The sequence below is a fragment of the Diplocloster agilis genome (assembly GCF_019042275.1).
GTDB lineage: Bacteria > Bacillota > Clostridia > Lachnospirales > Lachnospiraceae > Diplocloster > Diplocloster agilis.
Window position 1 is genome coordinate 1 of the sequence record NZ_JAHQCW010000002.1, and the last position, 57,671, is coordinate 57,671.

A 57,671-nucleotide genomic window follows, 5' to 3' on the forward strand; every position below is an offset into this window, starting at 1 on the left:
CGGCCTTTCACGGGAGCCTGGCCGATGCGGTTAGGCTCCCGTGAAAGGCCGGCCCTCCCCCGGAACCGCTCCCTGCGACTGTCCGCTCCGGCCCCAAGTAAAAAAGAGCCCCCCAACTGATCCAAAGGCGGAAAATGCTCCTGAAAAGGATTGAGATTGGCTGCGGATTCGACTATAATGAGAGTGTCAGTAATTTTTGATGTCATGGTCAGAAACAGTCGGGGTCGGGGGTGTCTGGTTTTTGGGCGCGGTACTGAGAACGGCTGTTGCTTCACAAAAGGTGTGGCAGATTCAAACAACAAACGAAAAGGAGTTGGGTAATCATGAACAAAGATTTACTAGCAGTGGCAGGCGGACGGAAACCGGCGGATCTTGTGGTGCAAAACGGCAAGATCGTGAATGTCTATTCCGGTGAGATTTATGACGGCGGTGTGGCGGTTTCCGGCGGACAGATCGCGGCGGTGGGGGACGTGGCGTATACGGTTGGCCCGGATACCCGTATCATTGATGCAGGCGGGAACTATATTACGCCCGGATTTATTGACGGGCATATCCATCCGGAGAGCTCAAGCCTTTCGATCCGCCCGTACGCGGAGATTATGTTAAAACACGGGACTACCGTGATCATGACCGACCTGCATGAAGTAGGCGTGGTCGGCGGACTGGAAGCCATTGAGGCGGTTTTGGATGAGGCGGCGGTGACCGATCTTAAGTTATATTTTGTGGTGCCATCCCATGTGCCGTTTTCTCCGTTTTTGGAGACCAGCGGCGGTAAATTTAATACCGAAATTATAGAAAAGGCTTTGAAACGGCCGGACGCGGTGGGACTCTCTGAGATCGTCGGTCCCTATGTGCTGGCAGGTTTCCCGGATTTATTGCAGTCTATGGATGTGGCGGTATCGATGCCCGGCAAAACGCTGCAGGGCCATCTTCCCGATATGAGCGGTCCTGCCATGAATGAATGCCTGGCGGCCGGTGTCAGTACGGATCACGAGTCCTTATCCGCAAAGGATGCTCTGGAGCGTTTAAGAGGCGGCTGTAATCTGATGATACGGGAGGGCTCCGCAGCCAGAGGACTGGCGGACTGTATCAAACCGATTATTGAGCAGAAGCTGGATACTTCCAGAGTCAGTATCGTGACCGACGATTTACATACGATAGACGCGGTGGACCGAGGACATCTGGACGACGCGGTCCGTGTGGCTTTAAATGCCGGCCTGGACTTTATCAAGGCGATCCAGATGGTTTCTCTGAACGCCGCCCGGGCTTTTGAGCTGGATCAGGAGATCGGCGGACTGGCTCCCGGTAAGAGAGCGGATATCAATATTACGACAGGGCCGGAAGATTTTAAGGTGAAGACGGTAATCGCCGGCGGGAAGCTGGTAACGGAAGATGAGAAGCTTCTGGTATCTTATCCGGTTGCGGACCATAAGCCCTGTCTTTTGAATACGATGAAGCTTAAGAACCCCATCACCGCGGACAGTTTCAAATATTATGCGCCCGAGGGAGCGAAGCGGGTTAAGGTTCAGGTGATGGATACGCTGCCCTGGATTCCCATTACTCAGGGACGTGAAGTGGAATTACCGGTTGTGGACGGTGTGATCCGGTGCGACGTTGATCAGGATGTTCTCTATATTGCCCAGGTGGAACGGTATGGTATCAACGGCAATATCGGCAAGGCTTTCATGGGAGGCTTTAACTTGAAAAGAGGAGCCATCGCTTCCTCGGTTGGTCACGATAATCATAATATCATCGTGCTGGGGACGAATTTCGAGGACATGGCTGTTGCGGTAAACCGTGTCGTAGAACTGACCGGCGGACAGGTGGCGGTCGACGGCGGAGAAGTGGTAGCGGAAGTGGCTTATCCGGTCTGCGGCCTGCTTTCGGATCTGTCTGCGGAAGAACTGGCGGCTGAGAAGAAGACGCTGATCGCGAAGATTCATGAGATGGGCTCGAACATTCCGATCCCGTTTATGTTCCTTTCCTTTATCTGCCTGGCGGCGCTGCCGATGTATGCCATTACGGACCATGGATTTATCGATGTACTGACCCAGCAGATCATTGATCCGGTGTTGGAAGTACTGGAATAAGCGGTAAGGAAAGGAGCCGGATTCATGGGACAGACATTATTGAAAAATGGATATATCGTCTCGATGAACGAGACGGAACAGGTTTATGACGGCGGAAGCGTCCTGGTGCAGGATGATAAAATACTGGCTGTGGGGAAGGTGGATCCGAAGCTGGTAGCTCCGGACGCGGAAGTAATCGAGTTAAACGGCCGCTATGTGCTGCCCGGTTTTGTCAATACCCACGTCCATACTTCCCAGCAGATCAGCCGCGGGGTCGGAGACGATGTGGACTTTATCACATGGCTGCACAAGCGTATGTGGCCTTATGAGAGCAATATGACCGAGGAGGATTCTTATTATTCCACCCTGATGTGCTGCCTGGAGCTGATCCGCTCCGGTGTCACGTCCTTCGCGGAACCGGGAGGACAGTTTGTAAGCGGCATGGTAAAAGGGGTTACAGAAGCGGGCCTGCGGGCCAAGCTGGCCAAATCTGTCATGGACTGCGGAGAGGGCCTGCCAAAAATCTGGCAGCGGACCGCGGATCAGGAACTGGAGCAGCAGGAGGACGATCTGAAGCGTTATCACAACAGCGCTGACGGGCGGGTCCAGATCTGGTTCGGCCTGCGTACGATTTTCAACAACACGGATGATCTGATCATTCGTACCAAGGAGATGGCTGACCGGTACGGTGTCGGTATCCATATGCATGTAGCGGAAGCCAAAAGTGAAGTGGAATATACCCAGGAGGTTTACGGAGAGCCTACGGTCACTCACCTGAACCGGCTGGGGGTTCTGGATAAAAATCTCCTGGCCGTACATACGGTGTGGCTGACTAATGAGGAGATCCGCATGTTCCGGGAGCACGATGTCAAGGTATCGCATAATCCGGCTTCCGCTATGCGGGTGTTGGGCTTTGCCAAGATCCCCAGAATGCTGCGGGAAGGGGTCTGTGTCTCCATCGGTACGGACGGTGCATCCTCCAGCAACCGGATGGACATCGTCGATGAGATGTGGCTGACCTCCCTGATCCACAAAGGATGGCGTCTGGATTCCACGGTAGTCCCTTCGGAGGATGTGCTGCGCATGGCCACCATCAACGGCGCCCGGGCATTGCTGGACGACCGGATCTACGGAAGCCTGACGCCGGGCAAGAAAGCGGACCTGATCGTAATCAACCCTCACGGGCCGTCCATGATGCCGGTGAACGATAAGATCGCCGCGCTGGTTACCGCCATGCATTCCACAAATATCGAAAGCACCATGTGCGATGGAAAATGGCTGATGCGCGACCGTAAGATATTGACACTGGATGAAGAAGCGATCCTCAAAGAAGCCAGCGCCAGGGGAGCCGCCATATATGACAGGGCTGGAATACATCTTCCCGACCGGTTCCCGGTCACTAAAATAGCGGACTGATTCAGGGCGGGATCGGATTCAAAAATGGGCTTCGCAGGCCATGGTTCTCCGCTATCCGGCAGAGTGCGCGGGAATCGGCTTGCGAACCCCATTTTTGATTGACAAGAGTCCGATTTAATCTTAAACTGGTAGATATTCAAATGCGGTCTGTTGGGAAGACGGACATTCCCGGACGGATCATAAAAAGGAGGGATACAATGGGAACAGCAGACAGATTTGAAAAAGTGTATAAGCAGGGTATCACGACTGTTACAGAGATCTGGGTCGATAAGAAAACCGGCGTTAATTATCTGTATCATTTAGACGGATATTCAGGCGGTTTGACACCGCTAATAGACAGAGAGGGAAAACCTGTTATCTCTCCGTTGGAATATCACGAGTGATTTCAATATGAGAAAAGCTTTTGTAAAATAGAATAACAAAAGAGAGAAGGATTGCTATGGGATATAAAGAAGATAAAAGATATGCCGGACACATGGACCAGCTCTTTAAGGTCAACCGGGTAGAGATGCTGGACGGACGCGCCGAAGGGGCCAAGCTGCTGGATGTTCAAAATGGTTCCGGAATGAATTTTTCCATTAACATCAGCCGGGGCATGGACATTCCTTATCTGAGCTATATGGGATGCAACATCAGTTTCGTATCACCCTGCGGGGTAGTAGCGCCGGAATATTTCGATGATAAAGAACTGGGATTTTTAAAGAGTTTTACAGCGGGTTTTCTGACAACCGGCGGCTTGTCCTATATCGGAGGCCCCTGTGAATATGAAGGAAAATCCTATGGACTGCATGGAAATGTAGCCAATACGCCGGCGGATACCTTCCACTATGAAATCCAGGAGGAAGACGGAAACGCATGCCTTATCGCCGGCGGTAAACTTCAGGAAGCGGTCCTCTTCGGGGATAAGCTGTCCCTAACCCGGCAGATCAAGTGCTGCTACAAAGAGAAAAAATTCACGATTAATGATACGGTGACCAACGAAGGCTATAAAAAAGCGCGCCATATGATTCTCTATCACATGAATATCGGTTATCCGCTGCTGACGCCGGAGTCAAAAATCTACATTCCTTCCAGTAAGGTGATACCCAGGACGCCTCATTCCGCAGAAGGCCTTCACTGTTGGAACCAGGCTCAGGAACCGGATCCGAACTATGAAGAGATGTGCTTTTATCACGAAATGACCTCCCCGATGCCAAAAGCGGCCATTTATAACCCGGAACTGGGAATCGGAATCTCCATCGCCTTCAAGCGTTCCGCGCTGGATCATTTTGTACAGTGGAAGATGATGGGGGCAGGGGACTATGTGATCGGTCTGGAACCCTGCAACGCGACGATTGACGGAATCGAAGACGCCATAGCAAACGGATCTTTGAAATATCTGGAGCCTCAGGAATCCGTCCGTTACCGGATTGAGGTTGAAATCCTGGAAGGGCCGGAAGAATTTGAGAAAATTCAACAGCTTTAGGAGGTTTACAAAAGGCAGCGGAGCAATAGAAAAATCCGCTGCCTTTTTTATTCCATACGAGGAAAGTGTGCCTGTGAGAATAAAAAAGTCCTTCGGGAAATCGCACTGCGGCGGAAAGGAATGCCGCTTACGCGGCCTGCCGCAGGTGGAGAGTTTCGCAAGCGAAACACTTTTCTACCGTGGCTTATGAAAACAGAAAAAAATAAAATAGAACAAAACAGAAGGATGGAAACCATGTGTGACACCATATTTTATCCGATCTTAATTTTAGATAGCAGATCAGAAATCGAAAAAGCGAAAGAATTTCAAATCCTGCATTATAATTGGGGAGGGGATTACCGTCCCAACACATACGGGCGCATGGGAGTGCTAAGAGACAAGGGGCTGGCTGTCCGGATGACCTGTGAGGAAATCCCGCCGGAGGCCGTTTGCCATACCAACAACGGACCGGTTTATCAGGACAGCGCAATGGAATTTTTCTTTTGCTTAGATTCCAGCCGGACCGGTTATTTTAATTTTGAAATAAATTCCGCCGGAGCGGTACTGGCGCAGTTCGGACCGGACCGTGCACACAGGGAATTTTTAAGCGGGGAGCTTCTTGCAACGTGCGATTGCTGTGTACAGGTCCTTGAGGATTCCTGGCAGGTAGATTTATTTATTCCATTTTCTCTTATACAGGAGGTACAGGGAAAGCCGGGGCTGACAGCAGGCGACAGGATAACCTGTAATTTTTATAAAATAAGGGAAAATCCGGATCAAATGCACTTTGCCAGCTGCTTTCCCATTGAGAATCCCACGCCGAATTTTCACCTGCCGCAGTTTTTTGGAAACGCGGTCGTGGTGGAAGCGATCTGAATCTTTTATCCCTGATGCATGACTCCATATGGAGGTTTCCTGTGTACCGGACGAAGGGACTGTGTAAAAACAGTCTCTTTTTTTATTCATGAGCATTTTTATTCGCGTGCGATTGACAAAAAACAGAAATCAACGTATAGTGATATAAGTTCTATTTAGAACATACTAAGAGAGAGGCGGTGGTATTTCTTGATCCCAAGTCCGTCCGATATCCTGTTGTCAAACCAATATGGATCGAAGGTCTATGAAAAGTTTCAGGAATCCGTCTGTGATAAATATAAGCTGACAAAGATGGAACTGGATATCCTTATGTTTCTTTACAATAATCCGGAGAAAAACAATGCCAGTGATATTGTAAAGGTGAGAATGCTGACTAAATCACACGTTTCCATTTCCATTGCCAGTCTGGTAAAAAAGAAATACCTGGCCCGTACCCCAAGCGGACATGGACGAATGGTGTATTTGGAGCTGTCAAGCCGGGCGGAGGAAGTGGTTCAAGAGGGCCTGGCCATGCAGCAGCGGTTTTGGAACGTCATGTTTGCCGGTTTTCCCGAGGAAGACAGAGAACGATTTGGAAAATATCTGCAGAAAATAGCGGAGAATTTGAATACCGCCTATCAGGAAGGCATACGAAATCAATAAACAAATGGAGGATACTATGGAACAGGAACAACAAACCAAAGTCGACCTGGGCAGCGGCAGTGTAGGCAGGCTGCTGCTGCGTCTGGCCCTGCCGACGATCATCGCCCAGATTATCAATGTACTTTATAACATCGTAGACCGCATCTACATAGGCCATATCCCTGGTCAGGGAAGTCTGGCTCTGACGGGAGTCGGCGTTACCATGCCGGTGATTATGGCTATATCCGCCTTTGCCGCCCTGGTCAGCATGGGAGGGGCTCCCCGCGCGGCCATCATGCTGGGAAAGGATAACAAGGAAGAAGCGGAAAAGATTCTCGGAAACTGTACGGTTTCCCTGGTCTTTGTAGCGGTCATTCTGACGGGGGTCTTCCAGATCTTCGGCAGGGACATCCTGATGGTATTCGGAGCCAGTGAAAATACGATCGGATATGCGAGCGATTACATGCGGATCTATACGTTAGGCACGATCTTTGTGCAGCTGGCGCTGGGCCTGAATGCGTTTATCAATACCCAGGGCTACGCCAAGACCGGTATGATTACCATAGCGATCGGCGCGGTCTGCAATATTATTCTGGATCCCATTTTTATATTCGGATTCGGTATGGGGGTCAAGGGGGCAGCCCTTGCGACAATCATTTCCCAGGCGGTTTCCGCAGTCTGGGTAGTCCGTTTTCTCTGTTCCCCCAAAAGCTATCTGCGAATACGGAAAAAGAATTTCCGTCTGGAATCCAAAATTATTCTTCCGTGTCTGGCATTGGGCCTATCCCCATTTGTGATGCAGTTTACGGAAAGCGTTCTGTCCGTATGCTTTAACACCTCGCTGTTAAAATACGGCGGTGATATCGCTGTGGGTGCTATGGCCATTTTAAGCAGCGTGATGCAGTTTTCCATGCTGCCCCTGCAGGGAATGACCCAGGGAGCGCAGCCGATCATCAGCTTCAATTATGGCGCGGGTAACTTTGAGCGGGTGGCTAAAACGTTCCGCCTGCTGTTAATCGTATGTGTGGGATATTCCTGTACACTTTGGCTTTTGTCCATGGTCACACCGCAGCTTTTGGTAGGGATGTTCACAAATGAGGCGGACCTGATGGCCTATGGGGAATGGGCGCTTCGGATCTACATGGCCGTATCCCTTCTGTTCGGAATACAGATCGCCTGCCAGCAGTCCTTTATTGCGCTTGGAAATGCAAAGACATCCTTGTTCCTGGCCGTCCTGCGCAAGGTTATCCTGCTGATCCCTTTGATTTATATTGTTCCCAATTTCGTAAATGATAAGGCGATGGGGGTATTCCTGGCCGAACCGATTGCGGATGGAATCGCCGTATTGACCACCGGGATATTATTTCTGCGGATGTTCCGAAAGTTAAAAATGCAAATGGCAGGTTATAAGAAGGTTGAAGAGAATGGATAAATAAGGGAAGCGGAGGCTAATGAAATTATGGAATGGGGCCTTATTGACTTGTCCACGTTTAAAGACTAGAATAGATATAAATAATTAAATAAAGGGAGGTTTTTACATGAAGGTAAAAAAGTTAGACCACATCGGTATCATTACCACCGCGCTGGAGGAAGTTCTTCCGGTTTATACCGAGCTGCTGGGCCTTGAGTGTCATGGGGAGGAGATTTTGCCTGGAGGGGAGGCAAAAACCGTATTTATTCCCTGCGGCGATGTGGAGTTGGAGCTTTTAGCTGCGACCAGTCCGGACAGCCAGACTGCTCAATACTTCAAGGCGAAAGGCCCCGGAATTGATCATTTTGCTCTCGAGGTGGATGATATCAATGAAGCAGTGGAATATCTGAAATCCAAAGGAGTAAAGATGGTAGATCAGGTTCCCCGCCCGGGCGCAGGAGGTTCCATGATCGCATTCATCAGTCCGGAGGATGCGGGAGGCATATCTCTGGAGCTGTGTGAGAAGCCTAAACAATAGGAATTTCTTCATGGATTTTTAACAAAAGAACGGTACAAGAAGATAAAAATACCATAAGACAGACAGGAAACCAGACGGCTAAGATGAAAGATGATATCCTCCGTAAATAAGGATTGGTCTGGAAAGATAAGCAGAATATATGTAGACGTGCAGAACCGTTAGAAACTAAATTCTACGGTTCTGTTCTTTGTCATATGCGTTTCAGATAACATTTCTCCAACAGGTTGATAAGCTTATAGAGGACCATCGCGATGATACACAGAATCACGATGGACATCATTACCCAATCCAGTTTAAACACCTGGCTTCCATAGATAATCAGGTACCCAAGTCCCCTTCTGGCCGCCAGGAACTCCCCGATGATCACGCCAACCAAAGAAAGGCCGATATTGACCTTCATATTGCTGATCAGATTCGGAATATTGCTGGGCAGTACGACTTTAAACAGGGCATGCCGTTTCCTGCCGCCCAGTGTATAAATCAATTTTATTTTCTCAGGATTCACTTCCACAAATCCCGCGTACATACTGATAATGGTCCCGAAAATAGCCACCGAAATCCCGGCTACGATAATAGTTTTTGTGTTAGCCCCAAGCCAGACGATCAGAAGCGGCGCCAGCGCCGACTTCGGCAGGCTGTTCAGCACCACCAGATAGGGTTCCATGATCTCAGAAGTTTTTTTGCTCAGCCACAGCAGCACAGCTACGGCCACCCCGATCACGTTAACCAGCATAAAGCTCACCAGCGTCTCCGCCAAAGTGATGCCGATGTGTGTAAATATAGATCCGTCCTTGGTCATTGAAATAAAAGTAGTAGCAATCCTGCTCGGACTGCTAAAGATAAAAGAATCTATAATTTGTAAACGGGTGGTGACCTCCCACAACAGCATAAATATGACAAACACCATAATTCTGGCTATCGTGACGATCCGTTTGTGCCGGATATGTTCCGCCAGGTATTTGGCCTGTGAAATGGAAAGATCATTCATCGTCATTCAGCTCCTTCCAGATGAGGTTAAAATAATCCTTAAATTCCGGTGCGTTCCGGCTTTTCAAAGCGGTACGGTCCTCCATGTCGATATGGATCGGCACGATTTTGCGTATGGAACCGGGGCGTTTCGACAGAATGATCACCCGGTCGCCAAGGCTGATGGCCTCGGAGAGATCATGGGTAACCAGGATAGCCGTCTTTTTTTCATGCTTGATAATCGAGCCGATGTCATCCCCAACGGAAAGACGGGTCTGATAATCCAGTGCCGAAAAGGGCTCGTCAAGCAATAGCAGATCCGGTTCCAAGGCCAATGTACGGATCAGAGCCGCCCGCTGGCGCATACCGCCGGAAAGCTCCGATGGTTTGGAGTCCCGGAATTTCTGGAGACCATACGTTTCCAACATGTAATCCACGTTGTCCTTATTCCGGGAGGTGAGCTTTTTCTGAATCTCAAGCCCAAGCAATACGTTACTATAAACGGTACGCCATTCAAACAGATGGTCTTTTTGCAGCATATAACCGATATTCGTGCTGGAATCGTGAATATTGGTACCGTTTAATTTAATGCTCCCGGTTTCCGGCTCAATCAGTCCGGAGATCAGGGAAAGAAGTGTGGATTTACCGCAGCCGCTGGGACCGACGATCGAAATAAACTCGCCGTCTTCCACTTGAAAAGATATATTGGACAATGCCTGCGTCTCACCGCTCATACTGTGATAGGCATAGCTGACATGGTTTAATTCCAGTAAAGGATTCATAATATTCCTCCAATCGCGTTATAATTTATCATATGACCCCAAACCCATTTTGTGAGAGAAATCTTCTGTTTTTCGCAAGATATACCGGTTGCGCAAACCCCGGCTATACGGTATGATTTCTCTAAAAGAAGGCATACCGGCCGATACATACCGGAAACACACCCACGGAGGAAAACATGAATCCAAACACAAACATAAATTATCAAAAAGAACTGGACAAACTGCTTACAACCCTTCAAAAGGAGGAGCGGGTCCCATCCCTTTTCCTGCACAGCTGCTGTGCTCCCTGCAGCAGCTACGTACTGGAATACCTGTCCGAATACTTCCGCATAACCCTATTCTATTACAATCCCAACATCAGTCCCGAAGCCGAATACCGAAAGCGCGTAGAGGAGCAGAAGCGTTTAATCGCCACTCTTCCTGCGCGCTATCCGATCTCCTTCAAAGAAGGCCCCTATGTCCCCCAGACCTTCTACGATGCCGTCAAAGGCCTGGAGCACCTTCCCGAGGGAGGAGAACGCTGCTTCATCTGCTACGAACTCCGCCTTCGGGAAGCCGCCCGCTTAGCGAAACAGAACGGCTTCGACTATTTCACAACGACACTGACAATCAGTCCCCTAAAAAATGCCGCCAAGCTAAACGAACTGGGCCAAAAAATCGGGTCCGAATACGGCATAACCTACCTGCCTTCCGACTTCAAAAAAAGAAACGGCTACAAACGTTCCATCGAACTATCCGCCGAGTACGGCCTCTACCGTCAAAACTACTGCGGCTGTGTCTTCTCCAAAAGGGATGCTGCATCTACTGTAGCTGAGCGTGGGGGCCGGGAAGGCGGATGGGCGGAGGAGCTCGGAGAGACCCGGCGGGAGCCAGGGGACGGAGGAGGAAACAGACCGGCGCCGCAAAACGCATCGGACAGACCTAAGCGGATCTAGTTACGAAGGAATCCGAACCCTTTATTCGCAGGGCCGGGGCAAACTCGCCAGAATACGGCTCAGACAGTGCCCCGGCCCTGCAGGGTTCTGATCCCTTCTCCACAAGATCCGCTAAGGTCCGTCCTCAAGCGTTTTGCGGAGCCGGTCTGTTTCCTCCCCCGTCCCCTGGCTCCCGCCGGGTCTCTCCGAGCTCCTCCGCCCATCCGCCTTCCCTACTCTAGTGACAGCTTAGTTGCAAGTGCAGATAGGCAAATTCTGTCTCTTCACTTTCAACCTTTTGGAAAAATAGAAAACAACTTATTAGCAGATTAAATTATAACCCACAATTCCCTCACAGCAGGGAGTAACTTACCGTTTTACCATAGTAGGGGGAGAAGCCTGGGGGTGTGGGACGGGATGGCCTGATGGCTGGGAACGGGGCTTCTTCGGGCCGGGATAAACATCCGGGGCGGGAAATGCTTGAGGGAGGACCTTAGCAGATCTTACGGAGAAGGGCACAAAACCCTGTGGGTCCGGGGCACTGTCTGAGCCGCTTTTTGGCGAGTTTGCCCCGGACCCGCGAATAAGGGGTTTTGTGCCTTTCGGAGTTAGATCTGCTTAGGTTCTCCCGATGCATTTCCCGCCCCGGATGTTTATCCCGGCCCGAAGAAGCCCCGTTCCCAGCCATCAGGCCATCCCGTCCCACACCCCCAGGCTTCTCCCCGGCCCATGCTATAAAACAAATAAGTTCCCCCCTTGCCTGAAACAGTAAAATTGGTTATAATAAGCAGGTAAGTTCTGGTGCACCGTTCGGTGCGGAGTATCTTTTTATCTGGCCTATTGAGGCAAATTTCCCGAGAATGTGATTGGAAAAGGAAGCGTGTAAGAGGATTGGAGGGATGCCTATTGAGGGAAAAAAGAGGTTGACAATTGGGATGGTATAGTATAATATGTTACTAGTGAAACGAACATAAGTTCGCATCTTGAAAAAGGAGAACACAGATGGTAAAAGCAGATAAATTAAAAGCGTTGGATGCGGCGTTGACGCAGATCGAGAAACAATATGGCAAGGGTTCTGTGATGAAGCTTGGAGATACCTCCGCGCATATGCAGGTGGAGACGGTGCCCACCGGGGCTTTGAGTCTGGATATCGCGCTGGGGCTGGGCGGAGTACCCAGAGGCCGGGTGATCGAAGTATATGGCCCGGAGTCCAGCGGTAAGACTACGGTTGCTTTACATATGGTAGCGGAAGTGCAGAAGAGAGGCGGGATCGCAGGCTTTATTGACGCGGAGCATGCGTTGGATCCTGTGTACGCGAAGAATATTGGAGTGGATATTGACAATTTATATATTTCCCAGCCGGACAATGGGGAACAGGCGCTGGAGATTACGGAGACTATGGTACGTTCCGGGGCGGTGGATATTATTATTGTGGACTCGGTGGCCGCGCTGGTGCCCAGAGCGGAGATTGACGGAGACATGGGTGACTCCCACGTAGGACTTCAGGCGAGGCTGATGTCCCAGGCGCTGCGGAAGCTGACCGCGGTGATCGGTAAATCCAACTGTATCGTGATCTTTATCAATCAGCTCCGTGAGAAGGTCGGCGTGATGTTCGGGAATCCGGAGACCACGACGGGCGGACGTGCTCTGAAGTTCTATTCCTCCGTTCGTCTGGACGTGAGAAGGATTGAGACTCTTAAGCAGGGCGGAGAGATGATCGGAAACCGTGTCCGGATCAAAGTGGTGAAGAATAAGATTGCGCCGCCGTTTAAAGAGGCGGAGTTCGATATCATGTTCGGACAGGGAATTTCCAGGGAAGGCGATGTCCTGGATCTGGCCGCAGAAGTGGGTATTATTAATAAAAGCGGCGCCTGGTACGCCTATAACGAAGATAAGATCGGCCAGGGACGTGAAAATGCGAAGATCTTTTTACGTGAGCATCCTGAGATTATGGCGGAAGTGGAGCGCAAGGTAAGAGAACATTATGATCTGCAGGACGTTCCGCTTGATGAAACGCCTAAGGCCGCCGCAGAGGAAGAGAAATCCTGATGGACGAGTGTAAACGGAAACAGGCGAAGGCGAAAGCCCTTCGCCTGTTAGAACATATGGACAGAACAGAGCATCAGCTTCGGGTTAAGTTAAAAGAGCAGGACTTTAACGAGCAGGAGATCGATGAGGCGGTCCGTTATGTGGAAAGCTATCATTATATAGATGATGCCCGATATGCCGCCAATTACATTGAACTGAAGGCGGAGTACAAGAGCCGGAGGCAGATAGAGCAGGCCCTGATGACCAGAGGGGTGGACCGTCAGGTCATCGCGGATGCCTTCGAGGAATATGGGAAGATAGATGAGACGCCGCAGATTGAAGCCTTCCTTCGGAAAAAGCGGGTGAACTGGCAGGAGGCCGATGAAAAAGAAATTTCGAAGCTGTATCAGGCGTTGATGCGCCGGGGATTTTCCGTCCGGGATATCCGAAGCGTCATTGACAAATACAAAAGGAGTCACTATAATGAAGAATGATAAAAGCTTTCGCATAAAGTGAAAGCTTTTAAAATGTAAAGAATTGTATGAAGAAAACGTAAAGAACGTAAAATCCTCGCAAAGAGAATCCCGAAAGGATGTGTAATTCCATGGAAAGTGGGCCCTATCGAAGTTGTAGCGTGCATAAGTTAAACCATACTGTGAAATAGCTAAGATAAGATGGGCCTTTGCTTACATTGTCTTATTTTAGTCTGTTTCCGTGAACGAAAAAAATAAGACAATGGGAAGGAGTTACGGATCATGATAAAGATTTTCAGAACCATCGACGGAGGAATTCATCAGGTAAACGAGGCGCAGGAAGGATGCTGGGTGGCACTGGTGAATCCCACGGCGACAGAATTGCTGGAGATATCCGAGCAATATGGGATCGAGGTCGACGACCTTCGGGCTCCTCTGGATGAAGAGGAGCGCTCCCGTATCGAGGTGGAGGATAACTACACCCTGATTTTAGTGGATATCCCTGTTATTGAGGAGCGCAATGAAAAAGACTGGTATGTGACCATTCCTATGGGTATTATCGTCACCGATGAAATGATCTTTACGGTCTGCCTGGAGGATACGCCGATTTTGGGCGCTTTCATGGACGGCCGGGTGAGAAATTTCTATACCTATAAGAAAACCAGATTTATTTTGCAGATTCTGTACAAAAATGCCACGATGTTCCTGCACTATCTGAGAATTATCGATAAAAAGAGTGAAGTCATCGAGCATAAACTTCATGTGTCCACTAAGAATCGGGAACTGATCGAGCTTCTGGAGTTGGAGAAGAGTCTGGTGTACTTTACCACATCCCTTCGTTCCAATGAAGTGGTGCTTGAGAAGCTGCTGAAAGTGGAGAGTATCAAGCATTATCCGGAGGATACGGAGCTGTTGGAGGATGTTATTATCGAGAATAAGCAGGCGATTGAGATGGCCAATATTTACAGCGGTATCTTGAGCGGAATGATGGACGCGTTTGCATCGGTTATTTCCAACAACCTGAATATCGTTATGAAGGTGCTGGCAACCATTACGATTGTTATGTCCATACCGACCATGATCGCCAGTTTTTATGGCATGAATGTTAATTCGGCCGGTATGCCCGGAGCGTCCAGTCCTTACGGCTTTGCTTATGTCATTATCTTTTCCCTTGTTGTTACCCTGATCGCCGCATTTATTCTGGCTAAAAAGGACTTGTTCTGATTCACATTTGTTCCGACAAATGCATGTTCTGACAAACATAAAGAGGTGTGCCTATGAAATTTTTGAATAAACTGGAACGGAAATTTGGCAAATACGCGATTCATAACCTGATGTACTACATTATCATTTTATACGGTTTTGGTTTTTTACTTGCCTGGTTTGGCGGAGATTTTTATTATCAATATTTAAGCCTGGATGCTTCGAAGATTCTTCAGGGCCAGATCTGGAGGATTGTGACGTTTTTAATCCAGCCGCCCAGCACCAGTCTGCTGTTTGTGGTATTTGCCCTGTATTTGTATTATATGATCGGCAGTTCACTGGAGAATACCTGGGGAGCTTTCCGGTTCAATTTGTATTTCTTCACCGGGGTTTTATTACATGTCATCGTTGCGATTTTGCTATACCTGTTTACCGGGCGCGTTTATCTGCTGGGAACTTCCTATATTAATATGTCTTTGTTCTTTGCGTTTGCGGCGCTGTATCCCAATATGGAATTTTTGCTGTTCTTTGTCCTGCCGATTAAGGTGAAGTGGCTGGCTATACTGGACGCCGTATTCTTTGCCGTGTCCATCGTGGGCGGTTTCATCGGCGGCTCTCCGGCCACCAGTATCGCAGCGATCATATCACTGGGGAATTTCCTGATGTTCTATTTTGCAACCAGAAACTATCAGCGGGTTTCCCCAAAGGAAATTCAGAGAAAGAAAAAATATAAAAGAGAAATCCATGCGTCCACCAGCGGTCCGAAGCATAAATGTGCGGTCTGCGGGCGTACGGAGTTAGACGGAGATAATCTGGAGTTCCGTTTCTGTACCAAATGTGATGGAAGCTATGAGTATTGCCAGGATCACCTGTTTACTCATGAGCATATCAAAAAACATTGATATACTGTTTAGTTTGGAGGAGTTTATGAAAAAAACGAAAATCATCTGTACAATGGGGCCAAATACCAATGACAGGGAGTTATTGAAGAAATTGGCCTTGAATGGAATGGACATTGCCAGGTTTAACTTTTCTCACGGCGATTACGAAGAGCAGCTGCACCGGATCAATCTTTTAAAGAGTGTCAGAGAAGAGATCGGCCGTCCGATCGCTATGCTGCTGGATACCAAAGGCCCGGAGATCCGTACCGGCATTATGGCCGGTGACCGGAAGGTGCGCTTGAAAGAAGGAGATACCTATATACTGACAACGGATAAAGTGGAAGGCGGAAGCCATCGCTGTTCCGTGACCTATCCGGGACTTGTGGAAGATCTAAGCGTGGGCAACCGTATCCTGATCGACGATGGTTTGATTGAACTTCAGGTTCAGGAGCTGACGCAGAAGGATATCATCTGTACCGTGGTCAACGGCGGAGAGCTGGGGCAGAAAAAAGGAGTCAATGTGCCGAACGTCAGCGTAAAGCTGCCGGCGCTTACCCAGAAGGATAAAGATGATATTTTATTCGGAATCGAGCAGGGCTTTGATTTTATCGCAGCATCCTTTGTTCGGTCCGCGGCTTGTGTGAAAGAAATCAAGGAGCTGTTAAAAGAACACGGAGCCGGATACATTCCCGTCATATCGAAGATTGAGAATGCGGAAGGAATTCAGAATTTTGATGAAATTATGTACTGCAGCGATGGCATTATGGTAGCCCGGGGGGATCTGGGCGTGGAGATTCCCGCGGAGGAGGTTCCCTACCTGCAAAAACAGATCATCAAAAAATGTAATGATAACTATAAGCCGGTGATAACCGCCACACAGATGCTGGATTCCATGATCCGAAACCCGCGCCCCACCAGAGCGGAAGTAACGGACGTGGCCAATGCGATCTACGACGGCACCGACGCGGTCATGCTCTCCGGGGAGACAGCCATGGGCAAATATCCCGTGGAGGCGCTTAAGATGATGTCCAAGATCGCAGAGTTCACAGAATCCAATGTGGATTATGAGCAGTTAATGGAGCACAAAAAAATGCACCGCAAGAATAATATTTCCAGCGCGGTGGCCTACTCCTCGGTGGCAACCGCCGCCAATCTGGGCGCCAAATGCATCGTTACCCCGACGGTATCCGGCGCCACGGCCCGGATGATGTCCAAATTCCGTCCCAAGGTGAATATCATCGGCGTATCCCCCAACGAAGCCACCCTTCGTAAAATGCAGATTTACTGGGGCGTGTATCCGCTTCTTTCCGTGGAGGAAGATACGACGGAAGAAATCATGGACCGGGCGGTTGAGCTTGCAAAAGAGCAGCAATTTGTCGAAAAGGGAGACATCGTTGTGCTGACAGCCGGTATCCCGTCTACCAATGTGCAGGCCGGAAAAGGCAGCATGAGCAATACCATGCGCGTGGTCATTATCGACTGATACCAAATACTGACATGTCCCTTTCGGATTTTTTCTTGAAAATGCGCACATACTAGAGTATAATAATTTTAGAGCGAATAGCGAGAAGCAATTGTTCGTGTAATTCCTGAAATGTTCGACAATCCTGCAATTTTGAACCTACATTTTCTTTTATGGGATTCCTATATTGCCCGTTCTGATGTCAGGCCGTCATTACGCAGCGGAAGGCAGATGACGGGTTGCGGTCGCCCACCTAGCTGTGGCTAGGAGTCAAAATAGCAGGAAACGGCATTTTGGGGTAACAAAAGAAGAAAGCAGCTGTTTTCGGACAGCTGCTCTTTTTTTGTTCCATAGGTAAATATGACCGGGCAGCCCGTCCAATAGTTTGCATAAAACACCGGGCTGTGTAATATATTTTATATATCATAAAAAAGGACAGGTATCTTATGAACAACAAGGTGAAATATAAACTGACGCTGATCCTGCTTGGAATCCTGGTTATCTTGTTCATCATGATCAGCCAGCTGATACCAAAAAAAGAGACGGTTCCGAAACCGGAAGAACCTGAAAAGCCGCTGGCCAACGCTGAGCTGTTCATTTTAGGGACCGCTGCGTCCATAGAAGGTCTGGAAGAGAACCAAGTCTATACCGATCAGGGACTCTTTCTCAATCAGACGGGAGAGGATCTGGAGCAGTACCGGATGCAGAACATCCAGGTCGTGTTAAAGGACGGCGTCATCGAGGCTGTCTGCGGGACCCTTGAAAAAGAGACCACATTAGTGAATGTATGGATTACCGGGCCCACAGAAAATGGATTCCGGATTTTTGTTGACGGCTATTACATAAATTTTGAAGGAGATAAACCTACCCAGGATGTCAACGGAGTCCTGGGCGATGTGGTGGTCGCCTATGAGAAAGTGACACAGCTGCGTATCAAACAGGACACCATTTCCGGACGTATCCTGTCCGTCCAGCTGGACGGTGTGGAGATCGAAGGCTACGGCCTGGTTCCCTTCTCGGATCAGTTCCGCCTGTATCAGATCTATGGACAGCTGGCGCAAAAAGAACTGGTCAACCTGGTAGTCGGATACGACATAACCGAATTCGTTGTGGCGGAAGGCAAGCTATGCGCCGGACTGATAAATAAACCGCTGACCATGGATCACATCCGGGTCCTGATCAAAACCAACGATTACGCGGATATCTTCCACAGCCAGGTACAATTGTCCGGGAACAACGGGTTTACGATCCAATATGGGCAAAACACAGAGGAGCACGCGGCGCTTGAGAGTGTCACCATCGCTGCGGACAGTCCCTACTGGGAAGAAAACCGCATTCTGCTTACCCCTGCGGATGGCGGTACCCTGACGTTAGAATCCATAACCAGGAACCAGGGCAATCCCAGCTACGCAGGAACCCTGGAAATCCGCAGAGAAGACGGCGGCCTTGTCATCGTCAACGATATTCCGCTGGAAGAATATCTCTATGGAGTCCTTCCAAGCGAGATGCCTTCCAGCTACGGCCTGGAGGCATTAAAGGCCCAGGCGGTCTGCGCCAGGAGCTATGCGTATAATCAGATCCTGAACAGCGGCTATCCCCAGTACGGAGCCCACGCCGACGACAGTGTCAAATTCCAGGTATACAACAATCTGCCTCAAACCCCGGAGGTGGTGCAGGCAGTTGACGAAACACGTGGAATTGTAGCCGCCTACGAAGATACGGTTATTACAGCCTATTATTTTTCCACCTCCTGCGGCCATACCACCGACGGCTGTATATGGAATCCGGAGAGCAACGATTCCACTCCATACCTGCAGGGCAAATTTTCCGGCGACGAGCAGCCGGAACAGGATCTTACACAGGAAGACGCTTTCCGGGCCTTCATCGAAAATACCGACTATGCTTCCTACGACAGTCAGGAGAGCTGGTACCGCTGGAAGGTACGGATTCCCGCAGCCGGCCTGACCGAAAACATGAAAGCCTTCGGCAATATCGGCGCCGTGAAAAGTATGGCCATTACAAAAAGAGGAGCCGGCGGCGTAGCTGCGGAGCTAAGCGTCCAGGGCACCGAAGGAAACATCGTGATCACCAAAGAGTATGACATCCGCGGAGCACTGTCGCCAAAAGGCTGCACAGTTACCCGGATGGACGGTTCCGAGGTGGAAGGCTCCTCGCTTCTGCCAAGCGGCTATATCATCTTAAGCCCGGTTATGGAACAGGATCAGCTGACTGCCTATGATATTACCGGAGGCGGCTACGGCCACGGAGCCGGAATGAGCCAGAACGGGGCGAAGTTCATGGCCTCCCAGGGCAAATCCTATCAGGATATCCTGCAGTTTTATTATAGCGGAATTAATTTTAAGCAGCTGTATTAGCGGCGAAGCCATATTGATCCGGTCGTGAGGCGGGGCATGCGGATACTGCGGGTCACCCCGGCGTCCCATCTCACGACCGTCTTCCATATTGGACGCTTCGGGACCGGCATCTTGGTATCGCATTCATTTTCGAATATGCTCATAAAGAAAAACTTCACACATGTCCTTCCTTGCAGTTTTAGTGAAATCATGGTATGATTTTTTAACAGCAGTTTCAGAGGAAGGAAAAATGTATGTACCTCATTTATATTATTCGGGATTTTAGTAAAAGGCTATCGAAAGACCATGTAAGTGCTTATTCCGCGCAGGCGGCCTTTTTTATCATGTTGTCTTTCTTCCCTTTTATGATGCTGCTGCTGTCGCTGGTCCAGTATCTGCCCATCGGCAAGCAGGATATCTTTAACGTGATAAAAAGTGTGACGCCGGTTTCTTTTAAATCCACGGTTATTATGATTGTAGATGAATTGTATGATAAGACCGTTACGGTGGTATCCTTATCCGCTGTGGTGGCGGTCTGGTCTTCGGCGAGAGGGATCATGTCCATTGCAGGAGGACTAAACTCGGTCAATGGAGTCAGTGAAACCAGAAATTATATATTCATCCGGATACGGGCGGCTTTTTATACCGTTTTGTTTATTATTACTTTGCTGCTGACATTTGGCCTGCTGATATTCGGGAACTGGATTCTGGGATTTATAGAGGAGCATATTCCGGGAATTCAGGGGACCTTTTCTTTTTTGATTCAGTTTCGGTCGCTGATTATGGTGCTGGTGCTGATGTTCTTCTTTACCTTGATGTACAAATTTCTGCCAAACCGTAAAGCGGGAATGTTTGCCCAATTCCCCGGGGCTCTTTTTACCGCCATCGGCTGGATGGCGTTTTCATTCGGTTTTTCCATCTATATCAACTACTTCACTGATTTTTCCAAAATATATGGAAACCTGACGACAATTATTGTGGCAATGCTGTGGCTGTATATCAGTATGTACATTCTGCTGATCGGCGCGGAAATAAATTCTTATTTTGCGACGGAAATCCGGCTGTTTCAGGCGAGGAGACGTAAAAAATCGGAAAAAGGAGAAAAGTAGGGCCGACTTTAACAGACTGACTCCAAAAGAAATTTAATCTTGACAATTCACCGCATCGTGTATAGAATATAGGAGATAAGAAAAGGCTGTGAAGGTGTTTAGTAGAAACTCATTTTCCTGCAGAGAGAGGGAGTCACCGGCTGTAAGCTTCCTCAGGTTCAGATGAGCGACGAATTTCCCACCGGAGCTGCATTTCCGAAAATCCAGTAAGAAATGCCGTAACCTGTGCGTTAAACAGATGACAAGTGCCCGGGCAATATACCGGGAATTAGGGTGGTACCACGGATATCGCTTCGTCCCTTTCCAGGATGGAGCTTTTTTTGTGTCCCAAAAGTGATACGGCCTATGATGAATAGAATGGGAAACAGTCTAGAGCTTAACAAAAGTAAAGGAGAAAGACAATGAAAGAAAAATTGGATCAAATCAGGCAGGAAGCGTTGAAGCAGATCGCAGATTCAGATGCGCTGGACAAATTAAATGATGTGCGGGTAGCTTTCCTGGGCAAGAAAGGAAAATTGACCGCTGTTCTGAAAGGGATGAAAGACGTGCCGGCGGAAGAACGCCCGCTGGTCGGCCAGCTGGTAAATGAGACCCGAGCGGCGATTGAAGGATTTCTGGAAGAATCCAGGGCAAAAATGGAGAAGCTTGCACGGGAAGAGCAATTGAAAAGGGAAGTCATCGATGTCACCCTTCCTGCCAAAAAGAACAGCGTAGGCCACCGGCATCCCAATACGATCGCCCTGGAGGAGGTCGAAAGGATCTTCGTGGGTATGGGATATGAGGTTGTGGAAGGCCCGGAAGTGGAATACGACTATTATAATTTTGAGGCGCTGAATATACCGGCGAATCATCCCGCCAAGGATGAGCAGGACACGTTCTATGTCACAAGCGACATCGTGCTTCGGACCCAGACCTCGCCGGTCCAGGTCCGCACAATGGAAAAAGGAAAGCTGCCGATCCGCGTGATTGCCCCGGGAAGAGTGTTCCGTTCGGACGAGGTAGACGCGACGCATTCCCCTTCCTTCCATCAGATCGAGGGACTGGTGATCGATAAGAACATCACATTTGCCGACCTGAAAGGGACGCTGGCGGAATTCGCAAGACAGCTGTTCGGACCGGAGACAAAAGTAAAATTCCGTCCTCATCATTTCCCGTTTACCGAGCCCAGCGCGGAGGTGGATGTCACCTGCTTCAAATGCGGAGGAAAGGGCTGCCGTTTCTGTAAAGGTTCCGGCTGGATCGAGATTCTGGGCTGCGGAATGGTTCATCCCAACGTCCTTAAAATGAGCGGAATCGATCCTGAGGAATACTCCGGTTTCGCGTTTGGAGTCGGATTGGAACGTATCGCGCTGCTGAAATATGAGATTGACGATATGCGGCTGTTGTATGAAAATGACGACCGTTTCTTAAAACAATTCTAGGAGGAAGAATAAGATGAATACATCATACGCATGGATGAAAGCATACGTGCCGGGACTTAATGTATCGGCTCAGGAATTCACGGACGCCATTACCCTGTCCGGCTCAAAAGTGGAGGGATATGAGGCGCTGGATGCGGATCTGGATAAGATCGTCGTCGGCTGCATTCTTTCCATCGAAAGGCATCCGGACGCGGATAAACTGGTCATTTGCCAGGTGGATATCGGACAGGACCAGCCGGTTCAGATCGTCACGGGAGCGTCGAATATCACAGTAAACGATAAAATCCCCGTAGTATTGGATGGCGGCAGAGTTGCAGGCGGACACGACGGCAAGAAAACGCCGGGCGGAATTAAAATAAAAAAAGGAAAGCTGCGCGGCATTGAATCCAATGGAATGCTCTGTTCGATCGAAGAACTGGGAAGCAGCCGTGATATGTATCCGGAAGCGCCGGAAGACGGTATCTATATTTTCCGGGAAGATGTGCCGGTGGGAACGGATGCGATAGAAGCGCTGGGTCTTCACGACGTGGTGTTTGAATATGAGATCACGTCCAACAGGGTGGACTGCTATTCGGTGCTGGGTCTGGCCAGGGAAGCGGCGGCCACCTTCCGTCAGGAGTACAAGCCTCCGGTCGTGAAAGAAACCGGTAACCAGGAAGATGTAAAGGATTATATCAAGGTGACGGTCAAGGACACGGATCTTTGCCCCCGTTACTGCGCCAGAGTAGTAAAAAATATAAAAATCGGCCCTTCCCCCAAATGGATGCAGCGGCGTCTGGCGGCACATGGCATCCGGCCGATTAACAATATCGTGGATATCACCAACTACGTGATGGAAGAATACGGCCAGCCGATGCACGCCTACGATCTGGACACCATCGCGGGCCGCGAGATCATCGTCCGCCGGGCATCCAAAGACGAAAAGTTCGTCACTCTGGACGGACAGGAACGGACCATGGACGAATCGGTACTGATGATCTGTGACGGGGAGAAGCCTGTGGGTGTCGCTGGTATTATGGGCGGTGAGAACTCCATGATTACCGATCATGTGCAGACCATGTTATTTGAAGCCGCCTGCTTTGACGGAACCAACATCCGTCTCTCCAGCAAGAAGATCGGGCTGCGCACCGACGCCTCCGGAAAATTTGAAAAAGGCCTTGACCCCAACACTGCCATAGAAGCCATTAACCGCGCCTGCCAGCTGGTGGAAGAGTTACAGTGCGGAGAAGTGGTGGGGGGAACCGTCGACGTCTATGAGAAGAAAAAAGAAGGCCGCGCGATCCCGTTTGACGCGGATAAAATCAATAAGCTGCTGGGAACTGATATCTCCCCCGAAGATATGATCGGGTATTTCGAAGCGATTGAATTAACGTACGATCCGGCGGCACAGGAAGTACGCGTCCCTTCCTGGAGACAGGATTTGGAATGCCTGGCGGACCTGGCCGAAGAGGTGGCCAGATTCTATGGCTATGAAAATATAGCGACCACTCTGCCAAGCGGAGAAGCCTCCACCGGTAAATTATCCTTCAAACTGCGTGTGGAATCCGTGGCGAGAGATATCGCGGAATTCTGCGGTTTCTCCGAAGGTATGAGCTATTCCTTTGAGAGCCCGAAAGTATATGATAAGCTTCTGATCCCTCAGGACTCCAAATTGCGGCAAAACGTTGTGATCTTAAATCCTCTGGGAGAAGATTACAGCATCATGCGCACACTGCCGTTAAATGGAATGCTGACCTCTCTGGCTACTAATTATAATAGAAGAAACAAGAACGTAAGACTCTATGAACTGGCTAATATCTATCTGCCCAAGCAGATACCTCTGACGGAGCTTCCCGAGGAACGGATGCAGTTTACCATGGGTATGTACGGAGACGGAGATTTCTTTACCTTAAAAGGAGTCGTGGAAGAATTCTTTGACAAGTTGGGTATGCGTCAGAAAGCGGTATATGATCCCAATGCCCAAAAACCTTACCTGCATCCCGGCAGACAGGCTAACATTATTTATCAGGATACGGTTGTGGGCTATATGGGAGAAGTGCACCCCACGGTGGCCGATAACTATGGGATCGGGGAACGCGCCTATGTGGCCGTTCTGGATATGCCTGAGATCGTAAGCCGGGCTACCTTCGACCGGAAGTACGAAGGCATTGCAAAATATCCGGCCGTCACCCGCGATATCAGTATGGTGATGCCTAAAGAGATACTGGCGGGTCAGGTGGAGGAAGTCATTGAGAAAAATGGCGGACAATATCTGGAGAGCTACCAGCTGTTTGATATCTATGAAGGCGCGCAGATCCGGGCCGGTTCCAAATCTATGGCCTATTCCATCGTGTTCCGGGCGAAGGATAAGACCCTGGAAGAGGCAGATGTGACAGCGGCTATGGAGCGGATACTGAAAGCTCTGGAAGCCATGGGAATCGAACTGAGGAAATAATAAAAGGGGACATGTCCATTTCGATAAAAAATCGAAATGGACATGTCCCCTTTTGTCTTACATTTCTTCGAGGGAGCGTTTCTTTTTGATGACAACCTCCTCGTCATAGCAGGTGAACATTTCGTCTACCTTGGCTTTGTTCATTTTCGGTGTAACCAGGCTTACGACCGGAACAACGAGCAGGCCCACGACCATCGCTATGGCTCCGGCGTTAATCGGAGAGGATATGTATTTTAAAAACATGTTGGATACGGTAATTCCCACTCCTGTGATAAAGCTTGCCCATACGGCGGCGCGGGTAACCTTCTTCCAGTACAGGCCATACAGGAACGGGGCCAGGAAAGCTCCGGCCAGGGCGCCCCAGGAGATTCCCATGAGCTGCGCGATAAACACGGAAGGCCTGAGCGCGATCACCACGGAAACGATAATAAAAAATACGATCAGAATCTGCATGGTGATAATCTGTTTCTTTTCGCTTACTTTTTTAATAAGATTCCCGTACAGGAAATCCAGAGCCAGCGTGGAGCTGGAGGTCAGCACCAGAGAGGAGAGGGTGGACATGGACGCGGACAGTACCAGCACAACGACGATACCGATCAGGATATCCGGAAGCGTGGACATCATATACGGAATAATGCTGTCATAGACGATACCGGACTCGTTATAGAGGGACGGATTGTCAAAGAGGCGTCCAAAGCCTCCCAGGAAATAGCAGCCGCCGGCCACGACGATGGCGAACATGGTAGAGATAACCGTACCGGTATTAATCGCCTTCTCATTTTTGATCGCATAAAATTTCTGTACCATCTGCGGCAGTCCCCAGGTTCCTAAGGAGGTTAGAATGACAACGCCTAGCAGGTTGGCCGGATCCGTACCGAAGAAGGAAGTAAAGGCCCCCGGCTGTCCAAGCGTCGCCGGAACATCACTCTCGATCATGGCCAGGGATTTCACCGCCTCCATGAAGCCGCCCTGACCGCTTAATACAGCGGCGATCACGGCTACGATACCCACCAGCATGATAATTCCCTGAAAGAAATCATTGATAGCGGTCGCCATATAACCGCCCATTACCACATAAATACCGGTAAAAACCGCCATTACAATAACACAGACTTCATAAGGAATATCAAAAGCCATTCCAAAAAGCCGGGATAATCCATTGTAAATCGAAGCGGTATAGGGAACCAAAAAGATAAACACGATGGCGGATGAGACGATTTTTAACGTATTGCTGTCAAAGCGTTTCCCAAAAAACTGGGGCATGGTGGCGGCATGCAGCCCCTGGGACATCACACGGGTCCGGCGGCCCAGAACCACCCAGGCCAGCAGACTGCCCAGCAGAGCGTTGCCGATTCCGATCCAGGTAGTGGCCATTCCGTATTTCCAACCAAACTGTCCGGCGTATCCCACGAACACAACCGCGGAAAAGTAGGACGTTCCGTAAGCAAAAGCGGTGAGCCATGGCCCGACGGACCGTCCCCCCAGCACGAAACCGTCCACGCTCCTGGCGTGCTGCCTGGAGTAGATGCCGACGCCGATCATAACCGCAAAAAAGATCAGTAAAAACAAAATTTTGATGAACATTTTTTATCCCCCTGAGATGTTCTTGAATTTATTTTGACGTTAAAGCGTTACGCTTTAACGCGAAAAAGCAACTGGTGAAATAATACCAGAAAAGCACTTATTTGTCAATAAAAATAGCAAGTCTTTCCAATACTTTTGAAACCTGGAATTTCTGATGAATATCAATCTCCTTTATGAATACTATATGAATTTCTAAAATTCCAAATGATGGACATTCAGGGAAGCCTAGATATTTTTTTCATAATTATATATAGAACGCTAACGGATGTAGCGATAGTCAGCCATTCGCAATTTTTATGAGAATCAGGATTGACTTTCTGTGCTTACAGATGTAATATTTAAGAAAAAGAATTTTAAATCCAGAAACGGAATAACTTAACATTCATAATTGAGACTTTACCAGATTATGAGAAAGCTTCCGGGAATATTACATGCATATATAAGGAGAAAATCCGGTAAGAATCCGGTATAAGAAAAAGGATGACAGTTATTTCGTTTTGAAGTATAATGATACGGAAAAAGACGGCTATTTTAATAGAAATTATAATATATGCTTATAAGGAGGAACCGGAATGGCAAGATACCGGAGAAAAAGGCGTAGAAAAAATCGGGTTGGACTCCTGATTGGAATTATTATCGGGATACTGGTAGTAGTGGGAATCGTAGTCGGCATTATTCTGTTTTTAAAGAGCAAAGATAAGGGGCCGACGCCCGAAGAAGTACTGACCCAGTATATGTCCGATATTAATACCGGAAATTATGAGGACATGTATCAGCTCCTTTGTGACGAAACCAGGCAAAGAGTCACAAAAGATGACTTTATAGCCAGAAATCAGAATATCTATGAAGGTGTGGAAGCGTCTGACGTAAGCATTCAGATTACCAATGTGGAAGAGCAAAAGGACACCGTGGCAATCAATTATGACACCACCATGGAGACAGTGGCGGGAACGCTTCAGTTTTCCAATACCGCTACCTTGATCCGGAATGAGGAAAAACAGTATCAGATCGACTGGTATTCCCAAATGATCTTTCCGCAGCTACAGGAAGATTATAAGGTAAAAGTAAATACCGCGACCAAATCTGAGCGGGGAAATATCTTTGACCGCAACGGAATGGCTTTGGCGGAAAAGGGTACTGCGTCCTCCATCGGCATCGTTCCCGGCAAGCTGGCGGAACCCAGAGATGAGACGATCGCGTCCATCGCAAATCTGCTGGAAATGGATGCGGAAAAAATCGAGAAGGCGCTGAGCGCCGGCTGGGTGAAGGATGACAGCTTTGTACCGATCCGGACTGTGTCAAAAGATGCGGATGAGTTAAAGGTGCAGCTGCTTGAGATTCCCGGCATTAAAATATCGGACACCAGCGAACGGGTCTATCCGTTAAAGGAAGCGGCGGCCCATCTGACCGGCTATGTCCAGAATGTGACGGCGGAAGATCTGGAAAAGCTGGAGGGCAAAGGATATAATGCCAATTCCGTGCTGGGAAAATCCGGACTTGAAAAAATCTATGAAGATCAGCTGCGCGGCATAGACGGCTGTGAGATTAATATCGTGAATGCGGACGGCGATCAGGTCGTGAACCTGTTGACCCGGGATGCGAAAATGGGAGAGGATGTAAAGCTGACCATCGATTACCGTCTTCAGAAAGCGCTTTATGAAGCGTTGGGCGAGGATTCCGGCTGTGCTGTGGCTATGAATCCGAAAACCGGCGAGGTACTGGCTCTTGTCAGCACACCGGCCTTTGACCCCAATGATTTTGTCATGGGTATGACCAATTCCAAATGGACCTCTCTGAATGAGGACCCGGCTCAGCCGCTTTACAACCGTTTCCGAAATACCTGGTGCCCGGGTTCTTCCTTCAAACCCGTGACAGCGGCGATCGGATTGTCTACGGATTCATTCACGGCGGATGAGGATTTCGGTCCAAGCGGCAGAAGCTGGCAGGAGGATTCCAGCTGGGGTTCTTATCAGGTTACCACGCTGGAAGAATATGCAGGAGCGGCAAATTTACGAAACGCGCTGGTTTATTCCGATAATATTTATTTTGCCAAAGCGGCTCTTAAGATTGGTAAGGATAATTTCAGCAAGACGGCCAAATCGCTGGGCTTTGGAGAGGATATTCCGTTCCAGTATGGGATGTCCAATTCCCAAATCACATCCGAGGAAGGCTTTAAGACAAACATCCAGCTGGCCGACAGCGGTTATGGACAGGGTGAGGTGCTGGTAAATCCGCTGCATCTGGCGGCTATCTATTCAGCATTTGTCAACCAGGGGAGCCTTATATCCCCGACCCTTGAATATCAAGAAGATCCGTCAGGCTCTTTCTGGAAGGAACAGGCGATACCCGCGCAGGCCGCGGATGTGATCAAAGAGGATTTGATTCAGGTGGTGGAAGATCCAAAAGGCACTGGGCACGAGGCCAGAATCGACGGGCGCACTATTGCCGGAAAGACCGGCACTGCTGAGATTAAGGCCTCCAAAGATGATACGACCGGTACGGAACTGGGCTGGTTCACCGCATTTACCGCTCAGGATTCCGGCCAGCAGCTGATGATTACGATGATGATAGAAGATGTGAAAGACCGGGGCGGCAGCCATTATGTCGTGCCGAAGGTGAAAGCAGCAATGGAAGAAGCTTTCAGATGGTAGTTATTAAAGCTTAGAATATCCTATTGTATTACAAAGTTTAAGGGCCTGTGAAGGCCCTTTTTCTATACTTTTAACAGCTGCTCCAGTCCAATCCCGTACAGCTGACAGAGCTGTACAACGTCTGTGAACCGGGGTTCCCTGGTCCCTGTCTCCCAGTTTCCCAGACATTGCCTCGAGATATGTATCCGATCTGCAGCCTCCTGCTGAGTCAGGCCGGCAGCATGTCTGAACTTTGCTAACGTTTCTCCAAGGTTATGCAACATCATCCGTATCTTTCCTTTCTGCACGCAGCCGAAATTCATCCAGAAAGTCTAAGACATCGGCTTTTGATAGTATTAACATAAAAAATATAAGAGTAATCGCGGAACAGCAGTATTTCCCGTGTTCTATGTCAAAATAAGAACGGGGAGAAATACGGAGCAGTTCTGCCATTTGCTCCTGGGTAAAGTGATTCGCTGTTCTATAAACTAGAATTCGGTCCGTAAGAATGCCTTGAAGCAGCAATTTGTACTGGCTCATCATGCAACCTCCTAAAATTTGTCGAATTTTAGTGAAATTTTAACATACGCGATCAGGGTCATCCATGGGACACACCTCAATATGCATTCTTTCGACCGAAAAGACCTGTGACCTAATTCCTCAGTCATATAGTATCATTCCTTTCCGCCGCAGTGCGATCCTATGGAGGGCTTTTATTCCATAGGCAGACTTTCTTATAGAATAAAAAAACCGCCCCTCTCAGGACGATTATAAAAATACTTGGAACTTCCTTATAATATTCAAAATGGAGCATACGGGACTCGAACCCGTGGCCTCCACACTGCCAGTGTGGCGCGCTCCCAGCTGCGCTAATGCCCCAAACCAAAAAACTGAATCCGAAAGAAATTATAACACAAGCAGAAGAATTTGGCAATCCCATTTATGCCTTAATTTTATTGTAAATAGCTAACAAATTTTTAGGTATTACATTGGTAATTATATCCAAACAATTTGCGGATTATGTTTATATGGTTGACGCAATGCACAATAGTAGTTATAATGTATTTGTAATTAGTTAAGACGTATTATAGAAATACAACTGAATAAAGTAAAACTTATATATGTTCATAATTGGTTGAACGTCTCTACAAACTACCGTAAATAGTTTTCTATAAGTTTCCGTACAGTCCTTCTATAGGGCTTGGAAATTGTAGAAAAATCCGGTGGTTTTTTTATTTGCCCGGAATTGCTGCAGAAACTTATAATTGCAGCCATAAAAATAATAAAATGAAGAAGGTGGTATCCATGCAAAAAGAGTCCTTTGTTCTAAAAGGTAATATCTGCTACAGTCAGGATAAAGATCATTTCAGGACCGTGGCGGACGGTTATCTCGTCTGTGTGGACGGGATTTCAGAAGGCGTATACGAAGAACTTCCGGAACAGTACCGGAATCTGCCGCTCATTGACTGTGAGGATCAGCTGATTTTGCCGGGGCTGACAGATCTTCACGTACACGCTCCCCAGTATGCGTTCCGGGGACTGGGAATGGATCTGGAACTGCTGGACTGGCTGAATACCCATACGTTCCCGGAAGAATCCAAATACGCGGATCTGGAATACGCGAAAACGGCCTATCAGATCTTCGTGGAGGACATGAAGAATGGGCCAAACACCAGAGCTTGTATCTTTGCGACCCTGCATGTCCCGGCCACAGAGCTTTTGATGGATCTGCTGGAAGAAACCGGAATGAAAACCATGGTCGGCAAAGTAAATATGGACCGTAACAGCCCGGATATCCTATGCGAAGCCGGCGCGGAGCAGTCCGCAGCGGATACGGCCGCCTGGATTGAAGATGTGGCCGGCAAGTACCGCAATGTCCAGCCGATCCTGACGCCCCGGTTTATTCCCACCTGTTCCGATGAGCTGATGCGGCTCTTAAAAGAAATACAGAAAAAATACCAGCTGCCGGTGCAGTCCCACCTTTCTGAAAATCAGGGTGAGATTGCCTGGGTAAAAGAACTTTGTCCTTCCTCCGCTTTTTACGGGGACGCATATGACCAGTTTGGCTTGTTCGGGGGTGATTGCAAGACCATTATGGCTCATTGTGTATCCTCTTCAGATGACGAAATCCGTCGGATGAAGGAGCGCGGTGTATATATCGCACATTGTCCGCAGTCCAATACGAATCTTTCCTCCGGGATCGCTCCGGTGCGCAAGTTCCTGGATGAAGGCCTTCGGGTGGGGCTTGGAAGCGACGTGGCAGGGGGTACCGTCGGCTCTGTTTTCCGGGCGATGGCGGATGCCATTCAGGTTTCCAAGCTCCGGTGGCGGCTGACGGACGACACCATGAAGCCATTGACCGTACAGGAAGCTTTCTATCTGGGAACAGTCGGCGGCGGTTCATTCTTTGGAAAAGCAGGGAGTTTTGATGCGGGATATGAGCTGGACGCACTGGTGATCGATGACAGCAATCTGGCGACTCCGCTGAAACTTTCCATACCCGAACGGGTGGAGAGGGTGATTTATCTGTCAGATGACAAAAATATAACGAAAAAGTTTGTCGGGGGACATCAAATCTGGTAGAATAAGTATGTAGGCAGCGAAAAGAAAGCTGCTCTATCATAATCATTTTTAATAAAGGGGGAAACAAAATGAACGCACTAGACAAATTTTTCCATCTCAAGGAAAACCACACCGATGTAAAGACCGAAGTCATCGCAGGCGTAACAACCTTTATGACCATGGCTTACATCCTGGCAGTCAACCCATCTATCCTGAGCGCAGCCGGCATGGATAATGGGGCGGTCTTTACGGCAACCGCGCTGGCTTCCCTGATCGCAACTGTTCTAATGGCGCTTTTCTCCAACTATCCTTTTGCACTGGCTCCAGGCATGGGCTTGAACGCGTATTTCGCCTATACTGTAGTTATCAATATGGGATATACCTGGGAGATGGCGCTGGCCGCAGTCTTCATCGAAGGTCTTATCTTTATCCTGCTTTCCCTGACTAACGTGCGGGAAGCCATCTTCAACGCGATTCCCATGTCACTGAAGCATGCGGTATCCGCCGGCATTGGTCTGTTTATCTGCTTCATCGGTCTGCAGAATGCCAAACTTGTTACGAATTCCGATTCTACATTAGTGACGATCTTCTCATTTAAAGGCTCGGCTGATTCCGGAACTTTCTTTACCGAAGGGATCACCGTATTACTGGCCATTATCGGGGTTCTCATCACCGCAATTTTAATTGTTAAAAAAGTAAAAGGACACATTCTGCTTGGTATTCTGGCAACCTGGATTCTGGGTATTATCTGCCAGCTGGTTGGTCTGTATCAGCCGAATGCGGAGATGGGCTTCTTTAGCCTGCTGCCCGACTTTTCCAATGGAATTGCGATCCCCAGCCTTATGCCGACATTGCTGGCACTGGATTTTTCACGTGCGTTGTCGCTGGATTTCTTTGTTGTTATCTTCGCCTTTTTGTTTGTGGATATGTTCGATACACTGGGAACTTTAATTGGTGTGGCATCCCAGGCGGATATGCTGGATGAAAACGGAAAACTGCCTAAGATCAAAGGCGCTTTGATGGCAGATGCTATCGGTACATCCGTTGGTGCTCTGTTAGGTACCTCCACTACCACAACGTTCGTAGAAAGCGCTTCCGGTGTTTCCGAAGGCGGCAGAACAGGACTGACCTCCTTTGTAGTAGCGATTCTGTTTGGTTTGGCCTTGTTCCTTTCCCCTATTTTCCTGGCCATTCCTTCCTTTGCTACGGCGCCGGCCCTTATTATTGTCGGCTTCCTGATGATCAGCGCAGTCTTAAAGATCAACTTCGCAGATCCTACCCAGGGAATTCCTGCATTTATCTGTATCATTGCTATGCCGTTTATGTACAGTATCTCCGAAGGTATCGCCATGGGCGTTATCTCCTATGTAATCATTAATCTGGTTGCAGGTAAGGAAAACAGAAAGTCGATCAGCATTGTCATGTATATACTGGCGGTGTTATTTGTTCTAAAATACATATTCTTATAACCAGATACGTCTTTAATTAAAAATTTTTATACCAATGTACCGGCCGGCAGGGTAGTTTGACCTGTAGGTTGGTACATTGGCATATGTAAGGAGGTTTTAACAATGGGAGTCGGTAAAGAGTTAAAACGTGTCGACGCTTACGAAAAGGTTACCGGTGGAGCAAAATATGTGGCGGACTTGGCACCCAAGGACCTGTTGGTGGCAAAAGTCGTACATAGCACCATCGCCAACGGCGTGGTGAAAAGCTTTGATCTGGAAGAAGCACTGAAAGTCCCCGGCGTGGTAAAAATCGTCACCTGTTTCGATGTACCGGATATACAGTTCCCCACCCCGGGCCATCCCTGGTCCGTGGAAGCCGCTCACCAGGATGTGTCGGACAGAAAGCTATTGAACACCAGAGTCCGCGTCTATGGCGATGATATCGCCGCAGTTATTGCAGAAAATGAAATCGCAGCTAATCGGGCAGCACGTCTGGTTAAGGTAGAGTATGAGGTCTATGAACCTCTTCTGACTACGGATGAGGCTATGGCAGAGGGCGCCACGACTCTCCATGAGGAAAAGCCGGGAAATGTTCTGGCGCATTCCTCCTTTCAGCTTGGGGATATGACTTTTGACCAGGCGCTTAAAGAAGAGCCCTCCTTACATGTGATTGAAAGAACTTACGAAACCCAGCCCGTCCAGCACTGTCATCTGGAGGTGCCGGTTTCTTACGCTTATATGGCAAACGGCAAGATTATCGTCACATCCTCCACCCAGATTCCCCACATCGTCCGCCGGGTGATCGGCCAGGCTCTTGGGGTTCCCTGGGGACAGATCCGGGTGATCAAGCCCTATATCGGCGGCGGCTTTGGCAATAAGCAGGATGTATTATATGAACCGTTAAACGCGTTCCTTTGCACTCAGGTGGGAGGCAGAGGCGTACGCCTGGAACTGACCAGAGAAGAAACTTTGGCTTGTACCAGAGTGCGTCACGCCATAAAATTCCACGTAAAAGGCGCGGTGCGGGAAGATGGCACTTTAGTCGCCCGTAAATTCGAGGCCTATTCCAACCAGGGCGGATATGCGTCCCACGGCCACGCCATCGTAGCCAACGCGGCTAATGCGTTTAAACAGCTCTATCACGAAGAAAAAGCTCTGGAGTCCGACAGTTATACCGTATATACGAATATTACCGTCGGCGGGGCCATGCGCGGCTACGGCATCCCCCAATCGGATTTTGCGACGGAATGTCTCACCGACGATCTGGCTAACGCGATCGGTATGGATCCGCTCGAATTCCGGTTTAAGAACTGCATGCCGGAAGGTTATGTGGACCCCCACACCAAAGTGAAATTTAACAGCTATGGTTTAAAAAAATGTATGGAAAAGGGCCGAGATTATATCCATTGGGATGAAAAGCGCAAGGCATACGGGAATCAGACCGGACCGGTGCGCCGCGGCGTCGGAATGGCGATATTCTGTTATAAAACCGGCGTTTACCCCATTTCGCTGGAAACCGCTTCCTGCCGCATGATCCTGAATCAGGACGGGTCCATACAGCTGCAGATGGGCGCTACCGAGATCGGCCAGGGCGCGGATACGGTATTTACCCAGATGGCCGCCGAAGTAACCGGAATTACGGAAGACCGTATTTATATTGTCTCCACGCAGGATACCGATATCAGTCCTTTTGATACCGGCGCCTATGCATCCAGACAGACTTATGTCAGCGGCAAGGCTTTAAAGCAGACCGCTCAGCTTTTAAAGGAACGGATTCTGGACTATGGTTCCTATCTGCTGAAGATGCCCTCGGACGCTCTGGATATACAGGATAACAATGTGGTTGATAAAGAGAGCAGAGAATGCCTGGTGACTCTGGAAGCGCTGGCTACGGAGGCCTTCTACAGCCTGGACCGCTCTGTTCATATCACGGCGGAGTCCACCTATCACTGTAAGGAAAATACCTTCTCAAGCGGCGCCTGCTTTGCGGAAGTTGAAGTGGATATGCCTCTGGGTAAGATAAAAGTGCTGAATATTATAAATGTTCATGACAGCGGTACCCTCATCAATCCGAAGCTGGCTGAAGCCCAGGTCCACGGCGGTATGAGTATGGGACTTGGATATGCCCTGAGTGAGCAGCTTTTATTCGACCGGTCCGGGCGGCCTCTGAATGACAATCTGCTGGATTACAAGCTTCCGACCGCTATGGATACGCCGGATCTGCATGTGGATTTTGTCCAGCTGGATGATCCGACCGGCCCCTTCGGAAACAAGGCGTTAGGCGAGCCGCCGGCGATTCCGGTCGCACCCGCGATCCGAAATGCGCTGCTGCACGCGACGGGAGTGGCGGTGGATTCCCTGCCGCTTGATCCGCAGAAGCTGGTGTCACATTTTAAAGAAGCAGGATTGATCTAGAGGAGGTATAGACGATGTATGATATAGAAAAATACTATCAGGCAAAGGATGTGGCGGATTGTATCCGTGCCCTCCGGGAAGATCCGGACGCCGTCATTATCTCCGGAGGAAGCGACGTGCTGATCAAGATCCGGGAAGGCAAAATGGCCGGCTGTTCTTTAGTCAGTATCCATGGAATTCCGGAGCTTGAAGGGATCCGAATGGAAGATGACGGAACCATAGTGATCGGACCGGCCACTACATTTTCCCACATCACCAACAACGATATAATTAAAAAGCATATCCCTATTCTGGGTAATGCGGTGGATCAGGCCGGAGGCCCCCAGCTTCGCAATATCGGAACGATCGGGGGGAATGTCTGTAACGGAGTCACCAGCGCGGACAGCGCGTCCAGCCTGTTTGCCCTGAATGCGGTTCTGGAATTGACCGGGCCTGACGGAGTGCGCCTGCTTCCGATACAGGAATTTTATTCGGGACCGGGCCGTACGGTGCGGGAGCACACAGAACTTCTGACCGCAGTCCGAATCACCAGGGAAAATTATGAAGGCTTTGGCGGCCATTATATTAAGTATGGAAAACGGGAAGCTATGGAGATCGCCACGATGGGCTGCGCGGTTCACGTTAAGCTGAATGCAGATAAAACAGCGGTGGAAGACCTAAGGATCGCTTTCGGTGTAGCCGCCCCCACTCCGATGCGCTGTACGAAGACGGAGGAAAGCGTAAAGGGGATGCCCTTAGGGCAGGAGCTTTTAAACGCCGTTGGAAAGGGTGTCCTGGAAGAAGTAAATCCCAGAACCAGCTGGAGAGCCTCCCGGGAATTCCGGCTGCAGCTGATCGAAGAAATGAGCCGCCGGGCGCTGGCCCAGGCTGTCATCTATGCAGGAGGTGAGATCCATGCTTAAAGTAATCAAAATGATCGTAAATGATAAAGAAGTGGAACTGGCGGTTGATGAGAGAGAAGCGCTGGTGGACACCTTAAGGGACCGGCTGGGCCTCACCAGTGTAAAGAAGGGCTGTGAAGTGGGAGAGTGCGGCGCCTGTACCGTCCTGGTGGACGGAGAAGCCATAGATTCCTGCATCTATCTGACTATGTGGGCCGAGGGACGCCGTATTCTGACCGTAGAAGGCCTGAAAGGGCCGAACGGCGAATTAAGTCCCATACAGCAGGCATTTATCGACGAGGCGGCCGTTCAATGCGGTTTCTGTACACCGGGCCTGATCATGACCGCGGTGGAAATCGTCGGAACCGGCAAGAAATATAACCGCGAGGAATTGCGCAAAATGATCTCCGGCCATCTGTGCCGGTGTACCGGATATGAAAACATCTTAAACGCTATGGAACGGATTGTCGAAGAGACCTATAAGGTCGTTGGAGAAGAGTAGCAGTATGCTGCAAAACGTGCCGGCATAAAAAGTGGTGCTTCAAACCGCTTTTTATGCCGGCACGTTCCCATTTTCCATCAGTCTTTGCGGTCGATATGAAAGATACCGATTTCACGGTAATGATCGATCTTATAATTCACGGTGTTCAGACTTGTCTCCAATACTTCCATCTGCTTTAGGATCGCCTGTTTATGTTCTACCAGTATCTGTTTTCTTTCTTCACAGGTGGCTTCTCCCTGCAGGCACAGATTCATAAATTCTTTGATCCTGTGAAGCGGCATCCCGGAGTTCTTAAGGCAGCAGATCAGCTCCAGCCAATGGATGTCTTCCTCTGAAAATTTCCGGATTCCGCTATCCGTCCTTTCCAGCAGGGGAAGCAGTCCCTCCCGGTCATAATATCGGATGGTATGTGTGGTGATTCCCTCTTTTTCCGCTACTTGTCGAATGGTATAGGTCATGGCGGTTCTTCCTTTCTCTTTTTGGTATATCAGCGAGTTTTTTCGAGGCAATTTTATTATACAGGAATATCAGAAAATTTGCTATGGTCCCGCGGATGCAAATTCATTTTCAAAACCCCTTGCGTGAACCCGTCCGGTTCACTATAATAAAAGAAAAACTACAAAGATTGGAAAATAGCAAATCAAACAAAAAGGAGTGCATGTTATGAGTAAGATTGACGAGATACGGGCGGAAATGGTTACCGCCATGAAAAATAAGGATAAAAGCCGCAAGGATTCTCTTTCCATGCTTTTAAGCGCGCTGAAAAACGTCCAGATTGATAAAAGGGAAGAACTAACCGAGGCGGAAGAGAATGCGGTTATTGCGAAAGAGATTAAACAGACCAAGGAAACTATGGATTCCTGTCCCGCCGACAGAACGGATATCCTGGAGGAATGCCGGGCCAGATTGGCTGTCTACAAAGAATTCGCTCCGGAAGAAATGAGTGAGGAACAGATTCAGGCCGTGATCCGGCAGGTGCTGGATGACCTTGGCATATCGGAACCTACGGGAAAAGATAAGGGCCGTATCATGAAAGAGCTGATGCCCAAAGTAAAGGGCAGAGCCGACGGAAAACTGGTGAATGCTCTCGTTGGAAAATTATTTGCCTGACGGCGCTAAGAAAGGAAGGTAGAACGGATGAAGAATGTATGGGAGGCTGTAAAAAAGTATCTGGATAACGCAAAGGAGTATATCCAGTCCATGGATGTCAGCGATATGACGCTGATCAAGCTGTGTTTGCTGGCTCTGGGTATCCTGATCGGAGCCGCTGTCTCCGAAAAGCATAAGAAAGCGGTTGTTATCGCGGCCGTTCTGATTTTCAGTATCACTTATATACCGGTGATGGTAAAATTCCTCAGTGGAATGGCGGAGAAAAAGGAATTGGATGCGTAAGCGTATTTTAAATGACAGGAAAGAGGTTATCTAGAACCGAAAGGGCAGAGATAACCTCTTTTTTAACTATCTTTTTTTACTGTATTATGTGCGTTGCATAGGATATAAATTACGCTAAAGCGTTGATTCATAAATGCTTTAAACCGTGTGTTTGCGCGGAATCATCCTCCTGTTGTATCATAGAAATGCCAAAACTTACTCGGTATTTTATTTCATGGCCAGGAGGATGTTACTATGAAAATAACAGCATTTGAAGTTAGAGAAGACGAGAGGCCTTTTTTTGAAAAGTTAGCCCGGGACCAACACCTGGATCTTGTGCTTTGTCCGGACCCTCTCAATATGAAGAATCTTAGGATGCTGACGGACAGCGCAGGGATATCGGTTCTCGGCAGAAGCCGACTGGATGCAGGCATTTTGGATTGTCTGAAGGAACGGGGCGTCCGATATATTTCCACCCGCACGATTGGATACAACCATATCGATGTGGAATATGCCAGGTCTATCGGATTAAAAGTCAGTAACGCGGATTATGCGCCGAATGGCGTCGCCGACTATGCGGTCATGCTTATGCTAATGTCTCTGAGAAATTATAAGCAGGCCCTTTATCGGGGCAATGTCAACGATTATTCGCTTCCGGGCCTGGAGGGTAGGGAGATGCGCAATCTTACCGTCGGTATCGTGGGAGTCGGCAAGATCGGGCGCACGGTTATTGAAAATTTGCGGGGATTTGGCTGCCGGATCCTGGCTTTTAACCGCCATCCGGTTCCTGACTTGGAACATCAGGTAACTTTCGTCCCGCTGGATACGCTGTACCGGGATAGCGATATCATCTCCCTTCATGTGCCGTTACATGCGCAAACATATCACATGATCGACCGGTCCGCTATGAGTCAGATGAAAGACGGGGTGATTCTGATCAATACGGCCAGAGGAGAGCTGATTGATATGGAGGCGCTGTTAGACGGTATAGAAACGAAAAAAATCGGCGCCCTGGGACTTGATGTGATTGAAAATGAAGAGGGGATCTACCATAAGGACCGCAGGACCGATATTATCAGCAATCGGGAGATGGCCTATCTGCGGCAATTTCCTAATGTTACCATGACGCAGCATATGGCGTTCTATACGATCGAGGCGGTGGAGAGCATGGTATCCTGCGGGGTACGGAATCTTCTGGAGTTTGAGAAGTGCGGCAGCTGCAGGCTGGAACTGTGACAGGTCTAAATCCGCCTTCCCTTTCATATGGTGATAATAGAATAAATTCTTCAGGAAAGGGAATGAACTATGGAAGGAAATCAAACGCCGGATTCCAATTGTCAGAAGACCTCTGCCGCGTCCGCGCATACCCAGCAGTCTTTAACGTCCCAGCAGCATGTTCAGCAGCAATATGTATCACAACAGCAGCAATATATGCAGCAGGCGCAGGTTCAGCAAGGGCAGAAGCAGATGCAGCAGATGCGCCAACAAGCCCAACAGCAAATGCAGTCTCAGGCACAGCCTCAGCAACAGTCTCTGCAACAGTCGCAACAGCAGCCCCAGCAGCAGATGCAGCAGCACTCCCAGCAGGCACAAGCCGCCGGTGAGGGAGGCCCTTTATATCAGGCAAAATTGCCTTATCCCCCTGTTAAGGCGTTATGCGAGAACCGTACATATGCTTTTGCCATGTTGGATAATGTGGGCGGTAACAATTCCGAAATGTCTGCGGTCAGCCTGTATTTTTACAATCATCTGCGGACCGCATACTGTGCGGAAATCGCCAGCTGTTTCCATCATGTAAGCATTGTGGAGATGCATCATCTGGAGATCTTTGGCACGCTGGCGCTGCAGCTGGGGGTGGATCCCAGGCTCTGGACCCGTTCCAGAAATCAAATGGCCTACTGGACTCCCCGGTATAATCAATATCCCGTGGAGCTTTCCCAACTGCTGACTTACGCAATACAGGGCGAGGAACGGGCGATCGAGAAATACCAGTATCAGCTCGAGCGTATAGAAGACTGTAATATTGTGGAAAATCTCAAGCGTATTATCCTGGATGAACAGATTCACATCCAAGTGTTTCAGGATCTTTATCAGCGATACGTCAGCAACTGCTAGGCTGTTTCATCAACCGCCCGCAGTCTTGGGAATATTGAAAAGCAAAACTCCCGGAAAAAGTCATGGCGCTGTAAAAACAGGCCGGTTTTTTCCGGGGTTTTTGCTTTTCATCCGTATTTTTTTGCGGTAGAATGGATGAAAAAGCAAAGTCAGCAAGAATGATGAAACGTTGTAAGCGGGACACGTGTATAATGATAGGCCGTTAGGAGGAGCGCTATGCCAAATTATAGAATTGATGATATCGTATCCGTGATCGAATATATGGAAGAACATCTGACGGAAAAACTGAATCTTGACCGTGTAGCAGACGCGGTCCATTATTCAAAATATCATTTACACCGCATGTTTACCGGCGCAGTAGGCATAACTCTGCATGAATATCTTAACAGGCGGCGGCTGACGCAAAGCGCCAAGCTGCTGGTGTTTTCCGATAAAAATATTCTGGACATCGCGCTGCTTGCCGGCTATGAAAGCCAGCAGGCGTTCACGAATATATTTACCGCCATGTATAAGATGCCGCCCAGCAGATATCGGGAAAATGAAAAGTTTTACCCGCTTCAGCTAAAATATAATTTAAAAGGGAACTTTGAAATGCTTCATGTGAAAGACCAGATAAACTGGAAGATCGAATATGCAGCAGAAGAAGACATACCGCGCTGGATGGAACTGGTGCGGCTGGTCATTGACGGTTTCCCTTATTTGGACGAACAGGACTATATCAAGGTGCTAAGGCAACGAATTCAAACCGGACAGGCCCTGATCCTAAAAGACCGGCAGATGGCCATTGGCATCCTGCTGTTTTCATATAATACCGGCAGCATAGATTTTATGGGCTGCCATCCCCTTTATCGAAACAGGGGGATTCAAAAGGCTTTTCTTCGAAAAGTTATGGACGAATTGCAAACCGGCCGGGACATCAGTATCACCACTTACCGGGAGGGCGACAAAGCGGATACCGGACAGCGCCGGGAAATCAAAGATCTGGGATTTGCGGAGGCCGAGCTTCTGACGGAGTTTGGGTACCCCACACAGCGCTTTGTATTATCTACGGCAGCACCAGATCAGCCGCTTCCCTGATGCCAAGCTTTACCAGCTGTTCCACCGCAAACCGGACTTCATACATCATGATTTCTTCCAATTGATCCGCATAGCCCTCTGAATCCCCCCGATCGAAAGAATCCAGCAACGAGTCATAATAAGGCCGGTAGAATGCGTTGATGGCCTTCTGATCTCCATGCATATTCCGTGTGGGATATCCCCAGAAGAGCTGCTGCAGCAGCTCTTCGTACACGGTCCGGATGACACGGCTGGGAGACAGGGCGCAAATACATTCAAGGGATATATATACGACGAGTTCGTACCGATTTGCCTGCTTGATGTATATAAGCCGTTCTTTCCAGCGGGTTCTGGATAAGGCGTCAAGGGTTGAAAGCGTGTCTTTTGCACATATTTTGCAGGATAAAGCCAGGAAATGCAGACTCTCCGCAAAATCCAGCAGCCGTTTCCGGACGTTCGGCTGGGAAAAGTCGCAGTTTTTTGCGCATTCTTCCAATGGCAGGATCTGTGTGCCGACTCCGTTCACAGATCTGGTAGCGCCAATATTGCCCAGCAGCTGGAGCGTACGGCGGACCGTGCTGACGGAGACCTGTTTTTCTTTCGCCAGCCGTTCGAGAGAAGGCAAAAAGCTTTCGGCCTCATAATCTCCCCGGCTGATGCTGATCAGAAGCTCCATACCAAGGGAATAGCAGATCTGGGACGGCTTTTTATAACTGTTCCAGGAATAGGATATCTGCCGGTCTTTCGTGTCAGTTGGATTCATATCGTCATAAAACCGGCATAGCGCGGCGGATAACTCCTGCTGAAAATGCTCAACGCACGTTCGAAGCTCCGGCCAGTTTTTTTGGCGGCAGCATTCTGTCATGGTGAGAAGAGGAGAACTCTCCTCCGGGAAGTTTTTCAGGTTCGTTGGGATACTCAGGAAAGGAGCTTGAAAAAACATGAACGTATGCCAGACAAAACGCATGAGCAGTTCATTGTGCAAAGCGCCATAGATCCGCTGGAGATGCTGCATCATAGAATAGGGCGGAAGAATATCCCTTAGCATGGCAAGCCGGTCGATCTCATCCAGCAATTGGGGCGATGCGCTTTTTAAACCCAGCCATTGGGCGTGGCTGAACAAAGGGCGCATGGATCGGCTCAGATCGATCAGGGCGTTTTGGCGCACCGAGAAAAAATCCCGGATATGCTGTTGGATTTCCGATTCCTTGTAGGCAATTTTTACCGTAGCCCCCATTCTTTTGGTGAGATCGATATACCCATTATGTTTAAGCCTGAGGTACGCGGCCCGAACCGTATCCCACGAAACCTGAAGAAACCTGCTGGCTTCCTCTATGGTAGGCAGATGATCTGCGTACCGGTATGTACCGAATTCTATTTGGGTAACCAGGATATTGTAAACCACCTGGTACAATTCCATATCTTTTTCCAACGTTGATCCCTCTCCTTATTAATGAAAAATCGGTCATGGTTCAAAAATCAGTATAGCATTTATTTCGTATTATTTCTACTTTGCAAAAATGGGTATGCGAAAACGGGTAACCCCTTGGAATCTGCCGGTATGCAATATGGTTGCTATTTTTGTCAGATTTTGTTATACTCTACAGTATAAATTGGGATATGAACAAGGTGTGGCTCGGCTGAAATAGCTGATTCATCGGCTGAAACACCAAATACAGGAATCAGTTATTTGTACCGAAGGAGAACATGATGGATTCATTAGAGAGTTTAAAGAAACGGGCCGGCTATTTTCCATGGATGCTGGATGAATATATAGGCAACGCTTACGTAAGCGACATTGAGACCTATGAACTGCTGTATCTCAATAAAACCGCCTGCGAGACACTGGGCCGTTCGTTTCAATCGATGGTTGGCTGTAAGTGCTACGAGGTCATTCAGGGCCGCACTTCCCCCTGCCCTTTTTGCACCAACGACCGTATAACAGAAACGGAATTCTATGAATGGGAATTTTATAATCCGGTATTAGACCGCACCTTTATGATCAAAAACCGGATCGTGGACTGGAATGGGCGCAGGGCGAGGCTGGAGCTGTCGCATGACAATTACAGCCTGGAATATAAGCTGGCAAAAAAGGACCGGGAGCGGGAAGCGATTCTAAGGACCATTCCCGGCGGACTGGCCCGGGTGGACGCCCGGGATATGAGCACGATCCTTTGGTACGGCGGTGGATTTTTGCAGATGATCGGTTATACCCAGGAACAATTTGAAGAAGAATTACATTCCCAGTGTCTCTATATGCATCCGGAGGACAAAGAGCGTGCCATCACTTTGATGAAAAACGCGATGAAAACAGGTGAGGATACTATTATGGAAGCGCGTATCATCACCCGGGATAAAAGAACAAAGATCTGCACGATTACACTGAGTTATGTCAGCAGCCAGGACAGCTGGGATGGCATTGAATCCTTTTACAGTGTCGGCATTGATATGACAGAGGAACGGGAAGAACAGGAGAGACAGCATATGGCGTTGGAAGACGCCTATCACGCGGCCCGGGTGGCAAGTTCGGCCAAGAGCGACTTCCTTTCCTCCATGTCCCATGATATCCGTACGCCCATGAACGCAATCATGGGTATGGCCGCAATTGCACAGGCCAATCTGGACTCCCCTGATAAGCTTCGGGACTGTCTGAACAAAATAGGCACTTCCAGCAGGCATCTGTTAAGCCTGATCAACGAAGTCCTGGATATGTCCAAAATCGAAAGCGGCAGGATCGATCTCACCCTGGAAGAGGTCAATCTCCCGGATCTGATTCAGAGTGTCACAGATGTGTGCCGCCCGCTGATCACCGAAAAGAAGCAGCAGTTCCAGATCAGTATCGGCCAGGTAAGCCACGAGAAGGTTATCGCGGATGGCGACCGGTTACAGCAGATTCTGATGAATCTGCTTTCAAATGCCATAAAATATACGCCGGAAGGCGGCAGCATCAGCCTGAGAATGGATGAAACCCGTACCCTTTCTTCCGGCAAAAGCCAGTATGAATTTATCTGTACGGACAATGGCATCGGGATCTCCGAAGAATTCATGCCTTATCTGTTCGAGCCCTTCTCGCGGGCGGAGGACCCCCGCATCAGCAAATTGCAGGGGACGGGGCTTGGGATGGCGATTACGGACAATATCGTCCGTATCATGAACGGTACGATCGAGGTGGAAAGTGAGCTGGGTGCAGGAAGCAAATTCACCGTATCGATTCCGCTGGAACTATGTGAGAAAGAGGAATCGGGCAATCGTGAGCTGGCCGGTCTGCCGGTGCTGGTGGTGGATGACGATCAGATAACATGTGAAAGCGCCACGGCGCTTTTAAACGAATTGGGAATGAAGGGCTGCTGGGTATTATCCGGAGCGGAGGCCCTGCGCATGGTTTCTGAAGCACACGCGCAAAAAGAGGATTTCTACGCCGTTATCCTGGACTGGAAGATGCCGGAGATGGACGGTTTGGAAACCTTAAAAGAGATAAGGAAATCACTGGGTAAAGATGTCCCTATTATCATTATCTCCGCATACGATTATTCCGACATCGAGGAAGAATTTCTGCGTGCAGGCGCCGATGCTTTTATTACCAAGCCCCTCTTTAAGTCCAAAATGCTGCAGGTCCTGCAGTTATTCCTGGATTCCGACAAGCTGGAGACAGCAGCCTCGGAGGAAGAAAAATGGCCGGTTCTGTACGGCAGGCGTGTACTGCTTGTGGAGGATAATGATCTGAACCGTGAGATCGCTGTGGAACTGCTGCAAATGCAGCATATAGACGTGGATACCGTAGAAAACGGGCAGCTGGCTCTGGATACTTTTCAAGCTTCGGCCCCCGGATTTTATGACGCTATTTTGATGGACATCCAGATGCCGGTTATGAACGGATACGACGCCGCCGGCTCCATCCGTTCTCTGGAACGAAGCGACGCGCAGACAGTCCCTATTGTGGCGATGACAGCGGACGCTTTTGCCGCCGATGTGGTCAAGGCCCGCAGCGCCGGCATGAACGACCATATTGCGAAGCCTATAGATATAAACAGGCTGCTGGAGGTTCTGCATAATTTGCTGTCGTAAATATTTTATAGGCGTTCCAGACGTTAGTAAGCGTTGATAACTGAATACAGACTTTCCAGAGTATATGCTTTTTTCCGTCCCTATCCATTTGAGTGTGAAAAGCCTCTGTACTCTTTTTTTGTGTCGGTTATTTTCAGTGATGAGATACTGCGGGCGACTAAGATACTGTTTAGAAAATTTCATAAAACAGGAGAGAGATTAATGAATGAAAATGATCTGAGAGTGATAAAAACGCTGGAGGCCGTAGAGTCGTCTTTTCTGGATATGCTGGAAGAACTGCCGTTTGAAAAAATAACGGTCAGGGAGCTTTCCCGCAGGGCAAAAATCAATACAGGTACCTTTTATCTTCATTTTCAGAATATCGACGATCTTCACGATAGGCTGATACAGGTATTTTTGGACAAATTTATTGCTTCCATGGATTATTTTCCGCTTTTTCTTACACAGCCGGAACAGTTTCTGGATAAACTTAAGGATACCATTCATCAAAATCTCGATCACTGCTGCCGGCTCTTTCGGCATCGGGATATGTCGCTGTCGGAACCTTATCTGATCAAACTACTAACGAAGAAGATTTACGAATCCTGTCCGCTTGAAAACAGCAGGGAAAATGATATCCGGCTGGAGGCCGTGCTGACCAGCCTGCTTCATATGAATCTGAAGTATGACCAGGAATGCCCGGAGATTATCCAAAAGGTCTTTTCCGATATGATCCGGGGACTGTTTTAAGACCCGGAAGGTAAGTGGAAGCGCAGCGATTTGCAAAATCTTCGGAATATTCATTCATATCGATATCTATATAGAAAGCAGGAGGAGAAAACGCTGTGGTTATATTTATATTAGTTGGGATGCTGCTAGCACTGGCATCCGGCCTTTATTGGCTGACAGGCAGATGGCTGTCGCTCTATGGAATCCCGGTTAAGAAATGGAACATCCGTCTGCTGCGGGTTGGCGCAGTATTGGCTGTGGCCTTATTGTGCTGGCTGTGGAGAATGACTCTACTGATTGCGCTGCACCTGATGGCTTTGTTCTTTTTGATGGATGTGGGGGCTTTTGTCATACGGCGTGTGGGGAGAAAGTGCAGGGAAGAGAGATGGTACCGGACCTTTCGCAGTATTTACCACAGCGGCCTTGTCCCGGTTTGTATCACATGCCTGCTTCTCGGTTTCGGCGCTTACCAAATAAGAAATATTGTCCCAACGGAATATACCATTTCCACGGATAAAGTCCAAGCTAATTATAGAGTAATTTTGCTGACAGACCTCCACTATGATACGATTCAAAACCGGAATGTACTAAAAAATAAAATAGATGAAATAAATGCATGGAACCCTGACCTGATTGTGCTTGGCGGGGATATTGTGGAGGAGGGCACTTCAAAGACGTCTATGGAGGAGGCCTTTCAAGTATTGGGCGGGCTTAAGAGCACCTTCGGCACTTACTATGTGTACGGAAATCATGACCGGCAGGATTATGCGGATGCGGCTTCCGGGGCACGCACCTATACCGTGCAGGAACTGCAGGATGCAATTGAATCTAATGGTATCACTATTTTGTGTGACCGGTGGGTTCCTGTGGGAGAAGAGCTGGTGCTTGCCGGCAGAAACGATGTGTCCACACGGGACGGACGGGCCGCCGCGAAATACCTGTTAAAAGATGCGGATCTGAACCGGTTTATCATAACAGCCGACCACCAGCCTGTTGAGACAAAAGAGAATGCCAAGCTGGGTGTGGATCTGCAGCTGTCCGGCCATACCCATGCGGGTCAGATATTTCCGGTGGGCTATTTTACAGACTGGTTCCTTGAGCCGAACTATGGGAAATATGAGATGGAGGGATGCACGCTAATCGTATCCTCCGGAGTTGCCGGATGGGGTTTTCCTGCCCGTACACAGGGAAAATGTGAATATGTTGTGATAGACATTATTCCAGATAAATAAATGAAGGGGAACGCTTGAGAGGCATGTTAGGACATGCTTCTTTTTCGTACCATAAAAGTGCAGTTGTCAGAGTTAATTACTCTCTATCACCTACACTTTTATGGTACTAAAATGCCCTCCGCGGGATCGTACGGCGGCAGAATGCGCAGAATGGCAGAATGGAAGAGGCCGATTAAGGCCGATTAAGAACATCTACTTGAAGTTCTTACCCAAAATGTATATAATAATTTAGATTGTATCTAATTTGGAAAGAAATAGGAATTGAAAGGAATAAGATGAGAAAACTAGCTTTAAGTGATGAAATACTGATGACGATAGAAAAGCCCGCGCGTTACATTGGGAACGAGGTAAACTCAGTAACAAAGGATCCGGATCAGATCGACATCCGTTTCTGCATGTGCTTCCCGGATGTGTATGAGATCGGGATGTCCCATCTGGGCATTCAGATTCTATATGATTTATTTAACCGACGCCAGGATACCTGGTGTGAACGCGTATATTCTCCCTGGGTGGATCTGGACCGGATCATGAGGGAAAAGGAAATTCCACTGTTTGCGTTAGAGTCTCAGGACCCGGTAAAGGACTTTGATTTCCTGGGAATCACCATACAGTACGAGATGTGCTATACGAATATCCTTCAGATACTGGATCTGAGTAAAATTCCGCTGATCGCCAGGGACCGGACCGATGAAGATCCCATCGTGATCGGCGGCGGCCCCTGTACGTATAATCCGGAGCCTCTGGCGGATTTCTTCGATCTGTTTTACATCGGAGAAGGGGAGACTGTGTACGACCAGCTGCTTGACACCTACAAGGAACACCGGAAAAATGGCGGGTCACGGCAGGATTTCCTGCTGCGGGCCGCACAGATACCGGGTATCTACGTACCGATGTTCTATGAAACCACTTATCTTGAAGACGGCACCGTGGACAAGTTCCGCCCGGTGCGCCCCGATGTACCGGAAGTAATCGAAAAACAGATGGCTCTTAATGTCAACCCGCTTCCTTATCCCATGAAGCCCATCGTGCCGTTTATTAAGGTAACCCAGGACCGGGTGGTTCTGGAGATCCAAAGAGGCTGTATCCGCGGATGCCGGTTCTGTCAGGCCGGAATGCTGTATCGGCCGACCCGGGAAAAAGATCTGGAAGTCCTGAAACAGTATGCTTATGAAATGCTGAAAAATACCGGCCATGAGGAGATTTCCTTAAGTTCCTTAAGCTCCAGTGATTATTCACAGTTAGAGGAGCTGGTTCAGTTTCTGATCGAAGAATTCAAGGGACAGGGGATCAATATATCCCTGCCTTCCCTTCGGATCGATTCCTTTTCCCTGGATGTCATGAGTAAGGTGCAGGACGTTCGGAAAAGCAGCCTGACCTTCGCGCCGGAGGCCGGTTCCCAGCGTCTGCGCAATGTGATCAACAAGGGCCTGACCGAGGAGGATATCTTAAACGGAGCCAGGCTTGCCTTTATCGGCGGCTGGAACCGGGTCAAGCTGTATTTTATGCTGGGCCTTCCGACGGAGACGGAGGAGGATATCCGGGGTATCGCCCATCTCTCGGAAAAGATCGCGGAGCTTTATTATGAAACGGTCCCGAAAGAAAACCGTTCCGGCAAATGCCAGATCGTGGCCAGCACCTCCTTTTTTGTTCCAAAGCCCTTTACTCCGTTCCAGTGGGCCAGAATGTGCACAAAAGAAGAATTCCTGGACAAAGCCAGAACCGTTAACCTGGAGATCAAAAACCAGCTGAACCGGAAAAGCATCAAATACAACTGGCATGAAGCGGATGTCACCGTGCTGGAAGGTATTTTCGCCAGAGGGGACCGCAGGATCGGCGCGGCCATTCAGCTGGCTTATGAGCGCGGAGCCCTTTATGACGCCTGGTCCGAATACTTTGACAATGAGCGCTGGATGAAAGCTTTTGAAGACTGCGGGCTGGATGTGGATTTCTATACGGTCCGGGAACGCGGGGAAGATGAAGTATTCCCGTGGGATTTTATCCGGATCGGCGTAACCAAACGCCATCTCTTTAAAGAATGGGAGAGGGCGGCGCAGAAAATTGTCACGCCCAACTGCCGGGAAAAATGTTCCGGATGCGGCGCGGCCGTTTATGGAGGAGGTGTCTGTTTTGAAAATCAGAATTAAGTTCGGCAAGTACGGCGCCATGAAATTTATCGGGCACCTGGATATTATGCGGTATTTTCAGAAAGCCATGCGAAGGGCGGGCATTCCCATCTCATATTCCGGCGGCTACAGCCCTCATATGATTATGTCCTTTGCTTCCCCCCTGGGGGTTGGGCTTACCAGCGACGGGGAATACATGGATATCGAAGCAGAAGAGTGCCTTCCAAGTGAAGAGGCCGTCCGGCGGTTAAATGACGTTATGGTGGAAGGAATGAAAGTGTTCCGTTACCGGCTTCTGCCCGATGACGCGGGCAACGCCATGTCGTTAGTAGCCGCAGCGGACTATCTTGTCTGTTTTCGGGAGGGCTGCGCCCCGGCTCTTGCGTGGCAGGATCAGCTGCAGGATTTCTTTTCTCAGGATGAAATCCCCATTCTGAAAAAAACAAAGAAAAGCGAGAAAGTAGTTGACATAAAGCCACTGATTTATTCTCTGGAATTATGTGAAGGTGACATAATATCTATGCGGTTATCCGCCGGAAGCGCGGACAATCTAAAACCTGAATTAGTGATGGAAGCTTTTGCCGCCTTTTCCGGTTTTGAATTGCCGCAGTTTGGCATACAGATCCATAGAAAAGAGCTCTATGCCAGAAGTGAAGACACTCTGCTCCCCTTGGAAGCGTTAGGTGAAGACATTGGAGAATAAGTTAATTATTACAAAAATGCTGCTGCGGGAAAAACCGCGCATTATCACCGCATTATACGAAAATGGTACTTTGATGGAATTAACGTGTGAAGAGGAAACGGCAGGGCAGTTACTGGGTAATATCTATATCGGGCGTGTCAGGAATATCGTTGACAACATCCAGGCCGCCTTTGTGGAAATTAGCAATCAGGTCATCTGTTATCTGGCGTTTCAGGACCTGAAAAATCCGATCTTTACTTCCGCGAAAACCGGGAACACGTTAAAGGTTGGCGATGAGCTGCTGGTTCAGGTCAGCAAGGAAGCCGTGAAAACAAAGGCCCCTGTGGTTACCACCAACCTGAACTTTACCGGAAAATACGCGGTATTAACCACGGGCAGCCAGCGCATCGGTGTATCCGCCAAGATCCCGGAAGACAGAAAATCGGAATTAAAAGCGCTGGTCCAACCTTTTGCCGACGGAGACTACGGCTTTGTGGTACGGACCAATGCCAAAGCCGCCTCCGAAGAAGAACTGCTCCAGGAGATCCGTCAGCTTATCCTGCAATACCAGGAACTTTGTAAAATCGCGGCCCACCGTCCGTGTTTTTCCCTGCTTCACAAGGCATTGGAAGGGCATATGACTCATTTAAGAGATACGTATATGGATTCTCTGGATGAGATCCTGACCGATGATCCCCGGTTATATGAAGAAATGCTGTCATACCTGTCGTGTAAACAGCCGGAAGATCAGAAAAAGCTGAAGCTATACCGCGATCCCTTCCCCTTAATAAAGCTATACAATCTGGAAGCCGCTCTGCAGGAGGCGTTAAGAGAGCGGGTATGGTTAAAGTCCGGCGCTTACCTGGTGATTCAGCAGACGGAAGCGCTGGTCGTTATTGATGTAAACACCGGTAAATTTTCAGGCCACAAGCAGATGCAGGACACATTTTTTAAGATCAATCTGGAGGCCGCAAAAGAAATTGCCCGGCAAATAAGGCTGCGCAATCTGTCCGGCATCATCATCGTAGATTTTATCGATATGGAGCGGAGGGAAGACCGCCAGATGCTGATGGACGCTTTTGAGCATTCCCTGAAGCAGGACCCTGTGAAAACCTCGCTGGTAGGGATCAGCAAACTGAATCTGGTGGAATTAACCAGGAAAAAGATCCGTAAGCCGCTGCATGAGCAACTGACGCAGGCCTGTCCGGTCTGCCATGGGAGCGGGTATCTCTATTAATACTGATTTCTATTAATAGCGCTTCTATATAATAGTGATCTTTATTATATGGTTTTGATTGCCGTTACCGCCGGACGATGGTAAGATAGAGATAGGTATAGCCTGTGGCTATGGCTGATTGTGAAGTGCTTAGGATTGTAAACGGGCGGGTTATAGGAATATGGGGTGAAAGAGATGCGGATCGAGCAGTTGCGTTATATTCTAACGGTGTACGAGGAAAAATCCATTTCCAGGGCGGCTAAGAAATTATTTATGTCGCAGCCTTCTCTTAGCAACGCGATATCCAGTCTGGAGAAGGAATTGGGCGCTTCTTTGTTTGAACGCGGCAGGGATGGTGTGACGGCCACGGAATTCGGAATGCAGATCATCCAGAAAGCCCGGAAGGTGCTGGGGGAAGTGGATGATATTATGGCGATCTCTTATAATGAGGTGGCGAATCAGGTGGCTACCCTGCAGGTGCTGTGCGTCCCTTTGTTCTGTAACTGGCTGATTATCGAGACCATGTTCGAGATGAAGAAACGTTTCCCGAAAATAGATCTGGTAGTGGTGGAGCAAAAGAACATCGACATGATCAACGGTCTGGCGGATACGTCCGCTTTTGTCGGGATTCTGGGGATCGGCGCAAAGTACAGGGAAACGTACGAGCAGCATATGAAAGATGCGGATCTTCATTTTAGCCCCTTATTTGCCAACGGCATCTGCGCTTTTGTCAATAAGAATCACGCGCTGGCGGACAAAGAATATATCACGTTGAAGGATCTGGAGAAGGAGACGATCATAACCTATGACGATTTCCGTTACAATACGGTCCTGAACGGAAATTCCTTTGCCAACATCAGTCATCCGGACGGCAGCCAGTCCATATACCTGTTGAATGACAGTGAAAATATCAAGAACCTGGTGGCCAGCAACCACGGGATCGCGGTTCTGCCCAATTCCTTTGCCATCAATAATGTTTTTGTCCAGATGGGCCTTGTAAAGGTACGTCAAATCGCCGATCTGAACGAGTCCCTCATCGTCGGTGTAATCAGCAGAAAGGGCAGGGAATATTCCATACCGGAATGCGGTTTTCTCGACTGCATGAAAAAAATCGCCAGGAAGTACAAACATACCAATCTATATCAATTTGTGCCTGTGCCGGAAGCCAGATAGGGTATATCTTTCGCCTATGGCACATACAAGTTTCGAGTATTATACACCTTCTTCTTTTCGCTATATAATTGTTTTGACAGGATTTTCACATATTTCATGTGTAAAACAGGCAAAACGAATAAGCGAAAAGAAGGAGGTTTTTATGTTATGGGGCGTGTATTAACAGATGAACAGCAATTAATTATGCAGACCGTGCGCCAGTTTGCGGTGGAAGAGATCCGTCCCCGCGCGATGGAAGTGGATCTGGCCAATACCTTTCCCTTTGACCTGAACAAGCGCTGCGGTGAGTTAGGTTTTATCGGCGCAGATGTCCCGGAAGAATTCGGGGGAGCGGGATTGGACATCAATTCCTCGCTGCTGATTCTGGAGGAAATCTCCAAGGAGTGCCCTGCCTTAGGATGCAGTATGATGGTCAGCATGACCCTTCCCCTGTTCCTTTGCTGCAGCGCAAATCCGGAGCATAAGCAATATATCAAACCATTAATCAGCGGAGAAAAAGTAGGGGCCATCGCCCAGACCGATCCGGCCGGTGTGCTGAATATGGCAGAGTGGCCTATTTTAGCGGTCCGGGAAGGCGACGAGTTCGTTCTGAACGGAACCAAATTATTCGTAACGAATTCCCACGCGGCGGATTACTATATGGTATCCGGCCTGTGTGAAGGAAAGCCCTGCGACTTTTTTGTAAAGAAAGATTCCCCCGGCTTTGGCAGCGGACATATTGAGCGCAAAATGGGGATGAACGGAGCCAGCAACGGAACGATCACTTTACATAATGTACGCATCCCCGTGTCCGACCAGCTGATCGTTTCCAGTTATCTGCCGAACTTAGCCGCCGGTTATCTGCATATGTCGGCCGTAGCCCTTGGAACGATGGAAGGCGCGTATGAAAAAACCCGGGAATATCTGAATGTCCGTACCAACAAGATGCGGCCGATCATCGAGATGCAGGTGGCCGCTCATAAGCTGGCCAGAATCAAGACCAAGATCGAAGTATGCCGTTCCTTCATCAATGACGTTTCCACCCTGATCGAGGCAAACCGACCGGACAATACGCTGATCCGCATGGTAAAGGCCTTTGTAACGGAAACCGCAGTGGACTGTACCAGAGAATGCGTCCAGCTGTACGGCGGCCTCGGCTACTGTGAAGACACCGGCATCGCCCACTATATGAGAGACGCCATGGGCACTACCGTCGGTGATCTGACCTCCGATATTCAATACGATCTGATCGCCAAAAAGCTGGCGAAACAGGATAAAAGATAGTAGAAAGGGGTTATAAAAGAATGTCATACGAAACATTAATCTATGAGAAACAGGATAAGATCGCAGTCATCACTTTAAACCGCCCGGAATGTCTGAATGCATTTAACAATATATCCTTCCAGGAAATCAAGGCTGCCGTCATCGAGGCCGGAGAGGACCCCTCCATCCGTGTAATCGTTCTCAAAGGAAGCGAGCGGGCATTTTCGGCCGGTGACGATATCAAATACATGACCAGCGGCGCGGTCACCGACGGGGACGTCTGGACCGCGCTGATGCAGGAATGTGTCGGAGAGATCTCCCGGTGCAAAAAACCGGTCATCGCCGCGGTTTCCGGAGTAGCCATGGGGGGAGGCTTTGAACTGGCCCTCATGTGCGACATGATCTATGTGGCAGAGGGCACAAAGCTTGCGCTCCCCGAGATCAAGATCGGAGCGATTCCCATCTGCGGCGGGATCTCCAAAGTAGCCAAGTGCGCCGGTGCCAAATGGGCCAAATATCTGGCCATGACCGGCGATCCCATCACACCGGAGCTAGCCTTCCAGCTGGGGCTGATCCAGAAAGTAGTACCCGCAGACAAACTTCTGGAAGAAATCCTGATACTGGCCGGAAAGCTGGCCATGATGCCGGTGGAAATGCTGGCCGTTGTAAAGAGAGTGGCCGACATCTCGGAGGACATGACCAACGAAAGAGGCCTGATCGCCGAGCGAGACTACATGAACTACATCTCAAAGATCGGAGTCGGAGCCGAGGCGGCCAAAGCCTGGATGGCTGCAAAGAGCAAAAAATAAACGACAGAGATAAAAAGGCCGGTTGGTAACCGAATGTCATTTAGATCATGATATTGGATTACCAACCGGCCTTTTTCCGTATAACCGTTGTCATTTCAAATAGTTCATGGTAAAATAAAAGCCTATGGAACGCAGGCAGGTGCTTTTTGCGTTAGCACCCGAAAAAGCGGAAAAGCGGGAAAACACCTTGACAGTGATACCAAATCATGGTAGACTATACCAGTGTGCCGCGCAACGAGGTTATAAGTGATGGTATTTTTTAAATAAAATCTCATCCACCACAGTTGGCGAGTAATGGATATAGGAGGTGCCAATATGTACGCGATTATTGCAACAGGCGGTAAACAGTACAAAGTAGCAGAAGGCGATGTTATCCGTGTAGAAAAACTCGGTGTTGAAGCTGGTTCTACTTATACGTTTGACCAGGTTCTCGCAGTCAGCAATGACGGTTTGAAGGTCGGAAATCCCACTGTAGACGGTGCAACTGTAAATGCTACCGTTGTAGGCGATGGCAAAGCAAAAAAAGTTATCGTTTACAAGTACAAGAGAAAATCCGGTTATCATAAGAAAAACGGTCACAGACAGCAGTATACCGAGCTTAAGATCGATAAGATCAATGCTTAATCATGATTCGAATAACGATTTATAAAGACAAAAATAAGGATTATGTTGGTCTGAAAGCGCTGGGACATGCCGGTGCGGCCCGTTACGGAAGTGATGTGGTCTGTGCTGCGGTATCCGTGCTGATAACGAATACATTCAATGCGATTGAATCTTTGACAGAAGAGACATTGAAATGTAAAACCGATGAATCCAGAGGTTTGATGGCCGTAAAATTCAATAAGACGCCGGGCAGTCAGGCAGCTCTGCTGATGGATGCTCTGGTATTGGGTTTGAAAGCGGTTGAGGCTCAACATTATAACCGAGGTTATATCCGATTGAATTTCAAGGAGGTGTAATACCATGATTCAGATGAACCTTCAATTCTTTGCTCATAAAAAAGGGGTAGGTTCCACAAAGAACGGCCGTGATTCCGAGTCCAAGAGACTTGGCGCCAAAAGAGCCGACGGACAGTTTGTAAAAGCCGGAAACATTCTTTACAGACAGCGTGGAACAAAGATTCACCCTGGTGTAAACGTTGGACGTGGAGGCGACGATACCTTGTTTGCAACATCAGACGGTATCGTTCGATTTGAAAGAAAAGGAAGAGACAAGAAACAAGTTTCTGTCGTTCCGGTATCTAAATAATTGACCATAAGACCTCAAATCAGCGATTTGAGGTCTTTTTTCTTATTCCATAGGATACGGTTTCGCTTGAGAAACTTTAGTTGAAATTTAAATCAAAAAATGCCAAAATATAAAAATAGGGTATAATAAACAATATCAGAAACGAGGTGAGGCACTATGTTTGCAGATCGTGCAAAAATATATATCCGATCCGGCAAAGGCGGCGACGGCCATGTCAGCTTCCGCAGAGAACTCTATGTTCCCAACGGCGGGCCGGATGGCGGCGACGGCGGACGCGGCGGAGATGTCATCTTTGAGGTGGACGAAGGCCTGAATACGTTGACGGATTACAGGCATAAGAGAAAATACGCCGCCGTCGACGGAGAAGAGGGCGGAAAACGCCGCTGTCACGGGAAAGACGGCCAGGATATCATTTTAAAGGTACCGGCCGGGACGATCATCCGGGAAGAGAGTACCGGAAAAATCGTGGCCGATATGTCCGGGGATAATAAGCGTCAGGTCGTATTAAAAGGCGGGCGCGGGGGACAGGGAAATATGCACTATGCCACCGCTACCATGCAGGTTCCCAAATATGCGCAGCCAGGCCAGCCGGCACAGGAATTGATGGTGCAGCTGGAGCTAAAGGTAATCGCTGATGTGGGCCTGGTTGGATTCCCCAATGTGGGAAAATCCACCCTGCTGTCCAGGGTAACCAATGCCCGGCCCAAGATCGCCAACTATCATTTTACCACGTTGAATCCCAATCTGGGAGTGGTGGATTTTGACGACGGGGACGGCTTCGTTATCGCCGATATCCCGGGGCTCATCGAAGGAGCTTCCGAGGGCGTCGGCCTGGGCCATGAGTTCTTACGGCACATCGAGCGCACCAAAGTGATTATCCATATGGTAGATGCCGCATCCACCGAGGGCCGGGACCCGGTAGCCGACATCTATGCGATAAATAAAGAATTAAGGGCCTATAACCCGGAGATCGCGTCCAGACCGCAGGTGATCGCCGCCAATAAAATCGATGCGATCTATGAGCAGGACGACAGTGATCCGATCCGGCGTTTGAAAGAGGAATTTGAGCCGAAAGGAATCCGTGTGTTCGCAATTTCAGCGGTCAGCGGACAGGGGCTGAACGAACTGCTCTATTATGTACGGGAACAGCTGCATGAGATCGGTACGGAAACTACGGTTTTTGAGCCTGAATTCTTCCCCGAAGACCTGAGTATCCAGAACAATCTTCCTTATACGGTCGAAAAATCGGAAGAGGAAGAGGGCGTCTATCTTGTGGAAGGCCCTAAGATCGAGCGTATGCTGGGCTATACGAATCTGGACTCGGAAAAAGGCTTTGCATTTTTCCAGCGTTTCCTGAAGGAAAGCGGTATCTTAACCGATCTTGAGAACGCGGGAATCCAGGAGGGGGACACGGTCCGTATGTACAGCCTGGAATTTGATTATTATAAATAGGAGGAACTTATGACCAGCAAACAAAGAGCATATCTTATGAGCCTGGCTCAGAAAATAGATCCGGTCTTTCAGGTCGGTAAAAACAGTCTGACGCCGGAAAGCACAAAAGCGATTCAGGAAGCCCTGGATGCCCGGGAACTGATTAAGATCAGCGTACTGAAGAACTGTTTCGACGACCCAAGAGAACTGGCTGCCATGATAGCGGAGCGTACCCGTTCCCAGGTAGTACAGGTGATCGGGAAAAAGATCGTGTTATATAAAGAGGGAAAAGACGAAAAGAAAAAAATCGCGCTGCCCTGACTGCCGATCGCAACCCATGTGCACGAAGCATTCATGCAAGAGGATTAGACAGTTATGATATTAGGACAAACTCCACATAAAAAGATAGGTATTATGGGCGGAACCTTTGATCCGATCCATATTGGTCACTTAATTATTGCGGAACAGGCTTATGACCAGTATGGGCTGGAAAAAATATTGGTCATGCCCAACGGCAACCCGCCTCATAAAAAGGAAACCTTGTATACGCCTATCCGTCATCGGATCCAGATGGTTCAGCTCGCGATCAGCGATAACCGGCATTTTGAATTATCCCTGACCGAGGCGGAGCGCAACGGATATTCCTATACTTTTGAAACCCTGGAATTTCTGAAGAATATCAATCCCCATGTAGAATATTATTTTATTATGGGAGCGGATTCTCTGTTTGATTTTGAGACCTGGCGGGAACCGGCCAGGATCTGTGAAAACTGTAC

Annotated in this window: 51 protein-coding genes, 1 tRNA gene, 1 other RNA gene, 1 riboswitch and 1 other annotated feature (1 of these 55 running past the window's edge); of the genes, 45 read left to right on the forward strand and 8 right to left on the reverse strand. The window is 48.9% G+C overall.

Going from position 1 to position 57,671, the window contains the following annotated elements; all coding sequences use genetic code 11:
- Positions 1–323 precede the first annotated feature (323 nt).
- The 8 genes from KTH89_RS01465 to mce all read left to right on the forward strand — a co-directional run bounded on the left by KTH89_RS01465 (position 324) and on the right by mce (position 8,375).
- Positions 324–2,090 carry an adenine deaminase gene (locus tag KTH89_RS01465; RefSeq protein ID WP_238720351.1) on the forward strand — a complete coding sequence of 589 codons (1,767 nt, stop codon included), beginning with the start codon at positions 324–326 and terminating at the stop codon, positions 2,088–2,090.
- A gap of 24 nt (positions 2,091–2,114) precedes the next feature.
- Positions 2,115–3,485: an amidohydrolase gene (locus KTH89_RS01470; RefSeq protein WP_158344261.1), complete on the forward strand. Its 1,371-nt coding sequence runs from the start codon at positions 2,115–2,117 to the stop codon at positions 3,483–3,485.
- A gap of 197 nt (positions 3,486–3,682) precedes the next feature.
- Complete coding sequence (locus KTH89_RS01475; protein WP_238720352.1) at positions 3,683–3,868, forward strand: DUF6440 family protein; 186 nt, start codon at positions 3,683–3,685, stop codon at positions 3,866–3,868.
- A 56-nt stretch (positions 3,869–3,924) separates the two neighbouring features.
- A complete protein-coding gene (locus tag KTH89_RS01480) occupies positions 3,925–4,950 on the forward strand; it encodes an aldose 1-epimerase family protein (protein WP_238720354.1) in 1,026 nt (341 codons plus the stop codon).
- 234 nt (positions 4,951–5,184) lie between these two features.
- Positions 5,185–5,805, forward strand: a complete 621-nt coding sequence (locus KTH89_RS01485; protein WP_238720355.1) for a carbohydrate-binding family 9-like protein — start codon at positions 5,185–5,187, stop codon at positions 5,803–5,805.
- A gap of 189 nt (positions 5,806–5,994) precedes the next feature.
- Positions 5,995–6,447 (forward strand): MarR family winged helix-turn-helix transcriptional regulator, encoded by a 453-nt coding sequence (locus KTH89_RS01490; RefSeq protein ID WP_238720356.1) that lies wholly within the window; start codon positions 5,995–5,997, stop codon positions 6,445–6,447.
- Between the two features lie 16 nt (positions 6,448–6,463).
- Entirely contained in the window at positions 6,464–7,858 is a 1,395-nt protein-coding gene (locus KTH89_RS01495; RefSeq protein ID WP_238720357.1) for an MATE family efflux transporter, read from the forward strand.
- Between the two features lie 106 nt (positions 7,859–7,964).
- Entirely contained in the window at positions 7,965–8,375 is a 411-nt protein-coding gene (gene mce, locus KTH89_RS01500; RefSeq protein WP_158344255.1) for a methylmalonyl-CoA epimerase, read from the forward strand.
- Between the two features lie 190 nt (positions 8,376–8,565).
- On the opposite strand, the gene KTH89_RS01505 is transcribed toward mce, so the two are convergent.
- Together KTH89_RS01505 and KTH89_RS01510 are read right to left on the reverse strand one after the other, a co-directional pair.
- On the reverse strand, positions 8,566–9,363 hold the full coding sequence (locus KTH89_RS01505) for an ABC transporter permease (RefSeq protein WP_158344279.1): 798 nt from the start codon (positions 9,361–9,363) through the stop codon (positions 8,566–8,568).
- Positions 9,356–10,123 carry an ABC transporter ATP-binding protein gene (locus KTH89_RS01510; protein WP_158344254.1) on the reverse strand — a complete coding sequence of 256 codons (768 nt, stop codon included), beginning with the start codon at positions 10,121–10,123 and terminating at the stop codon, positions 9,356–9,358. Before KTH89_RS01510 ends, KTH89_RS01505 begins: the two co-directional genes overlap by 8 nt.
- Before the next feature lie 176 nt (positions 10,124–10,299).
- Between KTH89_RS01510 and KTH89_RS01515 the strand changes: the two genes are divergently transcribed.
- The 11 genes from KTH89_RS01515 (at position 10,300) to pheT (ending at position 24,402) form a co-directional block, all read left to right on the forward strand.
- The gene (locus KTH89_RS01515; RefSeq protein WP_238720358.1) at positions 10,300–11,058 is read left to right on the forward strand and encodes an epoxyqueuosine reductase QueH; all 759 of its coding nucleotides are present in this window, start codon (positions 10,300–10,302) and stop codon (positions 11,056–11,058) included.
- 981 nt (positions 11,059–12,039) lie between these two features.
- Positions 12,040–13,086, forward strand: a complete 1,047-nt coding sequence (gene recA / locus KTH89_RS01520; protein ID WP_158344252.1) for a recombinase RecA — start codon at positions 12,040–12,042, stop codon at positions 13,084–13,086.
- Positions 13,086–13,559 carry a regulatory protein RecX gene (locus tag KTH89_RS01525; protein WP_158344251.1) on the forward strand — a complete coding sequence of 158 codons (474 nt, stop codon included), beginning with the start codon at positions 13,086–13,088 and terminating at the stop codon, positions 13,557–13,559. The genes recA and KTH89_RS01525 overlap by 1 nt, the downstream gene beginning before the upstream one ends.
- Positions 13,560–13,820: 261 nt before the next feature.
- On the forward strand, positions 13,821–14,762 hold the full coding sequence (locus KTH89_RS01530) for a magnesium transporter CorA family protein (RefSeq protein WP_158344250.1): 942 nt from the start codon (positions 13,821–13,823) through the stop codon (positions 14,760–14,762).
- Positions 14,763–14,815: 53 nt separating this feature from the next.
- Positions 14,816–15,643: a rhomboid family intramembrane serine protease gene (locus KTH89_RS01535; protein WP_158344249.1), complete on the forward strand. Its 828-nt coding sequence runs from the start codon at positions 14,816–14,818 to the stop codon at positions 15,641–15,643.
- Positions 15,644–15,668: 25 nt separating this feature from the next.
- Positions 15,669–17,105 (forward strand): pyruvate kinase, encoded by a 1,437-nt coding sequence (gene pyk / locus KTH89_RS01540; RefSeq protein WP_158344248.1) that lies wholly within the window; start codon positions 15,669–15,671, stop codon positions 17,103–17,105.
- 100 nt (positions 17,106–17,205) lie between these two features.
- Positions 17,206–17,388: non-coding RNA, 6S RNA (gene ssrS, locus KTH89_RS01545), on the forward strand.
- A 142-nt stretch (positions 17,389–17,530) separates the two neighbouring features.
- Positions 17,531–19,459 (forward strand): SpoIID/LytB domain-containing protein, encoded by a 1,929-nt coding sequence (locus tag KTH89_RS01550; protein WP_238720360.1) that lies wholly within the window; start codon positions 17,531–17,533, stop codon positions 19,457–19,459.
- A gap of 233 nt (positions 19,460–19,692) precedes the next feature.
- A complete protein-coding gene (locus KTH89_RS01555) occupies positions 19,693–20,547 on the forward strand; it encodes a YihY/virulence factor BrkB family protein (protein ID WP_158344246.1) in 855 nt (284 codons plus the stop codon).
- A 79-nt stretch (positions 20,548–20,626) separates the two neighbouring features.
- Positions 20,627–20,851, forward strand: a binding site (T-box leader).
- A 97-nt stretch (positions 20,852–20,948) separates the two neighbouring features.
- Positions 20,949–21,968: a phenylalanine--tRNA ligase subunit alpha gene (gene pheS / locus KTH89_RS01560; RefSeq protein WP_158344245.1), complete on the forward strand. Its 1,020-nt coding sequence runs from the start codon at positions 20,949–20,951 to the stop codon at positions 21,966–21,968.
- 13 nt (positions 21,969–21,981) lie between these two features.
- Positions 21,982–24,402, forward strand: coding sequence for a phenylalanine--tRNA ligase subunit beta (gene pheT, locus KTH89_RS01565; RefSeq protein WP_238720361.1), 2,421 nt, complete (start codon positions 21,982–21,984; stop codon positions 24,400–24,402).
- A 57-nt stretch (positions 24,403–24,459) separates the two neighbouring features.
- Here pheT and KTH89_RS01570 read toward each other — a convergent pair whose 3' ends face one another.
- Complete coding sequence (locus KTH89_RS01570; protein WP_158344243.1) at positions 24,460–25,986, reverse strand: sodium:solute symporter family transporter; 1,527 nt, start codon at positions 25,984–25,986, stop codon at positions 24,460–24,462.
- Between the two features lie 572 nt (positions 25,987–26,558).
- On the opposite strand from KTH89_RS01570, the gene KTH89_RS01575 reads away from it, so the two are divergent.
- Positions 26,559–28,637, forward strand: coding sequence for a penicillin-binding transpeptidase domain-containing protein (locus KTH89_RS01575; protein WP_238720363.1), 2,079 nt, complete (start codon positions 26,559–26,561; stop codon positions 28,635–28,637).
- Positions 28,638–28,699: 62 nt separating this feature from the next.
- On the opposite strand, the gene KTH89_RS01580 is transcribed toward KTH89_RS01575, so the two are convergent.
- The 3 genes from KTH89_RS01580 to KTH89_RS01590 form a co-directional block, all read right to left on the reverse strand.
- On the reverse strand, positions 28,700–28,903 hold the full coding sequence (locus tag KTH89_RS01580) for a helix-turn-helix transcriptional regulator (RefSeq protein WP_238720364.1): 204 nt from the start codon (positions 28,901–28,903) through the stop codon (positions 28,700–28,702).
- Positions 28,890–29,159, reverse strand: a complete 270-nt coding sequence (locus KTH89_RS01585; RefSeq protein WP_238720365.1) for a helix-turn-helix transcriptional regulator — start codon at positions 29,157–29,159, stop codon at positions 28,890–28,892. The genes KTH89_RS01580 and KTH89_RS01585 overlap by 14 nt, the downstream gene beginning before the upstream one ends.
- A gap of 263 nt (positions 29,160–29,422) precedes the next feature.
- Positions 29,423–29,495, reverse strand: a tRNA-Ala gene (locus KTH89_RS01590).
- A 216-nt stretch (positions 29,496–29,711) separates the two neighbouring features.
- Positions 29,712–29,808, forward strand: a riboswitch (purine riboswitch).
- 113 nt (positions 29,809–29,921) lie between these two features.
- On the opposite strand from KTH89_RS01590, the gene KTH89_RS01595 reads away from it, so the two are divergent.
- The 5 genes from KTH89_RS01595 (at position 29,922) to xdhC (ending at position 36,424) form a co-directional block, all read left to right on the forward strand.
- Positions 29,922–31,199, forward strand: a complete 1,278-nt coding sequence (locus tag KTH89_RS01595; RefSeq protein ID WP_238720367.1) for an amidohydrolase family protein — start codon at positions 29,922–29,924, stop codon at positions 31,197–31,199.
- 68 nt (positions 31,200–31,267) lie between these two features.
- Positions 31,268–32,647, forward strand: coding sequence for an NCS2 family permease (locus KTH89_RS01600; protein ID WP_238720368.1), 1,380 nt, complete (start codon positions 31,268–31,270; stop codon positions 32,645–32,647).
- Positions 32,648–32,749: 102 nt separating this feature from the next.
- Positions 32,750–35,041, forward strand: coding sequence for a xanthine dehydrogenase subunit XdhA (gene xdhA / locus KTH89_RS01605; RefSeq protein ID WP_238720372.1), 2,292 nt, complete (start codon positions 32,750–32,752; stop codon positions 35,039–35,041).
- A 14-nt stretch (positions 35,042–35,055) separates the two neighbouring features.
- On the forward strand, positions 35,056–35,943 hold the full coding sequence (gene xdhB / locus KTH89_RS01610) for a xanthine dehydrogenase subunit XdhB (protein ID WP_238720374.1): 888 nt from the start codon (positions 35,056–35,058) through the stop codon (positions 35,941–35,943).
- Positions 35,936–36,424: a xanthine dehydrogenase subunit XdhC gene (gene xdhC / locus KTH89_RS01615; RefSeq protein WP_238720375.1), complete on the forward strand. Its 489-nt coding sequence runs from the start codon at positions 35,936–35,938 to the stop codon at positions 36,422–36,424. Before xdhB ends, xdhC begins: the two co-directional genes overlap by 8 nt.
- A gap of 77 nt (positions 36,425–36,501) precedes the next feature.
- On the opposite strand, the gene KTH89_RS01620 is transcribed toward xdhC, so the two are convergent.
- Positions 36,502–36,882, reverse strand: coding sequence for a MerR family transcriptional regulator (locus KTH89_RS01620; protein ID WP_238720377.1), 381 nt, complete (start codon positions 36,880–36,882; stop codon positions 36,502–36,504).
- Between the two features lie 205 nt (positions 36,883–37,087).
- Between KTH89_RS01620 and KTH89_RS01625 the strand changes: the two genes are divergently transcribed.
- From KTH89_RS01625 to KTH89_RS01645, 5 genes are all read left to right on the forward strand, one after another.
- Positions 37,088–37,534: a GatB/YqeY domain-containing protein gene (locus tag KTH89_RS01625; protein WP_158344237.1), complete on the forward strand. Its 447-nt coding sequence runs from the start codon at positions 37,088–37,090 to the stop codon at positions 37,532–37,534.
- A gap of 27 nt (positions 37,535–37,561) precedes the next feature.
- Positions 37,562–37,816 (forward strand): hypothetical protein, encoded by a 255-nt coding sequence (locus tag KTH89_RS01630; RefSeq protein WP_158344236.1) that lies wholly within the window; start codon positions 37,562–37,564, stop codon positions 37,814–37,816.
- Positions 37,817–38,050: 234 nt separating this feature from the next.
- Complete coding sequence (locus KTH89_RS01635) at positions 38,051–39,031, forward strand: D-isomer specific 2-hydroxyacid dehydrogenase family protein (protein ID WP_238720379.1); 981 nt, start codon at positions 38,051–38,053, stop codon at positions 39,029–39,031.
- Positions 39,032–39,361: 330 nt separating this feature from the next.
- A complete protein-coding gene (locus KTH89_RS25080) occupies positions 39,362–39,910 on the forward strand; it encodes a ferritin-like domain-containing protein (RefSeq protein ID WP_158344275.1) in 549 nt (182 codons plus the stop codon).
- Between the two features lie 216 nt (positions 39,911–40,126).
- Positions 40,127–40,987 carry a helix-turn-helix domain-containing protein gene (locus KTH89_RS01645; RefSeq protein WP_238720380.1) on the forward strand — a complete coding sequence of 287 codons (861 nt, stop codon included), beginning with the start codon at positions 40,127–40,129 and terminating at the stop codon, positions 40,985–40,987.
- Here the strand turns inward: KTH89_RS01645 and KTH89_RS01650 are convergent.
- Positions 40,956–42,398, reverse strand: coding sequence for a GntR family transcriptional regulator (locus KTH89_RS01650; protein WP_238720382.1), 1,443 nt, complete (start codon positions 42,396–42,398; stop codon positions 40,956–40,958). The two genes, KTH89_RS01645 and KTH89_RS01650, sit on opposite strands and share 32 nt — an antisense overlap.
- A gap of 275 nt (positions 42,399–42,673) precedes the next feature.
- On the opposite strand from KTH89_RS01650, the gene KTH89_RS01655 reads away from it, so the two are divergent.
- From KTH89_RS01655 to nadD, 15 genes are all read left to right on the forward strand, one after another.
- A complete protein-coding gene (locus tag KTH89_RS01655) occupies positions 42,674–45,031 on the forward strand; it encodes a response regulator (RefSeq protein WP_238720383.1) in 2,358 nt (785 codons plus the stop codon).
- A 201-nt stretch (positions 45,032–45,232) separates the two neighbouring features.
- Positions 45,233–45,760, forward strand: a complete 528-nt coding sequence (locus KTH89_RS01660) for a TetR/AcrR family transcriptional regulator (protein WP_238720385.1) — start codon at positions 45,233–45,235, stop codon at positions 45,758–45,760.
- 95 nt (positions 45,761–45,855) lie between these two features.
- Complete coding sequence (locus KTH89_RS01665) at positions 45,856–46,971, forward strand: metallophosphoesterase (RefSeq protein WP_238720386.1); 1,116 nt, start codon at positions 45,856–45,858, stop codon at positions 46,969–46,971.
- Between the two features lie 275 nt (positions 46,972–47,246).
- Complete coding sequence (locus KTH89_RS01670) at positions 47,247–49,115, forward strand: TIGR03960 family B12-binding radical SAM protein (RefSeq protein WP_238720387.1); 1,869 nt, start codon at positions 47,247–47,249, stop codon at positions 49,113–49,115.
- Positions 49,090–49,797: a TIGR03936 family radical SAM-associated protein gene (locus KTH89_RS01675; RefSeq protein ID WP_408639953.1), complete on the forward strand. Its 708-nt coding sequence runs from the start codon at positions 49,090–49,092 to the stop codon at positions 49,795–49,797. Before KTH89_RS01670 ends, KTH89_RS01675 begins: the two co-directional genes overlap by 26 nt.
- Positions 49,798–49,813: 16 nt before the next feature.
- Positions 49,814–51,013, forward strand: coding sequence for a ribonuclease E/G (locus KTH89_RS01680; protein WP_334300796.1), 1,200 nt, complete (start codon positions 49,814–49,816; stop codon positions 51,011–51,013).
- A gap of 174 nt (positions 51,014–51,187) precedes the next feature.
- A complete protein-coding gene (locus tag KTH89_RS01685; RefSeq protein WP_238720496.1) occupies positions 51,188–52,165 on the forward strand; it encodes a LysR family transcriptional regulator in 978 nt (325 codons plus the stop codon).
- 147 nt (positions 52,166–52,312) lie between these two features.
- A complete protein-coding gene (locus KTH89_RS01690) occupies positions 52,313–53,428 on the forward strand; it encodes an acyl-CoA dehydrogenase family protein (protein ID WP_238720391.1) in 1,116 nt (371 codons plus the stop codon).
- Between the two features lie 20 nt (positions 53,429–53,448).
- Positions 53,449–54,216, forward strand: a complete 768-nt coding sequence (locus tag KTH89_RS01695) for an enoyl-CoA hydratase/isomerase family protein (protein WP_158344226.1) — start codon at positions 53,449–53,451, stop codon at positions 54,214–54,216.
- A gap of 315 nt (positions 54,217–54,531) precedes the next feature.
- Complete coding sequence (rplU, locus tag KTH89_RS01700) at positions 54,532–54,840, forward strand: 50S ribosomal protein L21 (RefSeq protein WP_158344225.1); 309 nt, start codon at positions 54,532–54,534, stop codon at positions 54,838–54,840.
- 2 nt (positions 54,841–54,842) lie between these two features.
- Positions 54,843–55,175: a ribosomal-processing cysteine protease Prp gene (locus tag KTH89_RS01705; protein ID WP_158344224.1), complete on the forward strand. Its 333-nt coding sequence runs from the start codon at positions 54,843–54,845 to the stop codon at positions 55,173–55,175.
- 4 nt (positions 55,176–55,179) lie between these two features.
- Positions 55,180–55,464, forward strand: coding sequence for a 50S ribosomal protein L27 (gene rpmA / locus KTH89_RS01710; RefSeq protein ID WP_158344223.1), 285 nt, complete (start codon positions 55,180–55,182; stop codon positions 55,462–55,464).
- A gap of 156 nt (positions 55,465–55,620) precedes the next feature.
- Positions 55,621–56,916: a GTPase ObgE gene (obgE, locus tag KTH89_RS01715; RefSeq protein ID WP_158344222.1), complete on the forward strand. Its 1,296-nt coding sequence runs from the start codon at positions 55,621–55,623 to the stop codon at positions 56,914–56,916.
- 9 nt (positions 56,917–56,925) lie between these two features.
- Complete coding sequence (gene yhbY, locus KTH89_RS01720; RefSeq protein ID WP_158344221.1) at positions 56,926–57,216, forward strand: ribosome assembly RNA-binding protein YhbY; 291 nt, start codon at positions 56,926–56,928, stop codon at positions 57,214–57,216.
- 54 nt (positions 57,217–57,270) lie between these two features.
- Positions 57,271–57,671 carry the 5' portion of a nicotinate-nucleotide adenylyltransferase gene (gene nadD, locus KTH89_RS01725; RefSeq protein WP_158344220.1) on the forward strand. 232 nt of this gene lie beyond the right edge of the window, so only the first 401 of its 633 coding nucleotides appear in the window; its start codon is at positions 57,271–57,273; the stop codon falls past the right edge of the window.

Bases quoted from the DNA above. Each gene is read 5' to 3' on its own strand.
- KTH89_RS01550 (WP_238720360.1), top strand. From the start codon at position 17,531: ATGAACAACAAGGTGAAATATAAACTGACGCTGATCCTGCTTGGAATC.
- KTH89_RS01465 (WP_238720351.1), top strand. From the start codon at position 324: ATGAACAAAGATTTACTAGCAGTGGCAGGCGGACGGAAACCGGCGGAT.
- mce (WP_158344255.1), top strand. From the start codon at position 7,965: ATGAAGGTAAAAAAGTTAGACCACATCGGTATCATTACCACCGCGCTG.
- KTH89_RS01485 (WP_238720355.1), top strand. From the start codon at position 5,185: ATGTGTGACACCATATTTTATCCGATCTTAATTTTAGATAGCAGATCA.
- recA (WP_158344252.1), top strand. From the start codon at position 12,040: ATGGTAAAAGCAGATAAATTAAAAGCGTTGGATGCGGCGTTGACGCAG.
- KTH89_RS01595 (WP_238720367.1), top strand. From the start codon at position 29,922: ATGCAAAAAGAGTCCTTTGTTCTAAAAGGTAATATCTGCTACAGTCAG.
- KTH89_RS01645 (WP_238720380.1), top strand. From the start codon at position 40,127: ATGCCAAATTATAGAATTGATGATATCGTATCCGTGATCGAATATATG.
- KTH89_RS01575 (WP_238720363.1), top strand. From the start codon at position 26,559: ATGGCAAGATACCGGAGAAAAAGGCGTAGAAAAAATCGGGTTGGACTC.
- KTH89_RS01670 (WP_238720387.1), top strand. From the start codon at position 47,247: ATGAGAAAACTAGCTTTAAGTGATGAAATACTGATGACGATAGAAAAG.
- KTH89_RS01625 (WP_158344237.1), top strand. From the start codon at position 37,088: ATGAGTAAGATTGACGAGATACGGGCGGAAATGGTTACCGCCATGAAA.
- xdhB (WP_238720374.1), top strand. From the start codon at position 35,056: ATGTATGATATAGAAAAATACTATCAGGCAAAGGATGTGGCGGATTGT.
- KTH89_RS01555 (WP_158344246.1), top strand. From the start codon at position 19,693: ATGTACCTCATTTATATTATTCGGGATTTTAGTAAAAGGCTATCGAAA.
- KTH89_RS01535 (WP_158344249.1), top strand. From the start codon at position 14,816: ATGAAATTTTTGAATAAACTGGAACGGAAATTTGGCAAATACGCGATT.
- KTH89_RS01580 (WP_238720364.1), bottom strand. From the start codon at position 28,903: ATGATGTTGCATAACCTTGGAGAAACGTTAGCAAAGTTCAGACATGCT.
- obgE (WP_158344222.1), top strand. From the start codon at position 55,621: ATGTTTGCAGATCGTGCAAAAATATATATCCGATCCGGCAAAGGCGGC.
- KTH89_RS01705 (WP_158344224.1), top strand. From the start codon at position 54,843: ATGATTCGAATAACGATTTATAAAGACAAAAATAAGGATTATGTTGGT.
- KTH89_RS01695 (WP_158344226.1), top strand. From the start codon at position 53,449: ATGTCATACGAAACATTAATCTATGAGAAACAGGATAAGATCGCAGTC.
- rpmA (WP_158344223.1), top strand. From the start codon at position 55,180: ATGATTCAGATGAACCTTCAATTCTTTGCTCATAAAAAAGGGGTAGGT.
- KTH89_RS01660 (WP_238720385.1), top strand. From the start codon at position 45,233: ATGAATGAAAATGATCTGAGAGTGATAAAAACGCTGGAGGCCGTAGAG.
- xdhA (WP_238720372.1), top strand. From the start codon at position 32,750: ATGGGAGTCGGTAAAGAGTTAAAACGTGTCGACGCTTACGAAAAGGTT.
- KTH89_RS01505 (WP_158344279.1), bottom strand. From the start codon at position 9,363: ATGAATGATCTTTCCATTTCACAGGCCAAATACCTGGCGGAACATATC.
- KTH89_RS01690 (WP_238720391.1), top strand. From the start codon at position 52,313: ATGGGGCGTGTATTAACAGATGAACAGCAATTAATTATGCAGACCGTG.
- KTH89_RS01655 (WP_238720383.1), top strand. From the start codon at position 42,674: ATGATGGATTCATTAGAGAGTTTAAAGAAACGGGCCGGCTATTTTCCA.
- KTH89_RS01530 (WP_158344250.1), top strand. From the start codon at position 13,821: ATGATAAAGATTTTCAGAACCATCGACGGAGGAATTCATCAGGTAAAC.
- KTH89_RS01515 (WP_238720358.1), top strand. From the start codon at position 10,300: ATGAATCCAAACACAAACATAAATTATCAAAAAGAACTGGACAAACTG.
- pheT (WP_238720361.1), top strand. From the start codon at position 21,982: ATGAATACATCATACGCATGGATGAAAGCATACGTGCCGGGACTTAAT.
- xdhC (WP_238720375.1), top strand. From the start codon at position 35,936: ATGCTTAAAGTAATCAAAATGATCGTAAATGATAAAGAAGTGGAACTG.
- KTH89_RS01600 (WP_238720368.1), top strand. From the start codon at position 31,268: ATGAACGCACTAGACAAATTTTTCCATCTCAAGGAAAACCACACCGAT.
- yhbY (WP_158344221.1), top strand. From the start codon at position 56,926: ATGACCAGCAAACAAAGAGCATATCTTATGAGCCTGGCTCAGAAAATA.
- KTH89_RS01475 (WP_238720352.1), top strand. From the start codon at position 3,683: ATGGGAACAGCAGACAGATTTGAAAAAGTGTATAAGCAGGGTATCACG.
- KTH89_RS01480 (WP_238720354.1), top strand. From the start codon at position 3,925: ATGGGATATAAAGAAGATAAAAGATATGCCGGACACATGGACCAGCTC.
- KTH89_RS01510 (WP_158344254.1), bottom strand. From the start codon at position 10,123: ATGAATCCTTTACTGGAATTAAACCATGTCAGCTATGCCTATCACAGT.
- KTH89_RS01525 (WP_158344251.1), top strand. From the start codon at position 13,086: ATGGACGAGTGTAAACGGAAACAGGCGAAGGCGAAAGCCCTTCGCCTG.
- pheS (WP_158344245.1), top strand. From the start codon at position 20,949: ATGAAAGAAAAATTGGATCAAATCAGGCAGGAAGCGTTGAAGCAGATC.
- KTH89_RS01495 (WP_238720357.1), top strand. From the start codon at position 6,464: ATGGAACAGGAACAACAAACCAAAGTCGACCTGGGCAGCGGCAGTGTA.
- KTH89_RS01570 (WP_158344243.1), bottom strand. From the start codon at position 25,986: ATGTTCATCAAAATTTTGTTTTTACTGATCTTTTTTGCGGTTATGATC.
- KTH89_RS01685 (WP_238720496.1), top strand. From the start codon at position 51,188: ATGCGGATCGAGCAGTTGCGTTATATTCTAACGGTGTACGAGGAAAAA.
- pyk (WP_158344248.1), top strand. From the start codon at position 15,669: ATGAAAAAAACGAAAATCATCTGTACAATGGGGCCAAATACCAATGAC.
- KTH89_RS01620 (WP_238720377.1), bottom strand. From the start codon at position 36,882: ATGACCTATACCATTCGACAAGTAGCGGAAAAAGAGGGAATCACCACA.
- KTH89_RS01630 (WP_158344236.1), top strand. From the start codon at position 37,562: ATGAAGAATGTATGGGAGGCTGTAAAAAAGTATCTGGATAACGCAAAG.
- KTH89_RS25080 (WP_158344275.1), top strand. From the start codon at position 39,362: ATGCAGCAGCACTCCCAGCAGGCACAAGCCGCCGGTGAGGGAGGCCCT.
- KTH89_RS01585 (WP_238720365.1), bottom strand. From the start codon at position 29,159: ATGATGAGCCAGTACAAATTGCTGCTTCAAGGCATTCTTACGGACCGA.
- KTH89_RS01635 (WP_238720379.1), top strand. From the start codon at position 38,051: ATGAAAATAACAGCATTTGAAGTTAGAGAAGACGAGAGGCCTTTTTTT.
- rplU (WP_158344225.1), top strand. From the start codon at position 54,532: ATGTACGCGATTATTGCAACAGGCGGTAAACAGTACAAAGTAGCAGAA.
- KTH89_RS01470 (WP_158344261.1), top strand. From the start codon at position 2,115: ATGGGACAGACATTATTGAAAAATGGATATATCGTCTCGATGAACGAG.
- KTH89_RS01680 (WP_334300796.1), top strand. From the start codon at position 49,814: ATGCTGCTGCGGGAAAAACCGCGCATTATCACCGCATTATACGAAAAT.